Raw genomic sequence first — 55,278 nt, 5'->3', positions numbered from 1 at the left:
CATGGTAACAAAGACGTCGACGATCATGGGGCTATCGTCGACGATGAGTATTGTGTACATCACGCCTCCTCTCCGATCCTGACTGTTATGTCCGATAACCGTCTCTGTATTGTTGGGAGATCTGCAGACTTATCTATTACCGCTGCGATCAGGGCACCTTCTCCCGCACTCACGATGAGAATGGCAGCGTCGGCTGCGGTGATGGCGACCATGGAAGGGCTCTGCAGGTGAACGCTGCCGCAGGCTGCCTCTGCGGATGCGAGGACCGTTGCGCACATCGCTGCGAAAAGGGACGATGAGAGGCTGCCCTCCCGGAAGTACTTACCCAGGATCGCGCCCTCGCAGGATACGAGGGCGCATGCGACGACACCGGGGATGGAACGGATCTCATCGATGCACGGTCGGGCATTTTCCTCCATGAAGGGATTGAAACTCATACGACTTGACCCCGGTATATCTCCATGCACATATCTGCGCCGCATCATATATCCCACATTCCGCATGTCCTCCGTCATGAATAGTATTTTTCGTACTCCCTCCCCAGCAATCGCAGAATCTTTTGCAACTCCTCATTCAGGTTCGCCACCCGTCTCACCCTCCTTCCCTCCTCGACCACCACGAACTCCCGCACCCTCCGGAACCGGAAGAACATCCATTTCAACGTAGGCCGCTGGGTCTGTTTCTTCGTCTGGCTGGTCACCGTCTCGCCGGTTCGCTCCAATTCTCGTCGCACCCGGAACTCCGTGAGCGCATAGATGAACAGGCAGAGTACCATCACCATCGCCAGCGCCTGGATCCGGGATGGCTTCTTCAAAAAGACCTCTGCGACCCGGAACGACTTGTCCTTCAGGAACCGAAACCCGCGTTCCACCGCCCCCTGCCCCTTGTAGTTGGCGAGCAGTTCGTCGGCCGACAACTCCAGATCATTCGTTGCCAGGACAAATCTCCCGAGGATCCGCCGTTCCTCGGCAAGAACCGCAGGGTTGTGCTCGATCTCCGCCGTGATCTTGTACGACACCTGAACCGGCTCCCCGTTCTTCGGTCTCCCCCGCTTCTTCTCCTGCTTGCGGGTAATCGTGCCGATGTCGAGGTCACGGAACTGGTATCGCGGATGCTTGTGGAGCCAGATCTCGGCTGCCATACGCGCATCCGGTTCACAGGCAAACTCCCGGGCACAGAGCTTCCGGAGCGATGCCCGCGTCTGATCCAGGTTCTTTGCCAGGTTCTTCTCGAACGTCTTCTCCTCCCGCTCATACATCGGGACCGACCGGTACAGAACCCATTTCTGCCGGATCCCGGCATATTCGCTGCAATGCTCCTGATAGCTGTAGCGGTCGTCGGTACACGGCAAAAGCGGATCCTCGGTCCGGACCAGGTCCTGCGCTTCCGTGATCGTGGCCGGGACCCGGCTGATCCAGAACGTGTGCTGCCCCAGAGTTTTCAGGTTCTTTGCCGTGTAGAAGGCTGAATCAGCCACATGGTAGACTTTTTCATTAGATCTCAGGTTCTCGTTGAGGTGCTGGATGATGGTCAGGATCGTTTCTTTGTCCGATTCGTTGCCGGAGAACGTCTGGAGGAAGAGCGGAACCCCATACTGGTTCGAGGCCATCCCGAGGACAAACCGTTTGAGGTCCCACCGGCCATCCTTCGGATGACCGTAGGTGATCGCGATCTCGCCCACATCGAGCTCAGCCTCATACGCCCCGGTGACGCTGAAGTTGGTGGTGTCGATGTGGATACAGTGGGCCCCAAAGTCGGTCGGAAGAAGGCATGCTGCAACGATCTCGTTGAAGAGCTCGGTCGGGCCGTAGGCGGCGATCGCGTCCAGCGTTCGGCCGAGCACATCGTCGTTGAGGTGGTCCCGCGTGATGCCCTCCCCGAGGAGACGTTCGACGGCGATATCGTCAAAGAAGTCGGGAAACAGGTAGAGCCGGCGCTCGATGAACCCGAGACCGTTGAGAACCATGGCTTTGAGCACCTGGGCGTGGCTGAGATGGTGATGGCGGGTTTTCGGGAGAGCAGCGTCGATCACATCAGCGATCTGCAGGGAGTCGTAGGCACCGGCGACAATGCCGAGATGACCGATGGAGAGGATCGAGGTGTCGTCGAAACCATCAACGAGAGGCATATTGAAGCGTATTCTCTGAAAGTACAAAGATCTTGTGGTTTTTGATATTTAGAGAGATGGGATTCTTACTGCGGATGATCGGATATATGAATATCGAATCGGCATCATTCCGAAGGTGCCGTTAGCCTGAATTTTACCGGCATTTGGGAAGTATTGCGGCCGCGGGAGGCGGGTAAGGCGCTGCCGCAACACCCCCGCGGGGCCACGGAGGACCGCTCCGGGAGGGGGCTCGCGGCGCCCCCGCGGGCCACGGCTCTACCGGACCATGCCACTACTGCAACGATTCCAAACGAACAGACCATATCCGGCCTTCGTCCCATCTGGCTCTCGCCCCCACCCGCCCCTCCCGGGGGCGAGAGAATCATGGCGATAGCCAGCGGGAAGCCGTGTTCTGGGGTGGTGCTGGCGGTTCCTGGGCAGGTCAGGTGAGGTTCAGGGTTAAACCTGAACCCGGTTCTCCCAGGATCTCCCGTGCAGTGGACCGTGGTGGCTATCGCCACGGGGGTGAGGCTGTCGTCCTCTCCGGCACCCTACTCCGCCCGCGCTTCATCTCCTCCCCGCCCTCCCGAAGGGCAGGGAGCTAATGCTATTATCGGGGAAAGCCGTGTGTCAGGGGAATACTGCTGGCGCCGGTTTCCCGGGAAGGACGGGGAAGAAACCGCCCTGGAACTGGTTTCTCCTCGAGATCTCACCGTGCAGTGGACCGTGCAGTGGACCGTGGTGGCCTATCGCCACGGTGGCAACTCGCGGGGAAGGGCAGGCCTCGGCCTCTGCCTCGTGGCTTCCTTGTCCGGACTCAATCCCTCCAGATTGCCATCCACCCAGTAACCCCTCTCGGAGGGGCAGCACGTAGGGATACCAGGACAAGCCGATCTCGGGATGCAAACCCCGGATAGTGTGGAAAAACCACATGATGCCCACGCGGGGCCACAGGCATACCGGATAAAAATATTGGGGGCCATTTTCATACGAAAACGATCGATACTCTCCCCCGTTGAGAGTGCCGATAATTGAGATTCGGTGCACTACTGCTTGTTGCCGCCTAAATCCCTGCGTCCCATATGCCGCCGTTCGCATCCTTCGCCCTCTTGTGCATGCACTGCTTCGGTGACGTTCTGAGAAAGCCCTCCGCTGGAAGTCAAACTGCTGACTTCCCTTCGCGGCTCTTCACGAGAGGCTGTATCGCCATCTGCACCAGGCAGCTCACGCGAGAGGTCATAGTGCCCGGCCCGGCACGCGCCAACCATCGCTACCCTACGATGACACGCTGCACTCCGCGCCAACGTGAGAGGCAACCCGGGGCGTGCAGGAACAGCCGGATCTCCCGGTACAGGAGCCGCGAAGGCCGTGGTGTCACGGCGATCCCCACCAACGCTCCCGGACCCCGGAGTTGAGGTAGCCCAAGATGGATTGCAGATACGTTTCCTGGCGCTTATCGCCCGTGATCGCTCTGCAATGGAGCATATCAGGGATTAAAGCGGATCCTTGTTTTTCCGTGGAGAGGTAGAACGAATAAGTATAAATTAGAAAACTGCAATCTATCCTTGAGACGATTTTAGATGATCAGGGCCTCACCATCGCCTCCGGAAAAGGCGGGACCGGGAAGACGACCGTGGCCGCGAATCTCGGAACAGCACTGGCCCGTATGGCAGGGAGACCTGTATCGTCGATACGGATATGGGCATGGCCAACCTCGGGTTGGTGCTGGGGCTCACAGAGACGCCGGTCACGCTCCACGAGGTCCTTGCAGGGAAGGCGCCGATCCAGGACGCGATCTACGAGGGGCCCTACGGCCTCAAGGTCGTCCCGAGCGGCCTCTCGCTTGAGGGGTTCCAGAACGCGGATCCCGCGCGGCTCAGAGACGTGATGTGCGATCTGGCCGACCGCTGTGACTTCCTCTTCTTCGACGCGCCTGCCGGCATCGATACCGATGCGGTCATACCGCTCACCGTGGCGGACGAGGTGCTGCTGGTGGTGAACCCCGAGATCTCCTCGCTCGTGGATGCCTTAAAGATCAAGATCCTGACGGAGATGGTCGGCGGCACCGTCAAGGGAGCGCTCCTCAACCGGGTGACCCTGGAGAGCACGGATGTGAGCCGGAAGAAGATCGAGAAGGCCCTTGGCGTGCCGGTCATCGACACGATACCCGAGGACGCGAACGTGAGAAGGGCGGCGGCGGCGAGGACGCCGGTCGTTGCGAAGTATCCGGGGTCCGAATCGTCAAAAGCATTCCGGAGGGTGGCGGCCACCCTGGCGGGTTTCCCCGTCGCGGAGGAGCCCGAAAAGGTCCGGAAGGGTTTATCGAGCGGCTTGCCCGCGCACTATTCAGGAGAGAACCAGAATGATCGATATCAACGCACTCATGATAGTTCTGCTCTCGGTGACCATCATCTGCCTGCTGTTCATCATGTACGTCATGTACGTGCGCATCCAGCAGCTCCTCACGGAGGTCGATGCGCTGACGGGCAGGATGGAGATCACCGGCAACGAACTGGAACAGCTGACACGGAACGTCGAAGAGTATAAGAGAATGCGAGGATAGCCCCCCCATCTCCGCTCCCGAAAGGCGAAACTATATGTGCAATTTGAGCACATAGTATAGAGGAGGGGCCATAGGGTAGCCTGGCCATCCTAGGAGACTGGGGGTCTTCTGACCTGCGTTCAAATCGCAGTGGCCCCATCGTACCTTTTTTGTCTTCGCCGGACCCAGTTATCTTCACCATGAGACTTCACCAGGGCTGCACGGACTGCCTGATCTCCCGTGTCGAATACGAAAGCCGGCTCTGCACCGACGATCCGGCACTCGTCCGGGCGACCGTCGGGGCATGCCGGGACCTCCTCCAGCGCTCGCTCGCCGACCCGGTGGCCGCGCGCCGGTCATCGCGAGCCGCGTGCACCGTCTTGCCTACCGGATGATCGGCAGCACCGACCCGTACCGGGCCTTGAAGCAGGCGAACAACAGGGACGCGATGGCGGTCTCTCTGGCGGTGCGCGGCAGCCTCTCGACGTTCCGCGATCTCGTGCTCGCGTCGGTCATCGGCAACACGCTGGACTACGGTTCAAAGGCCCATACCGTCACCGACGACTTCGTCGGGTTCTTCCGCCGGGAGTTCGCCGCGGGGCTGACCGTCGACGACACCGACGGGATGGAACCCCTCAACTCCCGGGTGGTCTACCTCGCCGACAACTGCGGGGAGATCGCCTTTGACGCCCTCCTCGCCGATCACCTCAGGAAGAGCGGGTCGCACGTCACGTTTGCCGTCCGGGGCGCCCCGATCTTAAACGACGCGACGATCGAGGATGCGGTGGCGCTCGGGCTCGACCGCCGGGTGGACGTGCTCACCACCACCACGGACGGCATCGCCGAACTCGGCCTCAACCGGGACCTTGCCCCGCCCGCCCTCGCCGACGCGCTCGACCGTGCGACGCTCGTCATCGCCAAGGGCATGGCAAACTACGAGTCGCTCTCCGACGAGGGCGACCTCCCGCCGGTGGCCTACCTGATGTCGGTGAAGTGCGGCCCGATCGGCGCCGACATCGGCATCCCGGTCGGCTCCCGGATCGCCCTCCTCCGCGAGTGATCCTTCAGGGGCCCCGGGGCAGCGCGGACCCGGGATCTCCCGGGCGATGCCGCGTCAACCCCTCTGACCATATATAATAATTGCGGCTATGTCGATAAAGTATTTAAACGCTTTTTAATCATAAAAGAACGATAAAAAATGATATTTTCGCATTTGATTACTTTAATTCAGCCATTAAATTATAGAGAAAAATTATATATCAGATAATATAAACATTGGATCGGGGTAGAGCCACACCCAGCGACCATCAGTCATTCAACTTCCATCAGCGATCACCACAACCATCCACACACCCATCAGCAATACAGGGATTCCATCGAGGGGCGCCCCGGGCACACATGGCCGCCCCTGCACCAGCATTCAACGACTACAAGCGAGATTTCACCGGGCTCACGAAGTATTCGGGTGTGGGCCCCCCACCTCATTCCTTTTTCCGGGAACCAGCGCAAAGGAGCCTCGGGTAGAGCAAAACGGGGGGCGATGGCGGGGATCATCCTGCCGCCCGCTTCACGGTGCCGGGCGTTCGGGACGAAACGACAGGTCCCGAAGGCCCCCGGGGATGCACGCCGGCAGGGCAGGAGCACCCGGACGCAGTACTTCGCTCATTTTGACACCCGGTATCGATCGATGCGGTCGCGCGCAACACCCCAACAAAGAGTTAGCGGTACCCCGGATACCAGTGCAGTGATTCCAAACGAACGGACCATATCTGGCCTTCGTCCCTTCCCGGCACGGAGCGCTCCCCTCGGCAACCCCCACCCGCCCGCGCTTCACCGGTGGCATACCCATGCGCTTCCCCGGCACCTACCCGCCCGCGCTGCATATCCTCCCCCGCCTCCGAGAGGCGGGGGCGGTCATCAATGGCGATAGCCAGTGGGAAGCCGTGTCGGGGAGCGGTGCTGACGCCAGTTTCCCGAAAGACCGGGAAGAATCGGCCGGGGAGAACCGGCTGGAAACTGGTTCTTCCCCGGGATCTCCCCGTGCAGTGGACCGTGGCGGCTATCGCCATGGGGGGAGAGGACCGGGTACCCGTACGTACCTCCTCAAAGCCCCGCCCCCGGAGGGGGGGCAGTACATGGGGATACCCGGGAAAAGTCGTCTCCCGGGATGCAAACCCCCGGATAGTGTGAAAAAGGGTCGATACTCTCCTCCGCCGAGAGTGCCGGTAATTGAGAATCGTTGCACGAGAGGATGGGGATAACGATACTGCCTCTCGCGTTGAGCGCGGGGCCGCGAAGGGAAGTCAGCGGTTTGACCCCCAGGGGAGGGCTTTCTCAGAACGTTAGCGAAGTACCGGGGCGCGGTGCGATACGGCCACGCCGGGAAGAACAGCAGTTCAGGTAAGAGAGGTGAGGGCACCGCGCCCTTCACCCGAATATCTTTTTAGACATCTCCAGCGCCTCAATGGCAGGCATCTTCTTCCCGGTCAGGAACTCGATTGCCGCCCCGCCGCCGGTGGAGATGTGGGTGAACTGGTCTTCGATGCCGAGCCGCTCGATGGCCGCGCCCGAGTGCCCGCCGCCCACCACCGAGAACTCAACGGCCGAGGCCGCCTTCAGGAGCTCGAAGGTGCCGACGGCGAACGGCTCCTCCTCAAAGAGCCCCGCAGGGCCGTTCACCACGACCGTCCCCGACGCCGATATCACCTTTGCAAGGCGGTCGATCGACTCGACCCCGAGGTCCAGCACCTGGGCATCCTCCGGGACGGCGTCGACCCGGTACTCCACCCGCTCGCCGTCCTCGCGGACCGCGACCGCGTGCGGCATCAAGATCCGGTCCCGGTAGGTCTTGAGGAGGTCTGTTGCCCTCTCGATCTCACCCCGGTAGCCGAGGTCGTCGATCAGCCGGGCCGACGGCCGCCCGATATCGTAGCCCGCCGCAAGCAGGAAGACGTTTCCAACCACGCCGACCACGATGACGCGGTCGGCCGTCCCCCGCGCGAGAACGTTCTCTGCGACCGCGATCGAGTCGTCCACCTTCGTCCCGCCAAGGACGAAGGTGACGGGGCGCGGGGCGCCGGAGAAGACCCGGGAGAGGTTTGCGACCTCCTTCTCCATCAGGAGGCCGGCCACCGACGGGAGCACGAGCGGCAGCCCCACGATCGACGGCTGCGACCGGTGCGCCGTGCCGAACGCGTCGTTGACGTAGAAGTCAGCCATCGACGCCAGTTTCCGCACAAGGATGGTCTTCTTCGCCTCTTCCGGCTTTAAGGTCAGGTTCTCCTCGGCGGCAAACCGGAGGTTCTCGAGCATCAGGACGTCCCCGCGCTTCGCGTTCCGGATCGCCTCACGGGCGCACCGCCCGAAGATATCGTCCACGTAGGTCACCGGGCGGCCGAGCAGCCGCTCCAGCTTCGCCGCGTGCGCCTCAAGCGTCGTGTAGTCCTTCTTGCCGGGCCTGCTCTGGTGCGTGAGGACGACAAGCCGCGCGTCCTCAAGTGCCTGCACCGTCGGCAGGTGCTCCCGGAACCTCTTGTCGTCAAGGATCTGGTTTGAGGAGGGGTCGATGGGGGAGTTGAAATCCACCCGCAACAGCACCGTCCCCTTCAGTTTCCCTGCATCAGCAAGCGTACCGATCTCCACCGGGTATCACCTGTACCCTTACTCAGGCGCTCCGTGCCTTAATCTTTTTCAGGCGGAAGAGCTCCTCACGTTCCATCTCATCGAGCCGCATCTTGATGAAGTCCCGCGCCTCGGTGAGTTCCGGGATCACCTTGAACTCGAGCGCGTTCACGCGCCGCTTGGTGCTCTCGATCTCGTCGAGCAGCCGCTTCATGGTCGTCTCGATCTCGGCCGCCTCGATGATCGCCTCAAGCAGGTCCTCAAACGCCTCTGCGGTCTCGTCGATGACGGCGGAGGTGCCGAGCATCCCGTAGCCGCGGTCGAGCACGCCCTTCCGGACGGAAGACGCCTCGATCTCCGGGACGACGACGCCCATGATGTTCTTGCTCGAAAGGGAGATTGCGGGGATCTCCGACGCCGAGAACGCGGCGGCCTTCACCCCGATAGCCCCCTCGACGGTCTCCGCGAGGGCGATCATCTCCATTGCATGTGTGTAGCGCTCCAGCAGTGCACCGCGGCTGTCTTTTGCCTGCTGCAGCACCTTGAAGAACTCAAGGATCAGCCCATCGCGCTTCATCTTTAAGATGTTGTAGCCGCGCTCCGAGAGCTTGATCCGTCGCTTGATGTTGATCAGTTCAGATCGGGTCGGCTTGATGTCTCGCAGCGCCATGGATGCTTACCCCTGGGCCTTCTTGCGGTACTTCGGGTGATACTTCTGGATCAGTTCGCGGTCGATACGCACCAGCTGCTCCTCCGGCAGCGTCGAGAGGAGATCCCAACCGAGTTCGAGCGTCTCGACGATCGACCGGTCCTCATACAGGCCCTGCCTGACGAACCGGTCCTCGAAGAGGTCGGCGAACTCGAGGAACATCCGGTCGCGCTCCGAGAGCGCGTCCTTCCCGACGATGGCGACAAGCCCCCGGAGGTCGTTCCCCTCCGCGTATGCCGCGTAGAGCTGGTCCGAGACCTTCTTGTGGTCCTCGCGGGTGTGCCCCTTCCCGATACCGAGGTTCATCAGGCGGGAGAGCGACGGCAGCACGTTGATCGGCGGGTAGATACCCTTCCGGTGCAGATCACGGTTGACCACGATCTGGCCTTCGGTGATGTAGCCGGTCAGGTCCGGGATCGGGTGGGTGATATCGTCGCCCGGCATCGTCAGGATCGGGATCTGGGTCACCGAGCCCTTGACGCCCTTGATGATACCGGCACGCTCGTAGATGCTTGCAAGGTCCGTGTACATGTATCCCGGGTAGCCGCGCCGCCCGGGCACCTCCTCACGGGCCGCGCCGATCTGGCGGAGCGCCTCGCAGTAGTTGGTCATGTCCGTCAGGATGACGAGCACGTGGTAGCCGAGGTCGAACGCCAGGTACTCGGCGGTGGTGAGCGCGAGACGCGGCGTGATGATCCGCTCGACGGCCGGGTCGTCCGCGAGGTTTAAGAAGACGACCGCCCGTTCAAGGGCTCCCGTCTTCTCGAAGTCGGCCATGAAGTAGTTGGCCTCTTCCCGGGTGATGCCCATCGCCGCAAAGACCACGGCGAACTCTTCCTTCGACCCGGGCACCTTTGCCTGCCGGGCGATCTGGAGCGCCACGTCGTTGTGGGGCAGACCGGACCCCGAGAAGATCGGGAGTTTCTGGCCCCGGACAAGGGTGTTCGTCCCGTCGATCGTCGATATACCCGTCTGGATGAAGTCCGCGGGGGACGCACGGGCGTAGGGGTTGATGGCCGCGCCGGTGATCTCGAGCCGCTTTTCGGGCACGATCTCCGGGCCGCCGTCGATCGGCTTGCCGCCGCCGGAGAGGATACGCCCGAGCATATCCTTCCCCACCGGCATCTTGATCGTCTCGCCGGTGAAGCGGATGCCTGAGTCCCTGCCGATACCTGCGGTGGTCTCGAAGACCTGGACGACAACGACCTCGTCGCTCGTGTCCAGCACCTGGCCGCGCTTGACCGTGCCGTCGGCGGTCACGATGTTGACGAGCTCGCTGTATCCCACCGGCTCCGTCTTCTCGACGAAGACCAGGGGGCCCGCAATCTGTGCAACCGTTCTGTACTCCTTCATGATCACGCCGCCCTTATTGCATCAAATTCAGCTTCCATGTCCTTTCGGATCTTCGCAAGCACCGGCTCGTAGTCCTTGATGAACTTGATCTGCACAAGCTCGTTCTTGCTCTTCACGCCGACAACCTGCTGCGGGGTTGCGCCGCCTGCCTGGGCGGTACGCGCAAGGTCGGCGTAGAACTTGATCGCCTTCATCATGTCGTACTGCTTGGACATGGGGCAATAGGTGTCCACCGCGTCGTAGGCGTTCTGCTGCAGGAAGATCTCGCGGATCATCCGCGCCACCTCGATGGTGACCTGCTCCTCGTCGGGCAGGGCGTCTGAACCGACCAGCTGGACGATCTCCTGGAGTTCGGCCTCCTTCTGGAGGACGCCCATCGCCCACGCCCGGAGCGGGTTCCACTCGGGCGAGACCTCGCGGTCGTACCACTCGTTGAGCGCATCGAGGTAGAGCGAGTAGGAGTTCAGCCAGTTGATGGCCGGGAAGTGCCGGCGCTGGGAGAGCTTCGCATCGAGCGCCCAGAAGACCTTGACGATACGCAGGGTGTTCTGGGTGACCGGCTCGGAGAAGTCGCCGCCGGGCGGAGAGACCGCGCCGATGACCGAAACCGAACCGCCTGCCCCGTTCAGGGTGATGACACGGCCTGCCCGCTCGTAGAACTCCGAGAGGCGCGCCGCAAGGTATGCGGGATACCCCTCTTCGCCGGGCATCTCCTCAAGACGGCTCGAGATCTCACGCATGGCTTCGGCCCACCGGGAGGTGGAATCGGCCATCAGGGAGACGTCGTAGCCCATGTCTCTGAAGTACTCGGCGATCGTGATCCCCGTGTAGACGGACGCCTCACGGGCCGCGACCGGCATGTTCGAGGTGTTCGCGATCAGGACCGTCCGCTCCATCAGCGGGCGGCCGGTCTTCGGGTCCTCGAGTTCCGGGAACTCGGTCAGCACCTCGGTCATCTCGTTGCCGCGCTCGCCGCAGCCGATGTAGACGACGATCTCGGCATCGGACCATTTGGCGAGCTGCTGCTGGGTGACCGTCTTGCCGCTCCCGAACGGTCCGGGGATGGCCGCCGTTCCGCCCTTTGCGATGGGGAAGAGACCGTCCAGGATCCGCTGACCGGTGATCAGCGGGATGTCCGGGTTCAGTTTCTGTTTCACGGGGCGGGGCACACGGACCGGCCAGCGCTGGAGCATCACGATCTCGGTGCCGTCCTCGAGGGTGCAGATCGTCTCGTCCACCGTGAAACTGCCGCCCACGATCTTCTTGACCTTGCCGCCCTTCGCGTTCGGGGGGACCATGACCTTGTGGACGATGTTCGTCTCCTGGACCGTGCCGAGGATGTCGCCGGCCTTGACGGCGTCGCCCGCCTTCACCGTGGGCACAAACTCCCACTTCTTCTCGTGCGAGAGGCCGGGGGCCGAGACACCGCGCTCGATGAAGTTGCCCATCTTGTCCACGAGCACCTCGAGCGGCCGCTGGATCCCGTCATAGATACTGGTCAGCAGGCCGGGCCCGAGTTCCACGGCGAGCGAGAGGCCGGTGTTCGTCACCGGCTCACCGGGCCTGATGCCGGCGGTGTCCTCGTAGACCTGGATGATGACGTTCTCACCCTGGATCTTGATGACCTCCCCCATCAGTTCCTCATTGCCGACCTTCACCACGTCGTACATGTGTGCGTCGAGACCAACAGCAGTGACGACCGGCCCTGAAATTCGTTTCAGGGCTCCCTGAGCCCCGTTCTCCTTACTTTTCTTCATTACTTCCACAGATCAACACCCACCGATCTCTTGATTCTCTCTCTCATCGACAGGCCGCCCTCCTCTCCGCCGATGGCGATCACCGTCGGCTTAACGGAGTTCTCGAGGACGGTGCGGAGCCGCAGGGGGACCCGCTCCATGTCACTGCCTTTCAGCACAAGGATGCCGACGTCTTTATCCTCCAGCACCCGGTTGATGTGCTCGACCAGCCGTTCGTCGGTCTCGGCCGCGTAGGTCCTCCTGACACCCGCGAGCCTGAAACCGAGGATGAATTCACCGCTACCGACAACTGCGATCTCCATGCTTACATCACCAGGTAGCCCTGTAATCGCTCGCCGGGAAGGCCGGCCTCCTTGCCCCGGGCGAGAGCGCGAAGGTTCGCGACCTCGTACTTCTTCTCTTCCAGGTAGACGATGACGGGCAGGACCGAGAACGGATACCGCTTGGACATCCGTTCCATCTGGTCGAGCTGGACCCGGGTCAGCGCAACCTCGATCGCATGCAGGGCGGTCTTGCCCCGGATGGCCTCGAGCGTGTTCAGGAGCGGGACTGATCTCACCCGCCGTTTCAGGGCGTCGATGAACTCGTCTTTGTCCTCAAGCCCCGAGAGCCGCTGCAGTTCTTCCACCGAGAACGAGCCGCCGGGGATCATCAGTTCCCGCACGTCCTCATGGACGCGCCCGGCCCGGAGGCGGAAGAGGTTCTGGATGTTCCGGGTATCGATCTCGAGCTCGATGTACTTCAGGAATACGTTCCCACCCTTGACACCCGCTCTGGCATCGGCGATGAGCCGTGCGTAGTAGCCCTTGTAGAGTTCGTTCTCCAGGTGGGCAAATGACCCGGTCTCGATCGCGTGGGGAAGTTCCCGTTCGAGGACCGGGTAGAACTGCTCGCCCCTGAGGGCCTCGACAACCCGTTCCGGGGAATCTTCGGCGATCAGGCGGTCGAGAGCAATCCGGTCAAGCCTGCCGGCCGGGACCAGGACCTCCTTGATCCTGCCCGGCGACATCCCCTGCATCTTGCCGCGCAGGACGGTGACGACGTTCTGGATATCCCAGCGCCGCAGGTAACTCGCGGTGAAGTACTTCAGTTCCCCGGGCACAAGGTCCAGGATGTTCTGGTACTCCTTTGCGAGGTTCCAGCTCAGGGCCACCTCGACGAGGTTGATACCGGAGAAGGAGGTGCCGAGTTCATCGATCTCGGACCGATACTTGGTCTCACCGATGAACCGGGTGATCTCAGGCAGGCTCATATTCAGCATCCGGAGATAATCTTCGCGCGGTATCAGCCGTGACCTCCTTACGCGCATGCGGGTGCAGGCGTAGATGTAGTTGGTTGCCAGTCCGCTGCTACTTATCCCTGCCATGTATGAACCCCCTCACGTAAACAGGATATCCGACGCATCTTTCAGGGCGGATTCCCAGACTTCATCCAGGAACGTGCTGTAGCTGTAGTCGATCTGCAGGTCGCCGTCGGCGCTCTCGACGATGATGCCGCCGGGGATCTCGACGGGCGCGCCCACGGTGTAGCCCGAGAGGGACTGTGTCGCGCCGAGGACCTTTTCGACGACCGGGATATCCCGCCTGTTTGCGTGCACGGTGCCCTTCTTGATCTCCTCTGCCGCTCTCTTCAACAGGTCTGTGAGCGCCTTCTCGTGGAACTCAGCAGGCAGATCACCGACAGCAGCGAGCGAGGCCGAATAGACCTGATCGAGGAGCGTCTTCTGGGCGTTCAAGACCTGCCGCTTGACGACGAGGTTCGCTGCCGAGGCTTCCTGGTTGGCGATGTGGGCGGCAGCCCGGTCCACCTCCTCTTCGGCCGAGACCTTGATCGCGGCAGCCCGGGCCTGTGCGTCCTTCAGGATCTCCTCGACGTCGGCCCGGGTCTCTGCCCGGACCGCCGCGACCTCTCTTCGCCCTTTCTCCCGGATCTCGTTGACGACTGCTTCGAGTCCCATGGTTCACTCCATCAGAACAGAAGCAGCAGTGCAACCACAAGACCGAAGATAACGATGGTTTCGGGAATAACGGTAAGCAGCAGCACCAGACCGAACACGTCGCGGTTCTCCGCCGTCGCCCCGACCGCAGCGGAACCGATCGTCATCTCCGCGACACCGGCGCCGATGCCGGTAAGGCCGACAGCGAGAGCCGCGCCGAGTGCTTTCATTCCCATCTGCGATGCCTGTACCATTTCAAGAGTCATAACAACATCTGCCATTTCTTTATTCCTCCGTAAACTTAGATTTCATACCAAACGGGTTGTACTTCTTGCCTCCACCTTTGTAGAACTTGGTAAAGAACTCAACATAGTGGAGACGAAGTGAGTGCAGACCGCCTCCAAGGAGGCCGAGTGCCGTGTTCAGCGCGTGCCCCATAAAGAGGACGAGAACACCGAAGATGATGAGGATCACGCCGACCGGTGTGATCGCTTCAAGCTGGGGCTGTATCATCATACCGATCGCGATGTAGTTGACCACCATCGCGATAGCGACCGAGGATAAGCCCACCGCCACGAGACGGGCGTAGGACAATACGTGACTGATGATCGTCGGGATCTCGACCAGTTCGAGCGGGTTCTCCTGAGCGATCCCGAGGATGCCTGCCACCAGAAGGACGGCTCCCGCCACGGCGGCAACGTTGAGCCCCATGACGACGACGGGAAGACCCGTCAGGTCGGGCATCATCGGGATGGCGTAAAGCGCCCAGATCATGAGGAGAATACCCCACATCGTCCCGATCCACCCGGCATTGGCGATTGCCGCTTTTGCCGCATGTCTTCCGTGGTGAACCTTCCGGGCGTTGATCATGCCGAGGATCCGCCCGAGCGTGATGTGCAGGATGCCGATCCAGATTGCAAGGATCATGAGTTCGGTGACCTGAGGACCGTGACCGCCCGCGGCCACCCCTATGTTGAGGTGCCGGGAGTAGATCAGCGCCGGCCACGGGAGCGCGGTCCCGAAGATCTCGCTGTAGAGAATCCCGAAGATGATGCTCGATACACTTGCGTAGGTGAGCACCTTAAGAAGCATGCGCCCCTCGTCACCTGTCAGGAACTTCCGGAGCCCGAGGCTCAGGGCAAGCAGGATTGCTCCGTACCCCACGTCGCCGAGGATCAGCCCGAAGAAGATGGGAAACACGATGGCTACCATCAACGTCGGGTCGAGCTCGGAGTACCGCGGCCGCGCGTAGATGTCCATGAGCACCTGGGTCGGCGAGGCAAACGACGGGTTCTCGTACTCCACCGGGACCTTTGCGTCGTCATCGATCGCCAGTTCCCCGATGTAGATCCGGCCGTTGGCCGCCTTCTCCAGTGCCGCCCGGACCCTGTTCACCCGGTCCTCGGGCACCCAGCCTTCAGTGATGAAGGTCTCCTCCGTGGTAGCAAACCGCAACGGGGCTTCCGCCCGCTCTACGTCGGCCGTGAGTAGTTCATCGCATGCTACCAGGAGATCGGTGTGCCTGTCCCGGATCTCCGCGAGCCTCTGGTTGACCCCGGCGATCCCGGCATTGACGTCCCGGGCTTCGCCGAGATGGGCTTTTTGGCGATCAGCCGGAGCTCCCGTCTCTTCCGGGACGGGAATCGCCTGGAACCCGGCATCAAGAAGAGTCCGCTCGACTTCTTCGCGGTGCTCATTAGGCACCACGACGGCGATCATGTTGCCGTCCACCTTGTCGGAAAAATATTTCTCGTGGGGGACGTCGATGGCTACATCATGCCTGATATGCCCGGTAAAGACGGTAAACCGGGTATACCCCCGGTAAAGTTCCAGGTCAAGGGGGAGCGCAGCAAACGGTTCGAGTTCTTTTGCGCGCTGTTCGTGCTCTTTCTGCCGCGCCTCCAGTTTCGAACGTGTTGCGACGAGACCTTCCACCTCCTCCAGGATGGCGGGAAGATCCGTCTTGATCCTCTCCCTGACCTTCGATGCGGGGATCTTTTCTCTGATTTCTACGTTCCCGGGATCAATCCCGCACGCATTCTCGATGGCCCTGACCTTGATGAGCGCCGAGGCTGTATCGCTCGCTCCCGGGAGCGGGTGGCCGATCGATAACGCCGAGGCAGACTCGCTCTCCGGCACAAAGTCTTCGATGTGGTAGATGTTGTGACGGTAGAGTTCGCTGATGACGGTCTCGATCTCACCCTTCGGGACTGCGATGAGCAGCCGGCGCATCTGTTCAGGCCTTAACATGCAGGTGCTCCTTGAACCGCGAGACGACAAAGTCTACAGCCTTTGTGAGGTTTTTGCCTCCCTGCGCTTTGAGCGTCTCTGCGCGCGCTTCACCCTCCTTGACAATCTCTGTGTACCTGTTCTGCGCCTGGGCCCGTGCCTCTACGAGACGCCGATTCCTGTAATCCCCGGCATCGTTCTGTGCCTTCCGGACCAGGTTGTCGGCCTCCAGCTCGGCATCCGAGAGGCTCTTTTTCCTCTCGGCCTGCGCATCACGGATCATTGCCTGATACTCTTCTTCAGTTTCCCTGATGCTTTTCAGGACATCGGTCTTCATCAAACCCTCCTTCTCACGGCTTATGAATATTTGATGAAAATGAGCATATATTTATTGTTGTTTGTCCGCAGAGGTTTTCTCCGGATTCAGACGCTCCACCGTCACCCCGGAGGGGAGGTGTTTCAGTGTAACGCCCCCGCTTACCCCGGTAAGCGAGAGCCCGGAGAGTTCCGCCGACGAGCAGATGAGGTGCTGCTCGGGGTGAGTCCCCCGCCGGATGTCGCAGGCGAGCAGGATCTCCGGGGCGACCGAGACGACCATCGATAACCGTCGCGACCCCGGATGGTCTTTTTTGAGGACGACAAGCGGGATATGGTACTGCCGGACCAGCTCAAGCATCATGCGTGCCTGCTCGATGGGGCCGCCTTCCGGCATCGAGACGGTGACCAGGTCGTCGGGGTCGACTGCCTGACAGTACTCGTCGTCAGGGGTCTCGATACAGAGGGTAAACCGGGAACCGGCTTTCCCCACGAGCAGAAAAGAGTGTTCTTTGCGGACGATCAGGATCTCCTCGCCAAGGGGGACGAAAGTCTCATCCGGCGCGGCGGGGGGACTCCCGGACGCGCCGCCTTCAGGCTTCTTCGACATCTTCCGACTGGCAGCTCGGGCACATGGGCCGCTTTCCGATGCCCTTAAACCGCTCGCCGCACTCTTTGCAGCGGTAACTCTTGCCCTTCACCCGCTCGTCAAACTCGATATCGACAGGTCCGCCAACTGTACACATCTTGTATCACCAGGAGAGTGTTGGGGGGCGGAGGATATAAAATTCTATCGCGAAACTCACGGCACGGCGGGACCGGATCACCATATCCCGGGGGCCGGGCTACCCCTGCACCCTGCCTCCCCCCTTCCGGGAAACCGGCGTGAGGGCCGCTCCCGGGCACGGCTTCCCACCGGGTATCGCAAACACTGCCCTCGCCCGGGGAGGGGCGGGGAGGAGGCTGAAGGCCGGGCGGGTGGAGGTGCCGGAGAAGCGTATGGGTATTCCGCCGGGGTGAAGCGCGGGTGGAGCGGGGCGGGGGGGTGCCGGGGAGGGGCGCTCTGGGGGATGGGGCGAAGGCCGGGTATGGTCTGTTCATCCGGAATCGATGCACTACAGGAAGACGGTGAAGGCCACGAACGCGATGAATATCATCACGGCGGCGTGTTTGACCCCCGCCCGGAGCGACCCTCCCCATCTCCCCGGCGATCAGGCCCGAGAAGAGCGCCTGGATGAGGCACGCGTGGAAGAGGAGGCGCTCGAACGTCGCGATGGGGGTGTTCCCGAACGACAGCCCGCCGGGCATGCTGCCGGCAGCAAGGGCGTCGACCCCTGCGAGCGCGGAGAGGAACTGGGCATCGATGACGGCCACGACAAAGAGGAAGACGATGAAAACCAGGTAGACGATGGTGACGTAGATGAACATCTCCCCCCGCCTCTCGCGCTTGAGGGTCTCCGACATCGCGGCGTCGCGGGCAGCGATGTTCAGGACGTCGCCGATACCCCCGGTCATCCGGCTCGCCGTCGTGATCAGGGTGACCGCCCGGGCGATGGTGGGGGTGCGTATCCGCTCCTCGAACCGGACAAGCGCGTCCTGGACGCTCGCGCCCCAATCGATATCGCGCTTGATCTTCTTGATCTCGTAGGTCAGCACCCCGAGGTCCGCCCTTACGACGATCGTGATCGCCTGCGCGAGGGTCAGGCCCACCTGGTTTATCCCGGAGAGGCGGTTGAGGAACTCGGGGATGGCCGCCTCAAGCCCCATCACCGTCTTCTGCCAGGACCAGTGGAAGATGCCGAACGGGACGAGGACGATAAGCAGCGCAACGATCAGGTGGTCGTCGAGGACGTCGATCAGGACCTCGACGTCGGTGTAGGCCGGGGTCGCGAGGAAGGCGAGGAGGACGTACGCGAGCGCGACCGGCACCGTCACGTAGAACGTCCTGTTCGGTTCGACGAGGAACGCCCGGAGGGGGTGGCGCAGGAAGGCGCGGAGGTTGCGGACGCGGTCGTAATACTGCAGCTGCCGGACCAGCGGTTCGTCGCCGGTCCGCTCTTCGACCCGGACGTCTTCGAACTCGTTGAGCCAGCGCGCCTCGGTATACCGCTCGATCCCTCGGTCTTGATCGAGATCGCGTCAAGAAAGAGGATGAAGAAGAGCGACCCGACCGGGACCAGGAGGTAGATGATGACCGAGAGCTGCAGGATGGGCGTGCTGCCCATAAACCCCATGACCACCATGACGATGATGATGAAGAGCGGGCCGGCGACGAAGAGCGTCACGTAGGCTTCGGCTACGAGCTGGAGCGTGGAGAGGAAGGTCTTCTGCTCGAACCGGGCCTCCTCCTGGTAGGTGCGGACCCGGGCATCAAGGAAGGCGAGCATGTCTCCCCCGCTCTCGACCACGGAGACGAGGTCCTGGATGAAATCACGCAGTTTCTCCGACGGGGTCGTCTCCTGCAGGTGCCGGAGCGCCGTGATCTGGTCGTAGCCGAAGTAGTCGGTGTCGCGGACGACGCGCCGGAACTCGTGGGCCGCTTCGCCGTAAACGCCTGAGTTCCCGCTGATCGCCCGGAAGACCGCCATCATCTCCGCACCGCCCTGGCGCATGGCATACATGTAGGCGACGGCGTGGTGGAGCAGCAGGTTGATCCGGGTCTCCCGGTTCTTCTTTACGAGGGACGGATACTGCAGGAAGAAGACGGAGCCCGCGTAGGCGGTGATGATGAAGATAACCGCGCTCGCGACGATCTGCAGGACGCCGACCACGGGGTCCACCAGCATGAACGCCGGGAGCCGGATGGCAAATACGTTGTAGACCCTGATGCTCACCTGCGGGAGAACTGCAAACCGCAGCGTGAGGAAGGCGAGAACTGCCCAGAAGGCGCCGAAGAGCCCGGAGACAAGGAACGTTTTGAGGAGGTAGCGGTCGAGGGTGACCCCGAGGTTCGCCGCAACAAGGTCTTCGCGGAGGCTCCGGTAGCGTATGGGGTCGCGCTCCACCAACCGGCGGATGAGACGGCGGATCCGTGTGCAGGCGGGCAGGATCACCGGATCAACCTGCCGAGGTCGTCGAGAGGCGAGCACCCGGTCAGGCTCGATCGCAAAGGCCTGGACGATCCGGGCGACCGCCCTGTAGTCCCTGATACCCTGTTTCTGCATCGCAAGAAGGACGGAACGCCTGATCTGGAGTTCTTCGTCGAGCCGGGCCCGGCTCCAGCCGCGGTATTCCATGATCTCGCCGAGGATCCGCGACCGCCCGGAGTAGGAGAAGGTGTCGGGCACAGGGTTGTACTCGTAGACCGTGTTCACCTGGAGGCTGCCGGTGACGGGGTCGATCCCGGCGAGCTCGATGATCTCCCGGCACCTTCTCACGCGGTCGTATCCCCGGTGGGTGAGCGCCTGGACGGATACGATGTCGAGCGCCTGGAGCATGTTCCGGGGCACGTTGAGCGGTTCGTTCTCCAGGCGGTGGATCGCCGCATCGACGCCCCCGGCGTGCATGGTGGAGAACGTCGTGTGCCCGGTGCTCATCGCCTGAAAGAGGGTCTGGGCCTCGCTCCCCCGGACCTCGCCGACAAGGATGTACTCGGGGCGCTGCCGCATCGCGGCCTTGAGGAGGTCGAACATCCCGATGGTGGCGCCGAGCCCCTCCGAGACCGTGTCGCGCGTGACGGTCGCAACCCAGTTCTCGTGGTAGAGCGTGATCTCGCGGGTATCCTCGATGGAGACGACCTTTGCGAGCGGCGGGATGAAGAGAGCGACCGCGTTGAGCGACGTGGTCTTTCCCGACGCGGTGCCGCCGACAAAGAGCAGGCTTTTGTTGTTCTCGATCGCCATCCAGAAGTAGACGAGCTGGTCGACGTCGAAGGTCTGGGACTCCATCAGTTCGACGGGCGTGAACGGGGCTTCGCGGAACTTCCGGATCGTGAACGAGGTGCCCCGGGTGGTGACCTCGCTGCCGAAGGTGAGCTGCAGCCGTGAACCGTCGGGGAGGGTCGCGTCCACAAGCGGGCTCCCGATCGAGACGTGTTTGCCCGAACGCTGGGCAAGGGTGATCGCAAGCGAGTTTAAGGCCGGTTCGTCAAAGAGGATGTTCGTCTTGATGTTCTGGTGCCTGCGGTGGTAGAGGAAGAGCGGGATTTTGGTGCCGTCGCAGGAGATATCCTCGATCTGCGGGTCTTTCATCAGCGCGTCGATGCGCGACCAGCCGAGGAAGTTGCGCTCGAGGTAGTAGCGGATCTTGAAGGCCGATCTGTCGTCAAGGGCGAGGCCGTACTCCGTCAAGAGGTCCTGCGTCTTCCTGGAGAGGACCACCCGGCGATCGGCGGCGATGTCGTGGTCGTCGAGGATCAGGACGTCGCGGAGGTCGTCAAAGAGCCGTTCAAGGAGTTCGTACTCGAACTCCGAGAGCACCGGCTCGAAGAGGAGGTATTCGGCCTGGTTCGTCCCGGTGTTCCGGGCGATCACGGCGAGCGAGAGGCCCGCGGTGATCCAGTAGCGGTCGAGCTCCTCGTAGCCCGGGGGAGGTGCCGCTTCCACGAGAGGGCCGTGCGTTGCGGGGTCGTACTCGCCCGCGATCTCGACGCCCTTCCGGAAGAAGCAGGTCCGGTCCAGGAGGCGGGAGAGGCCGGACCTCTCCCGGGGGTGGGCTCTTCGGCCGCCGGGCGGGGGGCGCCCGGCGTCATCGCGGCATCCGCACCGGCGGGGCGCCCATACATGTCTTCGTCTGAGGACAGAACGCTGTTTGCTGCATAATCTCCGTGACCTGCGTCGTTCCAGACCCGGCCCCGGGGGGTGGATCGGCACCTCCCGGGACCTGCGTAAACAATAGGTGGTGTGGAGCGGCATCCTTATAAATCTGCTTTTTTTTCGCCGTCTCCGGCCGTAACTTCCGCTGATACCACAGAGGATCAGAACAAATAAATCGTTCGCCTTATATACGGGATGTATCCATGCGCGACCGCCTCCGATTACGGATGCCGACGGGCATCACCTCGCTTGACCCCCTGCTGGACGGGGCGTCCCGCCGGGATCGGCGGTGCTGCTCCTCGGGGAGCACGGTGCCGGCAACGTCGAGTTTGTGCAGACCTCGATCATGCACCTCGCCATCCTGAAGCGGAGCGGGAAGGCGGGCGAGCACCTCCTCCTCCCGGACAGGATCGTGTACGTGACGCTCACCCGGATGCGGGAGGATATCCTCAGGGAGATGGCCCTCTCGTTCAACCCGGATCTCTATACGCAACTCAAGGAAGAGATCGTCTTTTACGATCTCTCGGAGCTCTACTTCGATGCGAGCATCGTCCCCCCGGACTGGTACGGGGAGGGGAGCGCCATCGAGCGCCTGCAGAAGAAGCAGCGCCGGGAGAGCGGCGACATCCTCGCGGAACTCGCCCGGGTGCTCGGCGGATGCCCGGACAACAGCCTGATCGTCATGGACTCGCTGACCGGGATCGCGCCGTCGCTGACGGGGAGTCCGCGGTGGCACGCGTTCATCGCCTTCCTGCGCGGCCTGCAGCAGGTGGCAAAACGCCGGAACATCACGATCTATCTTCCGCTCACCTCCGGTATCCTGGACCGGTCGCGGGAACTTGAGATCGCCGACTGTGTCGACGCCACGCTCCTCTTCCGCTGGGAGGAGACCGGCGCACAGCGCCGGCAGCGGGTTATGCACTTTGAGAGGTTCCGGGGCGTGATGCCCCGTCTCGAGGATAAGGATCTCGTGAAGTTCGCGGTGAAGATCTCCGCGGCGGAGGGGTTTGAGGTGCAGAACATCAGGGTGGTGGTATAAACGGCTGACCGGGTGAAGTTCGGGGTCGTGGGCCTGGACGAGATGCTCTCGGGGGGGCTGCTCGAGCGGAGCATCTGCGCGATCGTCGGCACCTACGGGACCGGGAAGACGATGTTTGCCCTCCAGTTCGCGTACGAGGGGCTCAGCCGGGGCGAGCGGGTGATCTACATCAGCCTCGAAGAGCGGGAGGAACTCCTCCGCGCCACCATGGCGCAGAAGGGGTGGGATACGGAGGTCTTCGGCGACCGGTTCTCCCTCTTGAGGCTGGACCCGACCGACTTCAACCTCGCGATCAGCAGCATCAAGAGCGAGCTTCCCGCCCTCATCGAGAACACCGGGGCCTCACGGGTGATCATCGACCCGATATCGCTCTTTGAGGGGCTCTTCGTGGACGAGTCCGTCCGGCGGCAGGAGATGTTTTCGTTCATCGAGATGATGCGGGACGAGAACTGCACACTCGTACTGACGAGCGAGACCGAGATGACGGACCCGAACGGGAGCAGGTACGGCCTTGCGGAGTACCTGGCGGATACGGTGATCCTCCTGCGCTACATCCGCTCCCCGGGGCTCACCGAGGTGCACCTGGCCCTCGAGGTCGTGAAGATGCGCCGGTCGGCCCACTCGCGCGAGATCAAACCGTTCGAGATCCACGAGGACGAGATCACGGTCTACTCGGAAGCGAGCCTCTTCTAGGGGTTCTGGCCTTGCATAAGCCGGCGATGGAGTGGGCGATACGGCCTCACGCGAGTAGATCTATGGAGCGTGCGATGCTCTGCGGAGCCAGAGCCCGGCGAAGGCGCAACCCCTGCCTGGTGCCCTCGATCACCAGACGTTTGAACGGGTGAGGGTCGACCTCGGCCAGTGCGACGTCTGCAGGGAGAAAAGAGCGATCTACCGCTCGCAGGATACGCAGGCGAAGGTGTGGGGGGTGTGAGCGTAGCGAGCATGAGAAGACCGCAGGTCTTCGAGGAACGATGCTCTGGAGGAGCGGAGTTCGAGCACCGTTAGGTGCGACGGTTCGCAGAACCGTCGCATGAGCACCGCGAGGCTGCGAGTAGCGACTTCCCCGAAGAGCCGGAGTTCGAGCACTGAAGGTGCAGTGATGATCCTACGTTCAGAAAGGGTTATCTTTTAGTACCTGCCATACGCACACATACAGACTTGTTTCTCCGGTTATAGCGGAAGCTTCAGGACGGAAGTGATGGGATGCGGAAGCAGAAGTTGATCAATGCGTTACTGTACGCGGTGGAGTGCGACAACCGCATCGGCCGGACGAAGCTCCTGAAGTTCATCTTCTTCGTGGACCTCATCTACTACAACCAGAGAGGAACAACGCTCTGCGGGACGACCTACATCCGCATGCCGAAAGGGCCTGCCGAGGCTACGGCATTCCAATTAACGTCCGAGTCGAACGCATATTTCGACGTGAAAACGCCAACAGCAAATGTGCATGCGGGAAGAAGAGCGCCGGGCAGTTCTCTCCGAAGAAATATCCACGAGTCGTACGAATACAGGCCCAGGAGCAAGGCAGACCTCACGGTCTTTACACCCTATGAGCGAGTCCTCCTCTGGTCGGTGCTCCAGTGGATGAAGTTCAAGAGAACCGATCTCATCAGTGACACTTCCCACTATTTCCGCCTCTGGAAGGAATTTTCGGATGGAGAAGATATCCCTCTCGAGTACTTCCAGTTGAACCGCCGTGAGAGACTGTATCTGGAACAGTCCGGCCTGCACGCCGACGGCTTTGAACGCACGTTCTGCATGAGCATCCTCCCTCTCTCCACGGAGGTTGCCGGTGCGCTCCACCCCCTGAATGCGGAGCGGATTGCCACCGTCGAAGAGGTCTTAGACAGCTTCATTGCTGCGTATCCGTTGCCCGCCCTTGAGATCTTCTACGACGCATACCTGGCGTGGGACGACGCATACCGCTCGACACTCCGCCACAACCCCTCGCACGCCCCTGCACTTGCGGCCGAAGGTTGCGATGCCCTCTGCTTCGTTTCACATGTCGTCGCGATGCATATGGTCCCGGCTGTGTATAGGGAGGAGCGGTTGCAGGAGTTCTGCGACACCGCGGAGCGGCGCTTCAATACCGAGCGGAATGCGATCCTATGCGATAACCCGCCCTCTCTCCCCCCGGATACCGACGAAGAGGTCTCATCTCTCGTCGATATGGCGATGCGCATCTCCCTCGATCTCGCGTGCAGCGAGTCGTCGACAGGGAGGAGGTAACCTGCCCTACTTCCTCGACAGTAACGTCCTCATCGGGTACTATTTTCACGTCGCCGACACCTGGGGCACCGAGGCTGCGGATGTCTTCGACGACCCGGAGCCGAACCATTCCAGCACAGGGGTCTGGGCCGAGTGTTTCGGGGATGGGGCGGGGGGACGGTGCCACACCATCCAGCAGAACCTCGTCCGCGAGTTCCGGCGGGCGATTGCCCACTTAAAGCGGGCCGGTTCGGCGGAGACCCTCCTCGCCGAGGCTGAGACCCATGGGTGGCGAACGGTCCCGCTCCTCAGGGGTGTTGCCGGACTCTGTCGCGAACAGCCGGCAGCGGCTCTGGAGACGCTTCTCGCGGTGAAGGAGCGGTATGAAGCGCTCTGCCGGCAACGGCGTCTGGTTCTTGAGGACCGGAAGGCGCTGGCGCTCCACGCGCGAACGGAGCCCTACCGCGAGATCTGGGACCGATTCCGTGCGGTTATCGCCGACTACGATGACTGCGAGGTGATCCTCGACGCCCACTATGTCGCCGCAACGATCGACGGCATGGTGCTCTACACCGGGGATTACCGCCACATCGTCGCCAACCGAGATCTCATTCTTTCAGAAACCCGCCTCCACGATATCCGGTACCTGGGCGATCGGACGGGCAGCCGTCCGTCGGCATGAGGGATTTTGATACTCTCCACGGGCTTTAGCCGGGAGATCAGTAGGGGCAGAGAAACTCCCGGCGGAAGAAGGAGGCGTAGAAGAAGAGCCCCAAAACCGCCCCTCAGATCACAATCCCGACGAGGTGGAGCAGGACGAGGACCAGGGCGCCGGGGAGTCCCCCGAGGGCGCAGACGAGGATCGTCACCAGGTTGACCTGGATGTCGGGTGCGCCGAACCAGGCGAGGATGTTGAAGTAATTCAGGAGCCAGAGCGTGGCAAGCCCGGCGACGGCGTTGATGACGAGCGTCAGGGTTTTCTTCATGAGGTAGTAGATTGCCGCGGCTATCGCTACCGCGAGAAGGATGGCAAGGATCTCTTCCATCATCTATTTACCAATGATCTGCTGATTATTTAAGCGTATTGATGGAATCGTCAGCCGTCCGACGCGTCTTGCATCATTTCCGAGCCCCCCGATCGCCCGGAGCATCTCAAAGACATTCCCTGCAAACATCGCCGTCCGGATGGGTTCGACGAGGTCTCCCCCCTCGATCCAGAAGGGGTTCGCGATCTCGACCGAGAAGTCACCGGAGAAGGGGTTTGCGGTATGGGCGCCCACCACGTCGTGGATCCAGACCGCCCGCTCGTCGCCGGGCTCTTTTATCCGCGGCCCGTCGACGAAGAGGTTGTGCACGCCGATACCGGGAGGTTCGCCCCCGGAGCGGACAGCGCTCCCGGTGCTCCCCTCGCCGTAGCGGTAGCCGGTCTTGAGGTCGTAGGCGAACCGCCGGAGCACCCCCTGCTCCACGAAGACCAGGCGGCGGGTAGGGACGCCTTCCGCGTCCCAGGCGGTGCTGCCGAGACCCGGGGCAAACGGGTCGTCATAGACCGAGAGGGTCTCATCAAAGACCTGCTCGCCGACCTTATCCGCAAGGAACGACCGGCCGGCCTTCACGTTCCGCCCGGAGAGGGCCGGGAAGAGGACCTGCCCAAGGATGCTCGCGGCCGCAACCGGCGAGAGAACGACGTCGTAGCGCCCGGTCTCGACTTCAAGGCCCCCAAGGGAGCGGGCAGCAAGCGCGGCCGCCCGCTCCCCGACCGACCGGGCGTCGATATCGGCACGGAACGGGGAGGCGTCGAACTCGTAGCCGGTGGACTGCTCCCGGATCGTCTCGAGGGAGACCGCCGCCGCCGTCCGGTCCATGCCGTAGAGGACACCGCTCGTGTTCGCGACCGTGAGATACGACCGGGCGAGGTCCGCGGACCCCCCGACGACCTCCACCGGGTGCTCCGCCGCACCCGCGAGGAGGTCGTCGACCATCCCGGCCGCATCTTCGACCGCGACGACGAGACGGGGGTCCGACGACGACGCGGTGCCCGCCATGCCGGCCGGTCTCGGGAACCCGCCCCACTGCTGCGGGGTGGCGAGGCGGCCGCTTGCAAGCGCTGCATCCAGGCACTCCCTCCACCGGTCGGGATCGCCTGTGGACGAAAAGCCGATCCGCCCGTCCCTGACGGTCCGGACGGCCATGCTCCAGGCCTCGGACTCCTCGGCGGTGCCGAGGATCCCCTTCTTGATCTCGGCGCTGATACTTGCCCCCCGGGCGTAGAAGACCTCGACCTCGTCGGCCTGCTTCCCGCCTTCCCGGAGGATCCTCTCGATCAGGTCTTCGCCGTTCATTCGCCCCGCCCCCCGATGACCGCGCCTTCAAGCAGGAGATGCGGCGCGCCGTCGCTGACCGGGACGCTCTGCCCGCCCTTGCCGCAGTAGCCCGGGCTCATCTTCCGATCGTTTCCTATCAGGGCGATGTTGTGGAGCGTCGAGAGGATCTCGCCCGAGAGCGAGACGTCCCGGACCATATCGGTCGTCTCGCCGCCCTCGATGAGGTAGCCGTACTCCGCGTTGAACTGGAAGACGCCTCGCCCGGGGTCGACCTGGCCGCCCCGGGACCCGATCAGGAGGATGCCGTCCCGGCACTCGGCAAGGAGCTCATCATAGGCCGCATCGCCGTTCTCGATGAAGGTGTTGCTCATCCGGACGATCGGCGGCGCCCCGTGCTCGGCGCGGGCGTGACCCCCGATGCCGTTTCCGACCGCCGCAAGGGTCTCACGGTTGTGGAGGTAGGCAGCGAGGACGCCGTCCTGGATGATCTCGGTCCGCCGCACGGCGACGCCCTCGGCGTCCACGGGGATGAACCCGAACTCGGGGAGGGAGGGATCGTCCACGATCACGAGCCCCTCACACCCGATCCGCTCGCCGATCCTGCCCCCGAGAACCGATGCGCCTTCGCGGACGAGGTCGCCCTCGCTCGCGTGGCCGACCGCCTCGTGGGTGAAGACGCCCGCAAGCTCCGGGTCGAGGACAGCCCGGCGCGCCCCGCCCTTCGCAAGCTTTGCGTCGAGCAGGGAGACCGCGACCTCGCCCGCCTTCCGGCCGAGGTCCTGCTTATTCCGGAGGTTGAACCCGGTGATGATGTGGTCGCGCTCGCTGCCCATCTGCATCACGCCGCCTCTGGAGGCGACGGCAAGGACCGAGAACCCGGACCGGACCGCCTCGTAGGAGTACTCGTTCCCGCCCGAGTCCAGGAACCGGACCGCGTCGATCCCTTCGGTGTACCGGGCCCGGGTGTTCACCACCTCCGGGGCCCGTGCCGCCGCCTCGATCCCGGCAAGCAGCCGGGTCTTCTCCTCGAGGTCGACGTCCCGCGGGTCTTCCCCGAGAGGGGGGACCGCGAGCGCGCCGCGCGGTGCGTCGGCAAGGCTGATATCGTCCTTCGTGACGGCGGCAAGGCGCGCCGCCGCCGCGACGAGACCGTCGAGCTCGCGCTTCGAGTCGATGTCGACGTGGTCGCGGGTGAGGATGCCCCAGCCTTTCGGCCCGAGCACCCTGACCACGGCTTTATCAAAAAACGAGGTGCCTGCAGACTCGACCACCCCGTTGTCGATATCGATCTGGGTGGTCTCGCCGCGCACGCTCCTGATATCGTAGTACCTCACGTCAGCCATAGGGCATCAGACCAGGGTGCGCCCGACGTTCGGGTCGAAGATGCCGGTCGTCGGGTTGACCGCCATCTTCCGGAGCTTCGAGAGGAACCCGGCACGGTTCTCGGGGACGAGCGCGTTCTGGAGGACCTCCTCGATGTGGTCGACCGGCACCACCTCGACCATCGTGCGGTAGCGGTCCTCGATGAGGACGTCCTCCAGGTTCGACCGCGGTATGATCACCCGCTTGATCCCGGCTTTTGCCGCCGCCTCGATCTTGTAGGTCACCCCGCCGATGGGGAGGACGTCGCCGCGGACCGAGAGCGACCCGGTCATCGCGACGTCCTGGCGCACCGGTATGTTCTCGATGGCGCTGATCACCGCGGTCGCCACCGTCACGGAGGCCGAATCGCCCTCCACGCCGCCGTAGGTGCCGATGAACTGGATGTGGATGTCCATGTTCCTGATGTCCTTCCCGGTGAACTTCTTGATGAGGGCGCTGACGTTCTTGATCGACTCCTGGGCGATCTCTTTTAACATCCCGGTCGCGATCACCGTGCCGTTCGCCCCCTGGCTCGGGGTCACCTCGGCCATCACCGGGAGGACCGAGCCCGAGTCGGTCCCCATCACCGCAAGCCCGTTCACCCGGCCGACCCGGGTGCCCTCCACGACGGTGATGTCGTAGTCCCGGCTCCGCCGGATGTATTCGTCGGAGATCTGGTCCTCGATCGAGCGGGCGGCCGACTTCGCGGTGATGACGTGCCGTGCCGTGGTGAAATCGGCACTCTCCTGCCGGGCGAGGTCCCCCGCCACCCGGATGAGCCCGCCCATGTCGCGGAGTTTCAAGGTCAGGTGACCCTTCCGATTCGAGCGGCGCCGGGCCTCCCGGAGCACCTCGAGCATGGCGCCCCGGTCGAAGTGGGGGATCTTCCCGTCGTTCTTGACCTCCTGGGCGATGAACCGGAGAAACTTCTTCCGGTTCTCCGGGGTGTCCTCCATCGTGTCCCGCATGTAGACCTCGTAGCCGTAGCCCCGGATGCGCGACCGGAGCGCCGGGTGCATCCCCTGGATGGCGTCGAGGTTGCCTGCCGCGATCATCACGAACCGGCAGGGGACCGGTTCGGTCCGGACCATCGCACCGCTCGAGCGCTCGCTCTGGCCGGTGATCGGGAAGTTGCCCTCCTGGAGCGCGGTCAGCAGGTTCTGCTGGGAGTGCGGGGTGAGGGTGTTGATCTCGTCGATGAAGAGCACCCCCCCGTGCGCCCGGTGGATGGCCCCGCTCTCGACACGGTCGTGGGAAGGCGTCTCAAGGCCGCCGCTCTGGAAGGGGTCGTGCCTGACGTCGCCAAGCAGGGCGCCCGCGTGCGAGCCGGTGGCGTCCACAAAGGGTGCGGGGGTGTTCGGGTCATGGGTGACCAGGAGTTTTGGGACCATCGCCTCCTCGCGGGGCGTCGAGTACTTCAGCGCCATGAAGACGAATGCGGCGGCAATGATCCCCATGAGCCACTGGGAGACGATGATGGCGTAGCCGATGATGCCGACGACAAGGAGCATGATGAGGGTGCTCCGCATCTGGATCTTCTTTCTCGCCTCCACCTTGTGGGCGTTGACGATCTGCTTGCCGCGGCCGGCGGGAACGGTCCGGATGATGGGGTTATTGTTGTCTTCGGGGTTCGGGTAGACCAGGATGTCCTGCAGTTCCTCTTTCGGGAGGAGCTCTGCCATCGCCTTCGCCAGCATCGATTTGCCGGTTCCGGGAGTGCCGATCATCATCACGTGCCTGCGCTGGACCGCGGCCTTCCGGATCACCTCGACGGCGTGTTCCTGACCGATGACCTGATCGATGAGATTCGGGGGTACGTCGATATCTGACGATGCGCTCAGCTCAAGGCCGGCAAAGACGTCCGCCTCCGCCAGTTCATCAGTCGTGAGCTCGATCCTCGGGATTTCTTCTGGAGTCGTTGAATCCATCGTCGGGTTTACCTCTTTGCTGCACTGGTACTTATATAATTTATTCATCCTCGTTCAAATACTTTCCAGCAAAGGTGTTACATGAGAATAATCAGCACGGAACGGTCCCAGGTTATCGCGGCCCGCATTGCCGGGAAGTTGGGGGTACCGCTGGTTGAGACGAAATTCACCCGGTTTCCTGACGGGGAGATGTATCTGCGCACCGGAGAACTAGATGACGAGACCCTGATCGTCAGCAGCACCGTGGATAACGATATGCTCGTGCAGACGCTTCTTCTCATCGATGCTGCCGACCAATCAAGGAACACCCTGGTGGTCCCGTATCTCGGCTACTCCCGCCAGGACCGGCGGTTTTCCACGGGTGAGCCGGTCAGCGCCCGGGTGGTCGCACGAGCCCTCTCGGCCGGCATCGAGCGGGCGTTTGTGGTCAACATCCACGACCCCGGCGTGCTGCAGTACTTCGGTGTCCCGACGAAGAACATCACCATCGCCCCGGCCGTCGGGGGGTACGTCGGCGACCTGCGCCTGAAGAACCCCCTCATCCTCGCCCCGGACGAGGGGGCGATCGGGTTTGCGGCCAGTGTTGCGGCGGTCGGCGGGTGGGACTGCGACCACCTTGAAAAGACCCGGCTCTCGGGCGAAGAGGTCCGGATCGCCCCGAAGACCATCGACGCCGCCGGGCGCGAGGTCGTGATCGTGGACGATATCATATCCACCGGGGGGACGCTTGCGACCGCCGCCTGCATGCTCCAGGAGCAGGGGGCGGCATCCATCCACGCGGCCTGCGTCCACGGGGTGCTCACGAGCGGCGCCTACACGCGCCTGCGGGCGGCGGGGATCGCCTCGGTCGTCTCGAGCGACACCTATGAGAACGCCTCAAGTTTCATATCGGCCGCGAACGCAATCGTTACCGCGATCAGAGAAGATGCTCACCGTTGACGGGTCCTGCCTCGAAGGGGGCGGGCAGATCGTTCGCCTGGCGGTCGCCCTCTCGGCGCTCGCCCAGACGCCGGTCACCGTGACCCGGATCCGGGAGAACCGGAAAAACCCCGGGCTCGCCCCCCAGCACATCGCCGCGGTCCGGGCGGTCGCGGGGGCCTGCGACGCCGAATGCACGGGGCTTCTGCCCCAGAGCCGCGAGATCACGTTCACCCCGGGCGGGCTCCGGCGGGCCGACCTCCGGATCGACCCCGGGACCGCCGGGAGCATCCCCCTCATCCTCCAGGCGTGGCTCCCGGTCGCCCTCCGCGCCGGGGGGAGCATCACGGTCACGGGCGGGACCGAGGTGGCGTGGAGCCCGACCATCGATTACCTGGACCGCGTCCTCGCGCCGGTGCTCCGCCGCGCCGGGGCCTCAATAGCGGTCGAGGTGCTTGAGAGGGGGTACTACCCGCGGGGAGGGGGGCGGGTGCACGTCCGGGTGGAGCCGTCCCGCCCGGGCCCGATCGCGGTCCCGGAGGGGAAGGGGGAGTGCGGGATCGTCTCCTGCTCGACGGGGCTCCCGGCGCATGTCGTGGAACGCCAGGCGGCCGCAGCCCGGGAGTTCCTGCGCCGGGACCCCGGCCTTGCCTGCACCGCAACCCTTGACGCCCGGGAGGGCGGGGCGGGCCCGGGGAGTTCCGTGACGGTATGGAGCGGGGCGAAAGGCGCCGTCGCTCTCGGGAGGAGGGGGCTTCCCGCCGAAGAGGTGGGCCGGACCGCCGCCCGGGCCCTCGCCCGGGAATGCGAGAGCCCCGGCACGGTCGACGTCCACCTCGCCGACCAGCTCCTTGTCTACCTCGCCTGCTACGGCGGGGAGTACAGCACGCACACGCTCTCGATGCACGCGAGAACCGCCTGCTGGATCCTCTCGGAGTTCGGGTACCCGGTCGGGTGCCGGGTAAACGACGTCGTGGAGTTCTCGGGATGACGCTCGTCCTCGACGCCTCGGTCTTTTTTTCGGAGATGCCGGTTGAGGAGGGGGCCTATACCACCCCGTCGGTCGTCGGGGAACTTGCCGACCTCCACGCGAAGTGCCGGTTTGAGGCGCTCGCCGCGGCGGGGCTTTCCGTCCGGGAGCCGCGGGAGGAGGACCTCGCGCGGGTCGAGGCGGCCGCGGTCCGGACGGGGGATGCCGGGGTGCTCTCCGCGACCGACCGGGATATCCTCGCGCTCGCGCTGGAGCTATCGGCCGTCCTCGTCACCGACGACTTTGCGGTCCAGAACGTCGCCCACCGTCTCGGCGTCGAGACCCGGAGCATCCGGCAGCGGCCCGCCCGGGCGATCCGGTGGCGCTACCGGTGCAGCGGGTGCGGCCGGTACTGGCGGGAGCCGGGGGAGTGCCGGGTCTGCGGCGCACCGATCAAAAGAAAATTTAAATAGGTCACTAAAAGATTCTTCTCCATGTCCGCCCTTGAAGAGTTGATCACGAAGGCAAAGGCGCTCCAGGCAGAAGGGCACACCCCGGGCCAGATATCCGACGAGCTCGGCCTCTCGATGGAGACGGTCACCTGGCTGCTCACCCAGCCGAAGGGGATGGAGGCCCCAAAAGACGTTCACGTCGACTGGACGGCGGTAGGGAGCCATGGGACGCTCTTAAACGATATGGCGATGATGATGCTCAGGCGCTTCCTCTACCTGGCGGAGGGGGGAGCCCTGCCGGCCGGGGAAGTCCCGGACACGGTCGTCGGGATCGCGCCCTCAGGCGTCCCGCTCGCCACCCTCATCGCCGCAGAGGAGGGGCTCAAACTCGCGGTCTACCTCCCGGCGAAGCACAGCCGGAGCGAGACGCCCACCGGGTCCCTCTCGGGCACGTTCGCCACGATCACCGCCCAGCGTTGCCTCATCGTCGACGACGTCGTCACGACCGGGACGACGCTTGCGGAGACGATAGCGTTCCTCCGGCGGCACGGGGCGGCACCGATGGCGGTCTGGTCGCTCTTCGACAAACTGGGCGTCCGGGAGGTCGACGGCGTCCCGGTCCGGTCGCTCTTTACGATATCGAGGCTCGGGTGAGGAAAAACTCACCGCATTTTTCAAATGAGTGCAACATCCGGCCGGGAAATACATCATCGCAGCTGACGGGCCCGCCTGAAGTACCAGGCGCGTAACGCTGACAGATGGGTTATCCACACTCGCTGATCGACCCGGGTGCTCGGGGAAAGTCGCCCTTCATCGATCACTATATATAGAACTTCTAAACAAACTTAACGGACAAAGGAGGATTATACAATGCTTGCTGGACAGCCCATCATTATTTTACGGGAGAATGTTGAGCGCACGCGCGGATTCGAGGCGCAGCGCTCGAATATCATGGCTGCAAAAGCAATTGCGGCCGCCGTTCGGACAACGCTCGGTCCCCGGGGAATGGACAAGATGCTGGTCAGCTCCAGCGGTGATGTGGTGATCACAAACGACGGGGCAACCATCCTGCACGAGATGTCCGTGCAGCACCCCGGCGCCAAGCTGGTCGTCGAGGTCGCCGAAACCCAGGACGACGAGGTCGGTGACGGCACCACAACCGCGACGGTACTGGTCGGGTCGCTGATGGAAGAGGCGGAGAAACTGCTCGCCCAGGAGGTTCACCCCACGGTCATCGCGCACGGCTACCAGCTCGGCATGGAGAAGGCCCTCGCGGTCCTTGACGATCTGGCCATAACGGTCGGGTTCGAAGACCGGGAGGACCTCACGAAGATCGCCGACACCGCGATGACCGGCAAGTCCATCGAGGCGGTCAAGGAGAAGATCTCCGGCATCGTCGTGGACGCGGTGCGGCAGGTCGCGACCGAGACGAACCCCGGCACCTACACCGTGGACGAGGACGACATCAAGATCAAGAAGCAGGTCGGCGACACGATGCACGACGCGGAGCTGATCCGGGGTATCGTCATCGACAAGAAGCGCGTCTTTGAGCAGATGCCTGACGCGGTCACCGACGCTAAAGTAGCCCTGCTCGCCCAGCCGCTCGAGGTCACGAAGACCCAGGTGAAGTCGAAGATCAAGATCACCTCTTCAGACCAGATGAAGGCGTTCAACGAGCAGGAGCGCGAGTCCCTCAAGAAGATCGCCGAGCAGATCGTCGCTTCAGGCGCAAACGTCGTCCTCTGCCAGAAGGGGATCGCCGACGCGGTGCAGTACTACCTCGCGAAGAACGGCATCTACGCCGTCGAGGACGTGAAGGAGGAGGACATGAAGTTCGCCGCGAGGGCGCTCTGCGGCACCATCGTCAACAAGCCCGAGGAGCTCAATACAACGACGCTCGGCCACGCCGAAATGGCCGAAGAACTCCCCGACGCCGAGTTGACGGTCATCTCCGGGTGCGACAACCCGAAAGCCGTCACGATCCTCCTCCGGGGCACCTCCCAGCTCCTGCTCGACGAACTCGAACGGGCGGTCTACGACGCGGCCCGGGTCGTCCAGGACGCCATCGAGGACGGCAGGTTCGTCGTCGGCGGCGGATCGGTGGAGACCGAACTTCAGCTCCGCATCCGCGACTACGCGGCAACCGTCGGTGGCCGGGTCCAGCTCGCCATCGAGGCGTTTGCAAACGCGTTCGAGGTCATCCCGAGGACGCTCGCGGAGAACTCCGGGTTTGACACGATCGATAAGGTCGTCGCTCTCCGGAAGGCCCACGCCGACGGCGCGAAGTACGCCGGGCTCAACGTCTACACCGGCGCGATCGTCGACATGCGGGAGGCCGGCGTCATCGAGCCCGAGCGCGTGAAGACCCAGGCCATCAAGAGCGCGACCGAGACGGCCATGCTCCTCGTCCGCGTCGACGACATGATGGTCACCCAGGCAGGAAAGCCGGGCGCACAGTAATCACCCGCGCGAGGAGGCGAGGAAGATCTCGACCTCCTCTTCCTCGATTTTTTTATCCTGCGGCAGGCTCCTGCCGCCGGAGAATATGAGCGCCGTATCGGGATTGAACCCGAACGAGAGGAGGGCGTCTTCGTAGGTCTCGCCCGGCCGGCCCTGGTAGATCAGCACGCTGCCGTCCGGGATGAGAGTAAATCTGCAGAGCATACCTCGATACTATTATAGCCGGAGAGCCTAAATATTGTAGGCTGATTTTGTGCCGAGGTAGTCTAGTCCGGGAAGGCGGTGGCCTCGAAAGCCACTGGTGCCTGGCACCTCGGGAGTTCAAATCTCCCCCTCGGCGTATTTGTCGATCTGGTCCGGAGCGACCGGCATCGTCTCCGTCCCAACTCCTGCCATCTCCGGGTGGGAACAGATCGGGTAACCTCCTTTTATTGAATCCCGGCAAAAATAATGGTAGTATCATGTCGGTCAATATAACGGGAGACTCATCAGCACGCCTCATAGACGGCGCAATCCCCGCCGGCCTCCTTGCCGCCGTGCGGGAACGGCGGCCGCTCGTGCACCATATCACGAACTGCGTCACGGTCAACGACTGCGCAAACATCACCATCTGCGCCGGGGCCGCCCCGGTGATGGCCGAGGCCCCCGAAGAGGTCGCCGAGATGGTCGCCGCTGCGGGCGTCCTCGTCCTCAACATCGGGACGCTCTCGGCTGCGCAGGTGGATGCGATGCTGATTGCCGGCCGCCGGGCAAACGACCTCGGTATCCCGGTCGTCCTCGACCCGGTCGGTGTGGGGGCGACGGCGTTTAGGACCGCGACCGCCCGGCGCCTCCTCGACGCACTCGAGATCGCCGTCCTGAAGGGAAACGCCGGGGAGATCGGGGTCCTTGCCGGCACCGGCGGGAGCGTCCGGGGGGTGGACTCCGGCGGGGTCGCGGGCGATCCCGTCGAGACGGCACGGGAGTGCGCCCGTCTGACCGGGACCGTCGTCGCGATGACGGGAGCCGTCGACGTCGTCGCCGATGATAGACGGGTCTTTCTGGTCAGAAACGGCAACCCGATGATGGACCGCCTCTCCGGGACGGGGTGCATGGCGGCATCGGTCACCGGGGCGTTCGTTGCGGTCACCGGCGATCACGCGGTTGCAGCGGCCGCGGCGCTCGCGGCCTTCGGCCGGGCCGGGGAACGGGCGGCCGGCGGGGCACACGGGCCCTACTCGTTCCGGACGGCGCTCTTCGACGGACTTGCCGGCCTTTCCCCCGACGACCTTGCCGGGCACGCGCGGATCGAGGAGCGATAGATGGCGTACGACCTCTACGTGATCACCGATGAAGAGATCGGGCGCGGCCTCTCCCATGCGGAGCTCGCCCGCCGGGCCGTCGCCGGGGGCGCGGACGTGATCCAGCTCCGTGACAAGAGGCTCTCAGGGCGGGACCTCTTTGAGGCAGCCGTCGCCGTCCGGACGGTCACCCATGGCGCCGGCGCGCTCTTCATCGTGAACGACCGCCTCGACGTGGCCCTCGCGGCCGGTGCCGACGGGGTCCACCTCGGCGCAAGCGACCTCCCCATCAGGGAGGCCCGGCGGATCGCCCCGCCGGGGTTCATCATCGGGGCCTCGGTGGGGTCCGCCGCAGCGGCGGTCCGGGCCGGGGCGGCGGGGGCCGACTACGTGGCGCTCAGCCCGACGTTTGCGACCGCGTCGAAGGATGACGCGGGGCCGGGCCGCGGGCTTGCCGCCCTCTCCGCAATCCGGGCCGCGGTCGCCCTCCCCCTCGTCGCGATCGGCGGGATCAACGCGGGGAACGTCGGCGACGTCATCGCCGCAGGAGCGGACGGGGTCGCGGTGATCTCGGCGGTCGTGGGAGAGGACGACGTCACCGCCGCCGCCCGGGATATGCGGGCCCGGATCACCGCCGCGAAGGCGGGACGCCGTTAACCTTCCGCTCCGGGGTTCTGGAACACGGGCGTCCGCTGGTGGAAGGCCGCCTGCCACCGGCCGCCGCTCCGGGTATAGACAGTCGATACCAAGAGTGTCTGCCCGCCGAGGGATACGGTGTATACGAGGACGCCGCACTCTTCTCCGATAGGCATGACTCTCGGGCCCGATATGGAATACACCGGCAGTTCATTGGGGTTCTCCGCGATATCCCTGAGAATCCCGTCCCTATCGAGGACGCCCCACGGGCTGACGACCAGGGCCTCTGGCGCGAGGTAGTCGCTGTAGAACTCCACATCCCGGACATCAACGGCTTTCCAGGCCTGCTTCTCGATATCCAGCAGAACAGTCAAGAGGTCTTCCATAGGGGGGGCATATGGCCGCGCCCATCGATAATCATTACCAAAAATCTGCCTGTACACAAACCCTCTTCGTTTTCGCCGTGCAACGCCCTCAAGAGATACCCATGACCGAGATCGTATTCACCCCGATCGGCACCGTCCGTTCTCCCTACCGCGACCCCCGGGATATGCCCATCCAGCCCGTCGGCGCCCGGGGTGTCCGGGGCACGATCGAGCTCGACCCGGCCTGTGCCGCGGGTTTAAAAGACCTTGAAGGGTTCTCCCGGATCATCGTCCTCTACCACTTCCACCGCTCGGAGGGCTACGCGCTTGAGGTGGTGCCGTTCCTCGACAAGACGCCCCGCGGCGTCTTTGCGACCCGGGCACCCCGCCGCCCGAACGCGATCGGGATCTCGATACTCAAACTGGTCGCCGTCCGCGGTGCGACGCTCACCGTCGAGGACGTGGATATCCTCGACGGCACCCCGGTGCTCGATATCAAGCCCTACGTCCCGGCGTTCGACGCCTATCCCGACGAGCGTGCCGGGTGGCTGACCACGACATCGGGGGCAGCCAGCACCATGCGGTCGGACAACCGGTTCTGCTGACGGCGATCGGGGCTGCCGTGTCCCGGGCCGGGCGGATCATCCAGGCGGGCCACCGGGTTCGTCGCCGTCCTGACCCGGCAGAGCATCGCCCGCCTGGGGCTCGCCGAGGGGGAACCGGCTCACGTCACCTTCAAGGCCTCGGCGGCCCACGTCTTTTCCCGGTAGCGGGAGGGGCCACGTACCCGGCCGCAGGAGAAACCGATGAACGCCGACGATATCCAGGAAGAGATCGCCTTTGCCGCCGCAGAGGCCGCCCTCGCCGTCCGGTTCGGCATACCCGCCGGCGCGCTCATCCCCCTCCTCTTCTCGCTCAGGTACGGCGGGGACTGGAGTTACGCCTCAGGGGACGTCACCGCCCTATCGGCCGTGACGAAGACCACGGTCTACGATGAGGCGAGTCGGACCGGCTACTCCCTCGAAGAGATCTACCTCTTCGTCGATCCGGTCCTCCTGCACCGGGAGGGGACGGTCCACCGGCTCGAGAAGTGCGGGGAGGCCCCGGCGCGGCTGCTGGTCGCGCGGCCCTACCGGGTGCGGCTCAGCGCCCGCCGGGTGATCAGGATGACCGTTCACCCGCTCAAGCGTGAGATCCGGACCGAAGAACTCGACGCGAGGGAGATGGCCTTCTCGGGCTCCACCGCCTACGGGATCGACCACGAGCTCGAGCACCTGGCCGGGCGGGAGATCGCCGGAGAGGAACTCCGGGTCTTCCGGTTCGGGTGAGCGCCTTCGCGCATCTCGCGCGAGGCTGCATCGCCCATCCGCACCCGTTAACTCCCGTGGTGCCGCGGAAGTTCGCGAAGCCCGGTGGATGGGTTTGCAACTCCCCATCAAGGCAACGCGCTCCCGGGCCCCCTGAATGCATCGATTCCAGATGAACAGACCGTATCCGGCCTTCGTCCCATCCCCACGGGCGCCCCCTCTGTCCCCCCCCCCACCCGGCCTTCGCAGGGGATACCCGCGCTGCTTCGGTAGGCCCCACCCCGCCCGCGGCTTCGCAGGGGATACCCGCACGCTGCTTCGGTAGCCCCCACCCCGCCCGCGGCTTCGGCCTCCTCCCGCCCGGGGGCGGGGCAGTGCGTGGCGATATCCAGTGGGAAGCCGTGCCAGGGGTGGTGCTGGCAGCGGTTTTCCGGAGAGCGGGGAGCCAGAGCCCGGTTTTCCAGGTTTGTCCCGGTACTGGACCGTGGTGGCTATCGCCACGGGGGGGAACCGGGGAGGGGGCTTCCCTCCCGGGCAAAATGGCACTCGAAGTTCCTCTCCGGTAGCCCCACCCGGCCTTCGGCCTTCGCAGGGGATACCCATGCGCTGCTTCGGTAGCCCCACCCCACCCGGCCTTCGGCCTCCTCCCCGCCCGGGGCGGGGCAGTGGCGGCGATATCCAGTGGGAAGCCGTGCCAGGGGATGGTGCTGGCAGCGGTTTTCCGGAGGGGCGGGCAGAGAAGAACCTGCTACTGCCGGTTCGATCCCGGGATCCCCGTGCAGTGGACCGTGGGGATATCGCCACGGGGAGGGGAGGGGGGCTTCCCCTCCCCGCAGGCGGAATGCCCGTGCGTTCCTCCTCGAAGCCCCGCCCCCGATCGATACCCTCCTCCGTCGAGAGTGCCGGTAATTGAGAATCGTTGCACTGAGCAGCAGACACCGGCGATTCGTCCCGGACCGCACACACTCGCTACGGGTTTTCCCGGCTCGAGCCCCACAAACCCCGGATCGGCCCGCCGGCCCTGTACTTGCTTGAATGCCGGCGGATTTCGTGATGTTTACCGGTCACGGAGTTGTAGATCCGCTCCTTTCCGGCAGGCTGTGTCGACATGCCATCTCCCCCGCGCAGCCCGTATATCCTCAGAGAGGTCCTTCTTGCTGCAGGCCACGCCCGCGGTCGGCGGCCCCCGGGCTGATCGCCGGCGCCCCTGAAAAAAAGATTGGTTGTAATGACTCCCGTCAGGCCTTCACGAACCGGCTCTTTGCCGCGCCGCAGCGGGGGCATCGCCAGCTCGCCGGGAGGTCTGCGAATGCTGTATTCGGTTTAATGCCGTTCGCTGAGTCCCCGATAGCAGGGTTGTAGATGTAACCGCAGAGGGTGCATCGGTATGAATCCATAGCTGGTACTCCTCGTTCCCCCGGTCGCGAGGCCGACGGGGTTGTACGATCTTATTTGTCCCCGAGCAGGGATAAGCGCTCCGGTCAGGGGTCGGGAAAAGAGAGTTCCCGCCCGGTGCAGCCGTCGAGGACGATCGAGCGCTCCCCGTTCTCCGATGCGAACCCTATCCGGTAGACCGGGTAGTAGATCGTGTCGAACCCGACGATCTCCGCCGTCGGCTCAAGCCCCTTCAGGATGGTCCGGAGCGAGGACTCCGTGACCTTCTCCTCAAGGGGCGCCTCCCGCAACGGCTCCACCGGGAGGTCCGCCCCCGGCCGGAGGGTGGCGAGCCCCGGGACCTCCGTCGCGAGCAGGGGGACGTAGACCACCGTATCGCCCACCGTCTTCATCGTGGTGACGAGTTTCGCCGCCTCAAGACTTTTGATCGCCTTCTTCACCACGCCCGGGGAAAGAAGGGTATCGGCCTCGATCTCGACCAGTGTCGAGCCGCCGTTCGCAAGATTGGCAACGATCCTCACCGCGGCCTCATCGAGCCCCAGGAGCTCCGAGAACCCCGGCCGGACCTTCAGCCCCCGGTCCACCTCGACGATGCAGCCGGTAAGCCCGTCAATGACGAACGACGCCGTCTTCGTCGCCTTCCGTATGAGCCCGCCGACGTAGCGGACCTCCACCCGGTGAAGCGGCCGGTAGACCCGTTCCCCCGAGATGATCCGCTCTTCGGGCGCGAGGACCCGGAACCGGCGCCTGCGCTTCCCCTTCGCGATGTCGAGCGCCTCCTCGCGGAGCAGGACCGGGACGACGGCGTTCCCGGCGGGCGGCGGGTCTGCCGGGTCCTCCCGGGGGCAGGGGCACGGGCCGGCCCGGGCCGGCGGCGCGGCCACGAGCCGGGGCGTCACCCCCCGGTGCTTCGTCACCCGGGCCCCAAACCGCATCCGCACCTTCTCCCGCGAGAGAGAGCCCATCACGAAGAACTCCCCGGGCTCAAGCTCCGCGAGCTCTTCGACCTCCCGGCGGGACGAGAAGAAGAGGCCGACCGCTTTTAAGTCGTTCTCGATCGAGAGCTTCCCGATGATCTGGCTGTTGCACTGCGAGAGGACGTTCTTTGCGACAAGCGACGGTCGCTGCGTCGCGACTAAGAGGCCGAGCCCGCGTTTGCGCCCCCGGCGGGATATCTCCTCGATCTTCTTGATCGAGGTCCCCGCCTGGGGGATGAACTTGTCCGCCTCCTCCACGATCAGGAGGTACGGCTGCTTCAACCGGCTCTCCAGGTCGTAGAGGATCTCTGCAAACTTCGCCACCTCATCACGCATATCGATCTCCGAGACGTCGAAGATCACCGCCGTCCGGGAGCAGATCGCGTCCTGCATCAGGCTCCGGATGTCCGCCTTCCCGATCTCCGCGTCGCAGCCGTCGCCCGAGCCGATCCAGAGGAGGGAAAACCGGTCCTTGAGCGAGAAGTACTCGCCCTCCGTATCGATGAGGCAGAACCCGATCCCCGCCTCAAGGAGCCGCTCGCAGAGGACCGCGATGCCCCAGCTCTTCCCGGCGCCCGACTGCGCGATGATGCAGGTCCTTCCCGTGACCAGTTCCTGTGCATCGACGGCCATCTCCCGGTCGCCGGCCTTCCCGATGACGAGGTCCATCCGATCAGATGATCACAGGATGCCCGGGGTTTTAACGCTTCCCTTCGGCTCCAGGGGAGCCTGTTTCGATATTGAGCGGAAATTTGCCCTCATTTGTTCCGGCGGAGCGACAGAATGACCCCGAAGACCGAGAGGACACCGAACGCGAGGAAGATCAGGTGCACGCTCCTCAGGAACTCGGGGAATATCGCCGGCGTGACGGCAGTCGACCCCATGATGAACGCAAAGACCACGAGGACCGCCCCCATGCTCAGCATCATGCCAAGCGATCGCATCATCGCCGTCATCGCCGACGCGCTCCCGTAGAACCTCTTTTCGACGCAGCCCATGATGGCGGTGGTGTTCGGGGACGAAAAAAGCCCGACCCCCACGCCCAGGAGGACCAGGAGGGCGAGGATCGCGCCGACCGGCGTCGTATCGCCGAGCATCGAGAGGCCGAAGAGGCCCACGGCCGATATGGCCATCCCCACCGAGGCGACGTGCCCGGGCTGTATCCGGTCGGCGAGGCGGCCCGCCACCGGGGCGACGAAGACCTGGATGACCGGCTGCACGAGGAGGAGGGTGCCGGCGGCGACGGGTTCGTAGCCCCGGATGTACTGGAGGTAGAGGGAGAGGAGGAACCCGACCGCGTAGGTGGCGCTGTAGTTGATCAGGGCGGCGGCGTTCGATGCAGCAAAGACCCGGTTCGACGAGAGGAGCGAGACCGGGAGGAGGGGACTCGGGTGCCGGCGCTCCACCAGGTAGAAGGCCACCCCGAGCACGAGCGCCGCAAAGAGGAGCACCACGCCGCGCGGGGTGGTCGCCGAGGCCAGCCCCAGGAAGAGGCAGAGGATCAGGGCGGAGGAGAGGACCAGGCCCGGGACGTCGAAGTGCTCCTGGTGCCGGTCGTTCAGGAACACCGGGAACTTTTTGGCGTAGATGAGGACCGGGACGGCAAGGAGCGCGGTCACGATGAAGATGCTCCGCCAGCCAAGGAACTGGGTCAGGGCGCCCCCGAGGAACGGCCCGAGGGAGAGCCCGGCGTAGACGGCGGTGGTGTTGAGCCCGATCGCGTAGCCCCGCTCGCCGGGCGGGTAGAGGTGGGTGATCAGGGCCACGCTGTTTGCGTAGATCATGGCGCCGCCGACCCCCTGCAGGAACCGGAAGGCGAGGAGCATGCCGATCGTGGGCGTGAAGATGGTGAGGAGGGCTCCGGCGGTGTAGACGACGATCCCGGCCATGAAGACGGTGACCCTTCCCCGGGAGTCGCCGAGCCTTCCTCCGGGGAGGAGGAAGATGACCGACGCAAGGAGGTAGGCGCTCGAGACCCAGGCGAGCGTGGCGGCGTCGGCAGCGAACTCGGCCCCGATGGAGGGCAGGGCGAGGTTGATCGCGGTGCCCGTGAACGGGTTTAAGAACGTGGCGATCGTGATGAGCGCCAGGATGAATCTTCGCGAATACGAGTGCCCGTCTTCCTGCTCCACCGTCGTCCCTCGTGCTTCCCCGGAGAGCAGAAGCTCGCCCGGAGTCGTTACAAGGGTATTTGCAGCGAGCGCAGATAAGGGCACTGATGCTCGCCTGTGCAGTACATTAATGCGAACGGCTCCCTAAGACCCTCACGCGTATGCCCGACCCTTCCCCGGATACCCGGCAGGAGGTCCGCGACCTCTCGGTCCGGCTCATCCTGCTGCTCGGCGTGGCAAGCCTCTGCGGGAGCCTGGTCTCGAACGGCGCCCGGTCCGTCACCGGCCCTTACCTCCTCCACCTCGGGGGGAGCGCGGCCGTCGTCGGGCTGGTCGCCGGGTTCGGCGAGTTCGTAGGGTATGCCCTGCGATCGGTCACCGGCGGCTACGTCGACCGGGATCGCGGTTACTGGAAGGTGGTGATAGCCGGCTACGGCCTCCTCGCCGCCATCCCGCTGCTTGCCGTTGCCGGGCGGTGGGAGACCGCGGCCGTCCTCATCATCGCCGAGCGGGTCGGAAAAGCCGTCAGGACGCCGGCACGGGACATGATCCTCTCCCACGCGACGACGACCGTCGGGCGGGGGTGGGGGTTTGGGGTCCACAAGGCGCTCGACCAGGTCGGTGCGGTCATAGGGCCCCTCGTCATGGTCGCCGCCCTCGCCCTCACCGGCGGCTACGCCGAGGGGTTTCTCCTGCTCGGCGTTCCTCTCGCCGGGGTTGCGCTGGTCCTCTTCTTCGCGCGGTCGGCGGTGCCGAAGCCGGGACGCCTGGAGGTGGGGGACGGAGGCGGCAGGGCCGCCGACCTGCCCGGGGTCCTGCCGTATGCCGCGTTCATCTTCCTCGGCATGGCCGGGTTCGCGAGTTTCCCGCTCATATCGTTCCACCTAAAGGCCCAGTCGGTCGTCCCCGACGCCGCCATCCCCCTCTTCTATGCCTCCGCGATGGTGGTCTCGGTCGTGGTGGCGCTGCTCGTCGGGCGGGTCTTCGACCGCACCGGCACCCACATCCTCCTCACCATCCCGGTTCTCAGCACGCTGACGGTCCTCCTTGCCTTCTCGCCCGACCCCGGCGTGGCGCTCGCGGGATCGCTCGCCTGGGGGGCGGGGATCGGGATCTTTGAGACCGCGCTCCGGGCGTCGATCGCCGAGTCGACGACGGCGGCCCGGAGGGGGGAGGTCTACGGCACCGTGAGCGCGGTCTTTGGGACGGCGTGGTTCGTCGGGAGTGCCGTGATGGGCATCCTCTACGACGTCTCGATCGGGTATATCGTCGCCTACGTCGTCATCGCCGAGGCCGCGGCGGTGGCCGCCTACCTCCTGATGTACCGTTCCCGCATCGTGGTGCGGCTCCAGGAGGGGCTCGGGAACCTCATACCGTGATCCGTCCCTTGAGCGCCCCGCCGGCGGCACCGGGGGTCCCGACGGAGAGGGAAAGGGTGAAGAGGAGGGTGCCGCCGGGAAGACGGGATGTATAACGAGCACGAAGAGGGGGGCCGCGAGCGTGGAGAGCCAGTACAGGCCTGTCTCCTCTGCCGGTCCTCGCCCCAGGGCTGAGAAGAGACGGGGAGGGACGACCCTCCCCGCGTTACCGCCGGATCACACCGGCGATGGCGCCGCCGATCAGGGAGAGGAGCCCCTGGTAGACGAACGCCACGACGATGATGACGAGCGACGTCCCGAGGCCGGCGACGAACCCGAACGCCCCGAGGAGGACCGTGCCGCCGACAAGGAGCAGCACCGCGATGACGATGGCGCCGAGGATGCCGGCAAGCAGCCCGGCCAGCGCGCCGTTCCCGATCCCGCCCCGGACCATCCAGCCGGCGACGAACCCCCCGACCAGCGGGCCGATGACCGGCAGCAGGAAGCCGAGGATCAGCCCCACGAGCCACCCGACGATGACCCCTACCCAGAAGTTTTCTGCCATACCCTTCACCGCCGGGAGTTCCGGAGATGTAGTATATAAGTGTTAGGGTATGGCGCCGGTCACCGCCGGATCCGGGTCCCTGACCGCCCGGCAAGGGCGGCGGCGGCCGAATCGAGCGATGCGATGGTGGCTCGCTCCCCTCCGGCCTCAAGGAACCTGATCGCCGCCTCGACCTTCGGCCCCATGCTCCCGGGCGGGAAGTGCCCCGCCGTGAGGTGCTCCCGCGCCTCATGAACCGTCATACCGTGGATATCCTGCCGGTCCGGCTGCCCGTAGTTCAGGGCAACATACTCGACGTCGGTCAGGATCAGGAGGTCGTCGGCGCCGACGATCCGGGCAAGAAGCGCCGCCGTGCGGTCTTTGTCCACCACCGCCTCGACGCCGCGGAGGGTGCCCCCCGGGCCCACGACCACCGGGACGCCCCCGCCGCCCGCGGCGATCACGATCACCCCGGCCGAGAAGAGCCGGAGGATCACCTCGCCCTCGACGAGGTTGATGGGGCGCGGCGAGGGGACCACCCGCCGGTAGCCTCTTCCCGGGATCTGCACCATCCGCCAGCCCTTCTCCTCCCGGAGCCTTCTCGCCTGCAAGGCCGTATAGAACGGGCCGATGGGTTTTTCCGGGTTCCCGAACGCCGGATCGCCGTCGTCCACCAGGGTCTGGGTGAGCACCGTCGCGACCGGGCGGTCGAGCCCGGCTGCCCGGAGGGCCTCCTGCATCGATTGCTGGAGCAGGTAACCGATCATCCCCTGGCTCTCCGCCCCGCAGACGTCGAGCGGCATCGCCGGGAGGGTATCCTTCGCGAGCTCGTTCCTGAGGAGGATATCCCCCACCTGCGGGCCGTTCCCGTGGGTGACGGCGACAGAATAGCCGGCGGCTGCGATCTCCGCGATCTGGCGCGATGCCCGCCGGACGTTCGCGATCTGCTCTGCGGCCGTCCCCGTCTGGTTGTGCTGCAGGATGGCGTTCCCGCCGAGCGCGACAACAACAGTCTTTCCTGACATCCGGCTACCCCCGCTCCAGCGCACAGGTCATGCAGTGCGGGCCCCCGTAGCCCCCCGTCAGGTTCTCAAGGTGGAGCGGCCAGACCTCGACGCCGTGCCGGGAGAACTCCTTCCGGTGCGGGAAGAACCGGCCGGCACCCCGGATCCGGCGGTAGTCCTCCTCGGCATGGCGGAGGAGCCGCCCGTAGCGGTGGGGATCGCGCGCGGCCTTCCGTTCCAGGTTCTGGAGCACCGTCTGCATCACCCGCTCCCCCTCGACCGCAAGGATGCTCCCGTCGCGGATGCAGAGGACGTTTGCGGCGTAGGAGAGCTGCTCCAGGATCGAGAGGTCGATCACCGCAAACCCTTTCGCCCGGATGTAGTCGTCGAGGCTCACGGTCTCGCCCGACCGCACATAGCCCTCGCCCGTCCTGTGGTAGACGTCGACCTCTGCCCGCCGGAGGAGGACCCCCGAACCGATCACGACGCCGCTGCCCGCGACGTTGAAGTAGGTGTCGAGGTGCATATCGACCATGGGGTCGGGCCGGTCGCCCGGGATGAGCGGGTGGCCCGGCTGGTGGACGACGCCGATCTCGTCAAACCCCGGATCGAAACCGAGGAACTGGCTGACCCCGGCCGGGTTCGTCCGGTCCCCGGTGCCGACGAGGGCGAACTCCCCCATCGGCATGAAGTCGCCGCCCTCAAACGTCCCGGGCTCCTCAACCGTCCCGGCGACCGGGATGCCGAGGATGTCCCAGAGGAACCGGGTGATCCCGGGCTCCCGCAACCGCTGTTGTTTTGCCGGCCGGCCGACGACGAGGCCGCGGCCGGTCACCGCCTGCTGGTCGCGCATGAAGTAGAGGTTCGCGAGCGGCTCCTGCCCCGGCACCCGGACGTCCACCCCGCCGCCGGTGCTCCCCCGTCCCACCTCGATGACCGGGTTTAAGAGGAGGAGGGTGAAGAAGTGCAGCGAGTCGAGGGCGTCGGCGTTCTGCTCCATGCTCCGGCGGGCCTCCGCCACCTCCGCGCGGCCGCCCCGGAGGGTGACTGTCTCGTGCGCCCAATCGACGAGCCGCCGGCGCACCGCCGGATCGCGGTCGGCGGCATCAAGGATCGTCTCCTTGAGCCGCAGCACCCGGACCCCGAACTCCTCACGGAGGGTGCGCACGAGGGTGTCGTGCTCCCGGCGCGCCTCGTAGCGGCTGAACGCCCGCTCGTAGAGCGCCGCATACGGCTCCAGCAACCCGAAGAACATCTCGATCCCCGGCCGGTGGACGGCCACCTTCCGGAGCGGCTCCCACTCCGCCCGTAATCCTTCTGCCATCGCGCTCATCGCTCCCGCAGGGGACCCATAAAGAAGTTCGCGATCATCATCCGGGCGGGGGCCGCCGCAGCAGGCACCCGATTTTCCCGCCCGCCGGCGGCGAAATTGAGACCAGAACAGACGAAAGAAGCGTGTTTACCATAGAAGAGGAGCTCTGTGTACCGATCCATCTGTAGGGATTCTCTCGCCGGAGATCGGATAAACCTGTCGCGGCGAGGCCCCTTCCACCCTATCCGGGATACCCGGCGGGCAAAACCGCAACGATTATCATTCGGGGAAACAACCGACTCACAAGAAATATTATTCACCCGGTACGAGGAGGTGTTTCCATGAGGATACGACGCTACAAACCCCCTATCTCGACGACCACGCGACCGTTCCGGACGGTGCGGCGACTGCAGCGCAACCCGACCTACACCCCGCTCATGACCGGCCCGGTGGTGAACGCCCTCGTGCTCGCCGCCCTCTCGGCGACATCGGCCATGTCGGGGTTGACCCTCGGGTTCTGCATACGCCTCGCGGGCCTGTGAGGCCCGCCGCCGCCTCTTTTTCCGCTCACAGCCCGATGACGTCCATCACCTGGAGCCCGAACCGGACCATCCCCGACCGTAGCGTCCCGAGCAGGGTGTTGCCCTCGATCGTGACGGTGCCGTTCCTCATCGCCGCCCGGAACGTGTCAAACGGCCGGTCGGAGGCCATGACCTCCTCCACCGTCGCCCTGTCGGTCGTCACCGTGACGATCGGGTCGGGGCAGCCTTTTGCGTCGAACGAAACGATCTTCCGGCCGTGGAAGGTGATCCCGATGACCAGGACGCCGTCGGGGGACTCGATGTAGAGGTTGACCTTCTCGTTCTCAAACGGCCCGGTCACCCATCCCGGGAGCCGGCCGGCATACTCGTTGTAGGTCAGGGTGTACTCCCGCATCGCAAAGAGGAGGTTCACCTCCGCCGGCGTCAGGTCGGTGTTGGCGACGACGAGCCCGTCTGCCGCCGGCACAAGCGCCAGCGCGAGGAGGAGGAGGCAGAGGGAGGCCCGGGCGGCCGGGGTCACCGCCGTTCTCCCGCCCGCTCCCCGAACTCTTGCGCGCCGGCGCCGGGAGCGGTGCTCCGCCGGGACCGGGGCCGGGTATCGCCGGCAGGGATGAGCAAACAGTAGCCGCACATACGTCTCTCTGGAGGGATGGGGGAGTTTTGGTATTTGAGCATACCTATCCGGGCCGGCCCATGAGCGGCTGCCGGCGCGGTTTTTCCGTGCAGGCTCGCGGCGGGGAGAGCGGGGCGGGGACCGCGCGGCTCTCCGGGCGGCGCGCCGGAGAACGGGAGGGAAAGGGAAATATGAGAGCACCGTACATGAGGGTGTACAAGCGCGGGCGGGACCGGACGGTGACCGATGGGCGGGGATGATATCATCGAGGTGCGGGACCTCGAACATGCATTCAACGGGTTTTGGGCGGTGCGCGGCATCAGTTTCACCGTCCGGAAAGGCGAGATCTTCTCGTTCCTCGGCCCGAACGGCGCGGGAAAGAGCACCACCATCAACATCTTAACAACGCTCCTCCCCCTCCAGAAAGGCACGGTGCGGGTGGCCGGCCACGACGTCGCCCGGGAGCCCGGGCGGGTCAGGGAGGCGATCGGGATCGTCTTCCAGGACGACGTCCTCGACCGCGACCTCACCGTCTGGGAGACGATGGAGTTCCACGGGCGGCTCTACTCGATCCCCCGCGACGAGCGCAAGAAGCGGATCGACGAGATGCTCACGGTCGTGGAACTCGAAGCGAAGCGGAACGAGCGGACGAAGAACCTCTCCGGCGGGATGAAACGGCGGCTCCAGATCGCGCGGGGTCTCCTGACCCGGCCGGAGGTCCTCTTCCTCGACGAACCGACGCAGGGGCTCGACCCCCAGACGCGGATGCGGATGTGGGACTACATCCGGGGGGTGAACGCGGCCGGGACGACGATATTCATGACGACGCACTACATGGAGGAGGCCGATATGCTCTCGGACCGGATCAGCATCATCGACCACGGCAGGATCATCATCTCCGGCACCCCGGAGGAGCTCAAGAACACCCTCGGCGAGGACGTCGTCTACCTCGAGACCGGCGACGACGCAAAAGCCCGGGAGGCTCTCCAGGGGATCGGGGAGATCCGGTCGGTCACGGAGTCGCCCCGCGGCCTCTCGATCACGATATCGGCCGACGGGAGCCACTGTCTCCCGCGGATCGTCGAGCGGGTGCGCGACGCCGGGATCGATATCGCGAGCGTGAACCTCAAGAAACCGACGATGGACGACGTCTTCGTCCACTACACCGGCAGGGAACTGCGCGATACGGGGGCGTGAACGGGGGTGGCCTGGGAGTTCCTCACCGTCTACTGGCGGGAGATGATCCGGTTCACCCGGTTTCGGACGCAACTTCTCTCGTCGCTCCTGCAGCCGGCGCTCTGGATGGCGTTCTTCGGTGTTGCGATGTCCTCGAACTTCAACCGGTTCGCCTCGGCCGTCCCGGTCCCGGCAGGCGTCGTCCCGGTCGACTACCTCACCTTCATGGCCGCCGGGGTGATCGCGATGACGACCCTGTTTACCAGCCTCTTTGGGGGGATCAGCCTCCTCTTCGATAAGAACTGGGGGCTGATGCGGGAGATGCTGGCAAGCCCTATGCCCCGGACCCACATCATGTTCGGGGTCAGCCTCTCGGGGATGACGAAGTCGTTCATCCAGGTCGCCATCATCATGGCATTCGGGCTCCTCCTTGGCGTGCGGTTCTTCCCGGGGTTCTCGCCCGCCCGGATCGCCGTCTCAATCCTCGGGATCTTCGCGTTCGTCGGTGTCTTCTCGCTTGGGTTCCTCCTCTTCTCCTCCACGATATCGATGCGCCTCGAGAGCCCCGAAGGGCTGCAGGGGATCATCACGCTTCTCACCCTGCCGCTCTTCTTTGTCTCGAACGCCCTCTACCCGATCCAGGCGTTCCCGCCGGTCCTGCAGACCCTCTCGCTCTACAACCCCCTGACCCACCTGGTCAGCGGGGTCCGCTACTTCGCCCTCGGGAGCGAGTTCTTCGCCGTCGGGGCGAGTTACTCCTCCACTCCGGGCGATGTCCTTCTCTCGTTTGCCTACCTCGTCGTCTTTGCGGCGGTGATGTATGTCCTCGCCCGCCGGACGTTTCAGAAGGCGGTAGTAACATGAGGGACGACGCGAGAGGGTTGGATATGCAGAAGATCATTCATACGGTGCTTGCGCTCGCCGTCCTCATCACTGCCGCCACTCTCGCCGGGTGCACCGGGGTGCCGGGCCCTGAGGAGACGGAGGTCTTCGACCGGACGGTCGCGGTGGAGCCGGGAAGCGGTGTCGTCGTGGTCAACCGGAACGGGGGCGTGAACGTGAGCGTCTGGGAGGAGGATTTCGTCGCCGTTACGGCGGTCAAACGGACCGTCTACGGCCGGGCGGAACTCGCGAAGGTCGGGATCGAGGTGGCGGAGGGCGATCCCCTCCGGATCGAGACCGTGTACACCGGCTTAAACGTCCGGGCGAGCGTGGACTACACGATACGGGTGCCGCCGGACGTTGTCCTGCAACGGGTCGAGAGTTCGAACGGCGGGATCGAACTCTCGGGGGTGCGGGTGGCCGGAACGGAACTTGCGACGTCGAACGGCCCGGTGCACGTGGACGGTGCTCGCGGCGGCGATCTCCGTGCGGCGTCGTCGAACGGCGGGATCGATCTCCGTGGCGTCGAGGGCTACGTCACTGCAACGACGAGCAACGGCGCCGTCACGGTAGAGGATTGCGGCGGGGTGCTCGCGCTCCGGACCTCAAACGGCCCCATCTCCGCCACCATCTCCGCCGTCCGGGAGGACGTGATGATATCCTCAAGCAACGGCGGGATCGCGCTCCGGCTCGCGGAAGACCTCGACGCCCGCGTGGTCGCCGCCACCTCGAACGGCAGGGTGACGGTCCGCGGCCTCCCGCTCCGGGTCAGCGAGTCGACGGGGACCTCGGTCACGGGTCTGCTCGGCGACGGGGGGCCGACGATCACCGTCACCACCTCAAACGGGGGTATCGACCTCTCGGGGCCCTGACCGGGCGGCACAACCCTTATCCCTCACTGATCCGAGAGTACCTGCGAAGGAGCAGACGACGATGGCAGATGTCTTTTTCGCCGGCCTCCGGGCAAGGAGCCACCACGAGAGCAGAGTCCAGAAGATCCGCCGCCTCTTCGACGCGGCCGGGTTCGGCGACGTGGTCCGCCCCGGCGACCTTACGGCCGTCAAACTCCACGTCGGGGAGCGGGGGTGCGACACCTACATCAACCCGGTCTTTGCCCGGCAGGTGGTCGATAAGGTGAAGGAGCGCCGGGCCCACCCGTTCGTCACCGATACCGGCACCCTCTATGCGGGGAGCAGGGCCGACGCCGTCCGGCACACCGTCACCGCGATCGAGCACGGGTTTGCCTACGCGGTCGTCGGCGCCCCGGTGATCATCGCCGACGGCCTTTCGGGCGGCTACTGGAAGGAGGTCGCGGTCGGGGGGAACCATTTCGAGAACGTCCGGATCGCCGGGGGTATCCTTGCGGCCGACAGCATGCTCGTCCTCTCGCACGTCAAGGGCCACGACCTCGCCGGGTTTGGGGGCGCGATCAAGAACCTGGCGATGGGCTGCGCCCCGCCCTCGGGGAAGGCGGAGCAGCACGCCGGCCGGCCGTTCGTGGAGATCGAGCGGTGCGGGGGGTGCGGGAGGTGCATCCAGGTCTGCCCGCAGGCGGCGGTGACCCTCGTCGAGGGGCGGGCGCGGTTCAACCCGGAGCGCTGCGTCGGGTGCGGCGACTGCATGCGCTCCTGCGACCTCGGGGCGATCGAGTTTGACTGGACGACGGAGATCCGGCCGTTCATCGAGAGGGTCTGCGAGTACGCCCTCGGCGCCGTCCGCGACAAACCGGGGCGGGTGGGCTACATCAACTTCCTCCTCGCGATCACCCCGGACTGCGACTGCGTCCCCTGGAGCGACGCTCCAATCGTTCCCGACATCGGGATCCTCGCCTCCACCGATCCGGTCGCGATCGACCACGCGAGCCTTGACCTCGTCAACAGCGAGCGGGGGATTGCCCGGACGGCGCTCGGGGAGAACCTCGCCCCGGGGGAGGACAAGTTTAAGGGGATCTGGGACTACACGGACGGCAACTACCAGATCGCCTACGCCGCCCGGATCGGGCTTGGCGACGCGTCCTACCGGCTGATCGAGGTGTGAGATGGGAAAAGTGGTACTGCTCTGCGGGAGTCCCCGGCTCGAGGGGAACACCGCGCAGGTCCTCGAGGAGTGTGCAGCGGTCCTCGAGCGCGAAGGGATAGCGACCGAGATCGTGCTGCTTGCGGAGATGCACATCCGGTCCTGCACCGCCTGCGGGCTCTGCACCGGGGGAGCGTGCGCTCTTGACGACGGGTTAAACGAGATCATCGAAAAGGTCCGGGAGGCTGACGGGTTCATCGTCGGGACCCCGGTCTACTTCGGCACCGCCCGGGGCGACGTTCTCGCGGCGCTGCAGCGGATCGGTATGGTATCGATGTCGTCGGACGCCTTCCTCTCGCGGAAGGTGGGCGGGCCGATCGTCGTGGCCCGACGCGGCGGGCATACCGCGACGCTCCAGGAGCTCTGGATGTTCTTTTTGATCAACGATATGATCGTGCCGGGGTCGACCTACTGGAACATGGTCTTTGGGCTGGCACCGGGAGAGGCCCGGAACGACGAGGAGGGTATCCGGACGGTCCGGCGGTTCGCCGAGAACGTGGCGTTCCTGGTCCGGAAGCTGGAGTGAGGCGGGGAGAGATCCCCCATAACCCTCCCGGTTTTTGGTTTAGCGCCTTTACAGGGGCCGGATCCGCCTACGGTGACAGATCGGTGCCTTTAAAGCGCTACGCGCCGATACGGCGTATGATCGCATGCCGCACGATGCCAATCAGGTCCCGGGCCGGGGATCAGCGATCCGGCTCTTCACGCTGCTGGCCACGTCGGCCCTAGCGTTCTCCCTCATGGTGTACGGTCAGATCCACGGGCTCCCGGAGATCTTCCAGCACCTCCTCTACATACCGATCGTCCTTGCGGTCTACTACTACGAGCGGCACGGTCTCTACTTCTCCCTGCTGCTTGCGTCGCTCTACGTCGGGACTCTCTACTTCTTTGCCTTCCCCGACGCCATCTCCCTCACCCGGGCAACCGCCGAGTTCATCACCCTGATCGGGATCGCCGTCATCGTCTTTTACCTCGTCCGCCTTCTGCGGGACCGGGAGAGGCGGTACCACAGCATCTTCAGACATTCCCAGGCGGGCATCTTCGTCGTCGACCGCAGGGACCTCCGGATCGCAGAGGCCAACCGGCGCGCCGCGGAGATCCTGGGCTGCAGGTCCGGCGACCTCCGCGGCGCCTCCCTGAGATCGTTCTGGGGGGATGAGGCGGGAGTCCGGGCGTTTCTCGCGGAACTCTTGGAGAATGGCGCGGTCTTTGACCACGCGGCGACATTCACCGGCACCGGGGGGGTGCGCCGGCACGTCGTGATCTCCGCGGGGGCCCTCCCGGGCGACGATGCGGTCTGCACCATCGTCGATATCACGAAACAGCGGAGGACGGAGATCCTGCTCCGGGGCGCGGCGGAACTCTCCGGCATGCTGGTGCGGGAGCGGGATGCTCCCGACCTTCTCCGGAGGGCCTGCACATGCCTCGGCAGCGTGCGGGAGGGGATCGTCATCGGGATATGGCTGAGAGAGGGCGAGGAACTCGTCCCGGCTGCCGCCTCAGACGACGACTGCCTGCCTCTCTTCTCCGGCCGGGCGGCCGCGGGGCTTATCCGGCGGGCGTTCGACACAAAGGAGGTCGTCGCAGGAGATCTCGCCGGCTCTCCGGGATCGTCCGGCGATCTCCGGGCGATACCCATGATGGCGGGGGAGAGCGTCCTCGGCGTCTTTGCCGTCGCCCGGACCGCGGGCGACCGGTTGAGCGACGACGGAGTCGATATCCTCACCGCGCTCGCAAACGACCTCGCCGCCACCCTGAAACTCGCGGAGCTCGAGGAGGAGAAACTGGAGGCATACGCCCAGCTCGGGAGGAACATCGAACAGTTCGCCATCCTCGGCGACCACATCAGGAACCCGTTGCAGGTGATCGTGGGGCTCGCCTGCATGGGGGAGAACCATACCGGCGAGGAGATCCTGAAACAGGCCTCCGCCATCCAGAAGATCATCGGCAGGCTCGACTCGGGGTGGATAGAGTCGGCGGCGATCCGCGACTACCTCAGGCGCCACCCCTGACCGCCGGGACATCCCTCCGGCCGAAAAGAAGAACCTTTTTCATCCTCGCCGGAGAGGGATCAACCAATGGCTCTTTCGTCCGAACCGATCAGCCCTGATGTCGCGGATACGGCACCGTTGACCCGGCGGGAGATCGCAGACCTCCTGCCGGAGGTCCCGGACTGGTCGCTTGAGGACAGGCACCTGCATGCCCGGTTCTCCTGTGCGGGGTTTGCCGAGGCCATGGCGTTCCTCCGGGAGGTCGCCGCCTTCTCGGCGCGGGAGAACCATCTCCCGGATATCGCCATCCGGATGGGCCGGTACGTGGACGTCGCCTGGTACACCTACGCCATCGGCGGGCTCTCCCGGAACGATTTTATCATGGCCGCGCGGCTCTCCGAGATGCTCCGGCACCGGCAGGGCGGGATCCTCTAACCGGTCGAAAACGCTCGCATCACCCGTGCCCTGACGGCCTCTTTCGGGAGCGCGCCGACCGCCCGGTCGATGAGTGCGCCGTTTGCAAAGAACAGCAGCGTCGGTATCGCCGTTACGCTGAACTGTGCCGCTATCACGCGGTTTTGGTCGACGTCACACTTGCCGAAGGTCACCCGGCCGGCAAAGTCACGCGCAAGGTCCTCGATCACCGGGGCCACCATCCGGCAGGGGCCGCACCAGTCCGCCCAGAGATCGACGACCAGGAACGGATGCCTGCTTACCGTGTC

General features: G+C 64.6%; 56 protein-coding genes, 2 tRNA genes and 1 pseudogene (2 of these 59 cut by a window edge). 26 read left to right on the top strand and 33 right to left on the bottom strand.

Features of this window, described 5'->3' with window-relative positions:
* The 3 genes in view from QZ408_RS08800 to QZ408_RS08790 are tightly spaced (each overlapping or abutting the next) and all read right to left on the bottom strand, a layout consistent with a single transcriptional unit that may run on beyond the window.
* Nucleotides 1-60 carry the 5' portion of a response regulator gene (locus tag QZ408_RS08800; RefSeq protein WP_292490966.1) on the bottom strand. It extends 576 nt beyond the left edge of the window, so the window shows 60 of its 636 coding nt (coding positions 1-60); it begins with the start codon at nucleotides 58-60; its stop codon lies off the left edge, out of view.
* The gene (locus QZ408_RS08795; protein WP_292490963.1) at nucleotides 60-515 is read right to left on the bottom strand and encodes a roadblock/LC7 domain-containing protein; all 456 of its coding nucleotides are present in this window, start codon (nucleotides 513-515) and stop codon (nucleotides 60-62) included. Before QZ408_RS08795 ends, QZ408_RS08800 begins: the two co-directional genes overlap by 1 nt.
* Complete coding sequence (locus QZ408_RS08790) at nucleotides 512-2,128, bottom strand: IS1634 family transposase (RefSeq protein ID WP_292490962.1); 1,617 nt, start codon at nucleotides 2,126-2,128, stop codon at nucleotides 512-514. The genes QZ408_RS08795 and QZ408_RS08790 overlap by 4 nt, the downstream gene beginning before the upstream one ends.
* A gap of 1,612 nt (nucleotides 2,129-3,740) precedes the next feature.
* On the opposite strand from QZ408_RS08790, the pseudogene minD reads away from it, so the two are divergent.
* The 4 genes and pseudogenes from minD (at nucleotide 3,741) to QZ408_RS08765 (ending at nucleotide 5,709) form a co-directional block, all read left to right on the top strand.
* A pseudogene (minD, locus tag QZ408_RS08785) lies at nucleotides 3,741-4,654 on the top strand (cell division ATPase MinD).
* A gap of 80 nt (nucleotides 4,655-4,734) precedes the next feature.
* Nucleotides 4,735-4,808: transfer RNA gene (locus tag QZ408_RS08775), tRNA-Pro, on the top strand.
* Nucleotides 4,809-4,849: 41 nt separating this feature from the next.
* Entirely contained in the window at nucleotides 4,850-5,044 is a 195-nt protein-coding gene (locus QZ408_RS08770; protein ID WP_292490958.1) for a hypothetical protein, read from the top strand.
* Nucleotides 5,020-5,709: an ARMT1-like domain-containing protein gene (locus QZ408_RS08765; protein ID WP_292490956.1), complete on the top strand. Its 690-nt coding sequence runs from the start codon at nucleotides 5,020-5,022 to the stop codon at nucleotides 5,707-5,709. Before QZ408_RS08770 ends, QZ408_RS08765 begins: the two co-directional genes overlap by 25 nt.
* Nucleotides 5,710-7,076: 1,367 nt before the next feature.
* Here the strand turns inward: QZ408_RS08765 and QZ408_RS08760 are convergent.
* The 14 genes from QZ408_RS08760 to QZ408_RS14885 are packed head-to-tail and all read right to left on the bottom strand — an operon-like array spanning nucleotide 7,077 to nucleotide 21,380.
* Nucleotides 7,077-8,291, bottom strand: a complete 1,215-nt coding sequence (locus QZ408_RS08760; protein WP_292490954.1) for a phosphoglycerate kinase — start codon at nucleotides 8,289-8,291, stop codon at nucleotides 7,077-7,079.
* A 22-nt stretch (nucleotides 8,292-8,313) separates the two neighbouring features.
* A complete protein-coding gene (locus QZ408_RS08755) occupies nucleotides 8,314-8,940 on the bottom strand; it encodes a V-type ATP synthase subunit D (protein WP_292490952.1) in 627 nt (208 codons plus the stop codon).
* A gap of 6 nt (nucleotides 8,941-8,946) precedes the next feature.
* Nucleotides 8,947-10,332 (bottom strand): ATP synthase subunit B, encoded by a 1,386-nt coding sequence (locus QZ408_RS08750; RefSeq protein ID WP_292490950.1) that lies wholly within the window; start codon nucleotides 10,330-10,332, stop codon nucleotides 8,947-8,949.
* A gap of 2 nt (nucleotides 10,333-10,334) precedes the next feature.
* Nucleotides 10,335-12,089 (bottom strand): ATP synthase subunit A, encoded by a 1,755-nt coding sequence (locus tag QZ408_RS08745; RefSeq protein WP_292490948.1) that lies wholly within the window; start codon nucleotides 12,087-12,089, stop codon nucleotides 10,335-10,337.
* The gene (locus QZ408_RS08740; protein ID WP_214076049.1) at nucleotides 12,089-12,391 is read right to left on the bottom strand and encodes a V-type ATP synthase subunit F; all 303 of its coding nucleotides are present in this window, start codon (nucleotides 12,389-12,391) and stop codon (nucleotides 12,089-12,091) included. The genes QZ408_RS08745 and QZ408_RS08740 overlap by 1 nt, the downstream gene beginning before the upstream one ends.
* Before the next feature lie 2 nt (nucleotides 12,392-12,393).
* Complete coding sequence (locus QZ408_RS08735) at nucleotides 12,394-13,455, bottom strand: V-type ATP synthase subunit C (RefSeq protein WP_292490943.1); 1,062 nt, start codon at nucleotides 13,453-13,455, stop codon at nucleotides 12,394-12,396.
* A 12-nt stretch (nucleotides 13,456-13,467) separates the two neighbouring features.
* Nucleotides 13,468-14,046 (bottom strand): V-type ATP synthase subunit E family protein, encoded by a 579-nt coding sequence (locus tag QZ408_RS08730; protein WP_292490941.1) that lies wholly within the window; start codon nucleotides 14,044-14,046, stop codon nucleotides 13,468-13,470.
* Nucleotides 14,047-14,057: 11 nt separating this feature from the next.
* Nucleotides 14,058-14,306 (bottom strand): ATPase, encoded by a 249-nt coding sequence (locus QZ408_RS08725; RefSeq protein WP_292490939.1) that lies wholly within the window; start codon nucleotides 14,304-14,306, stop codon nucleotides 14,058-14,060.
* Nucleotides 14,307-14,310: 4 nt separating this feature from the next.
* A complete protein-coding gene (locus tag QZ408_RS08720) occupies nucleotides 14,311-16,275 on the bottom strand; it encodes a V-type ATP synthase subunit I (protein ID WP_292490937.1) in 1,965 nt (654 codons plus the stop codon).
* Nucleotides 16,262-16,591: a V-type ATPase subunit subunit G family protein gene (locus QZ408_RS08715; protein WP_292490936.1), complete on the bottom strand. Its 330-nt coding sequence runs from the start codon at nucleotides 16,589-16,591 to the stop codon at nucleotides 16,262-16,264. The genes QZ408_RS08720 and QZ408_RS08715 overlap by 14 nt, the downstream gene beginning before the upstream one ends.
* A gap of 51 nt (nucleotides 16,592-16,642) precedes the next feature.
* Nucleotides 16,643-17,179, bottom strand: a complete 537-nt coding sequence (locus QZ408_RS08710; protein ID WP_292490934.1) for an alpha/beta hydrolase — start codon at nucleotides 17,177-17,179, stop codon at nucleotides 16,643-16,645.
* A complete protein-coding gene (locus QZ408_RS08705; RefSeq protein ID WP_292490932.1) occupies nucleotides 17,163-17,315 on the bottom strand; it encodes a hypothetical protein in 153 nt (50 codons plus the stop codon). Before QZ408_RS08705 ends, QZ408_RS08710 begins: the two co-directional genes overlap by 17 nt.
* On the bottom strand, nucleotides 17,278-18,504 hold the full coding sequence (locus QZ408_RS14890; RefSeq protein ID WP_365995855.1) for a type II secretion system F family protein: 1,227 nt from the start codon (nucleotides 18,502-18,504) through the stop codon (nucleotides 17,278-17,280). The genes QZ408_RS08705 and QZ408_RS14890 overlap by 38 nt, the downstream gene beginning before the upstream one ends.
* Nucleotides 18,501-21,380, bottom strand: coding sequence for an ATPase, T2SS/T4P/T4SS family (locus QZ408_RS14885; RefSeq protein WP_365995853.1), 2,880 nt, complete (start codon nucleotides 21,378-21,380; stop codon nucleotides 18,501-18,503). The genes QZ408_RS14890 and QZ408_RS14885 overlap by 4 nt, the downstream gene beginning before the upstream one ends.
* Before the next feature lie 232 nt (nucleotides 21,381-21,612).
* Between QZ408_RS14885 and QZ408_RS08690 the strand changes: the two genes are divergently transcribed.
* Entirely contained in the window at nucleotides 21,613-22,362 is a 750-nt protein-coding gene (locus tag QZ408_RS08690) for a hypothetical protein (RefSeq protein WP_292490930.1), read from the top strand.
* A gap of 12 nt (nucleotides 22,363-22,374) precedes the next feature.
* Nucleotides 22,375-23,055 (top strand): KaiC domain-containing protein, encoded by a 681-nt coding sequence (locus tag QZ408_RS08685; protein WP_292490929.1) that lies wholly within the window; start codon nucleotides 22,375-22,377, stop codon nucleotides 23,053-23,055.
* 198 nt (nucleotides 23,056-23,253) lie between these two features.
* Here QZ408_RS08685 and QZ408_RS08680 read toward each other — a convergent pair whose 3' ends face one another.
* Nucleotides 23,254-23,451 (bottom strand): hypothetical protein, encoded by a 198-nt coding sequence (locus QZ408_RS08680; RefSeq protein WP_292490928.1) that lies wholly within the window; start codon nucleotides 23,449-23,451, stop codon nucleotides 23,254-23,256.
* A 117-nt stretch (nucleotides 23,452-23,568) separates the two neighbouring features.
* Here QZ408_RS08680 and QZ408_RS08675 point away from each other — a divergent pair, with 117 nt between their 5' ends.
* Complete coding sequence (locus QZ408_RS08675) at nucleotides 23,569-24,594, top strand: type II toxin-antitoxin system antitoxin SocA domain-containing protein (protein WP_292490927.1); 1,026 nt, start codon at nucleotides 23,569-23,571, stop codon at nucleotides 24,592-24,594.
* A gap of 764 nt (nucleotides 24,595-25,358) precedes the next feature.
* On the opposite strand, the gene QZ408_RS08670 is transcribed toward QZ408_RS08675, so the two are convergent.
* The 4 genes from QZ408_RS08670 to lonB are packed head-to-tail and all read right to left on the bottom strand — an operon-like array spanning nucleotide 25,359 to nucleotide 30,187.
* Nucleotides 25,359-25,622, bottom strand: coding sequence for a pro-sigmaK processing inhibitor BofA family protein (locus QZ408_RS08670; RefSeq protein WP_292490926.1), 264 nt, complete (start codon nucleotides 25,620-25,622; stop codon nucleotides 25,359-25,361).
* Complete coding sequence (locus QZ408_RS08665) at nucleotides 25,623-26,915, bottom strand: metallopeptidase TldD-related protein (RefSeq protein WP_292490925.1); 1,293 nt, start codon at nucleotides 26,913-26,915, stop codon at nucleotides 25,623-25,625.
* Nucleotides 26,912-28,240, bottom strand: coding sequence for a TldD/PmbA family protein (locus QZ408_RS08660; protein ID WP_292490924.1), 1,329 nt, complete (start codon nucleotides 28,238-28,240; stop codon nucleotides 26,912-26,914). The genes QZ408_RS08665 and QZ408_RS08660 overlap by 4 nt, the downstream gene beginning before the upstream one ends.
* Before the next feature lie 6 nt (nucleotides 28,241-28,246).
* Nucleotides 28,247-30,187 (bottom strand): ATP-dependent protease LonB, encoded by a 1,941-nt coding sequence (lonB, locus tag QZ408_RS08655; protein ID WP_292491041.1) that lies wholly within the window; start codon nucleotides 30,185-30,187, stop codon nucleotides 28,247-28,249.
* An 81-nt stretch (nucleotides 30,188-30,268) separates the two neighbouring features.
* Here lonB and QZ408_RS08650 point away from each other — a divergent pair, with 81 nt between their 5' ends.
* The 5 genes from QZ408_RS08650 (at nucleotide 30,269) to thsA (ending at nucleotide 34,987) form a co-directional block, all read left to right on the top strand.
* The gene (locus QZ408_RS08650) at nucleotides 30,269-31,126 is read left to right on the top strand and encodes a ribose-phosphate diphosphokinase (protein ID WP_292490922.1); all 858 of its coding nucleotides are present in this window, start codon (nucleotides 30,269-30,271) and stop codon (nucleotides 31,124-31,126) included.
* Complete coding sequence (gene rtcA, locus QZ408_RS08645) at nucleotides 31,113-32,096, top strand: RNA 3'-terminal phosphate cyclase (protein ID WP_292490920.1); 984 nt, start codon at nucleotides 31,113-31,115, stop codon at nucleotides 32,094-32,096. The genes QZ408_RS08650 and rtcA overlap by 14 nt, the downstream gene beginning before the upstream one ends.
* Complete coding sequence (locus QZ408_RS08640; RefSeq protein WP_292490918.1) at nucleotides 32,093-32,548, top strand: nucleotide-binding protein; 456 nt, start codon at nucleotides 32,093-32,095, stop codon at nucleotides 32,546-32,548. The genes rtcA and QZ408_RS08640 overlap by 4 nt, the downstream gene beginning before the upstream one ends.
* 21 nt (nucleotides 32,549-32,569) lie before the next feature.
* Entirely contained in the window at nucleotides 32,570-33,181 is a 612-nt protein-coding gene (locus QZ408_RS08635) for an orotate phosphoribosyltransferase-like protein (protein WP_292490916.1), read from the top strand.
* A gap of 216 nt (nucleotides 33,182-33,397) precedes the next feature.
* Nucleotides 33,398-34,987, top strand: coding sequence for a thermosome subunit alpha (gene thsA / locus QZ408_RS08630; RefSeq protein ID WP_292490914.1), 1,590 nt, complete (start codon nucleotides 33,398-33,400; stop codon nucleotides 34,985-34,987).
* On the opposite strand, the gene QZ408_RS08625 is transcribed toward thsA, so the two are convergent.
* Nucleotides 34,988-35,191, bottom strand: coding sequence for a thiamine S protein (locus QZ408_RS08625; protein ID WP_292490912.1), 204 nt, complete (start codon nucleotides 35,189-35,191; stop codon nucleotides 34,988-34,990).
* A gap of 51 nt (nucleotides 35,192-35,242) precedes the next feature.
* Here QZ408_RS08625 and QZ408_RS08620 point away from each other — a divergent pair.
* The 3 genes from QZ408_RS08620 (at nucleotide 35,243) to thiE (ending at nucleotide 36,924) form a co-directional block, all read left to right on the top strand.
* Nucleotides 35,243-35,327: transfer RNA gene (locus QZ408_RS08620), tRNA-Ser, on the top strand.
* A gap of 121 nt (nucleotides 35,328-35,448) precedes the next feature.
* Complete coding sequence (gene thiM / locus QZ408_RS08615; RefSeq protein WP_292490910.1) at nucleotides 35,449-36,288, top strand: hydroxyethylthiazole kinase; 840 nt, start codon at nucleotides 35,449-35,451, stop codon at nucleotides 36,286-36,288.
* Nucleotides 36,289-36,924, top strand: a complete 636-nt coding sequence (gene thiE / locus QZ408_RS08610) for a thiamine phosphate synthase (protein WP_292490908.1) — start codon at nucleotides 36,289-36,291, stop codon at nucleotides 36,922-36,924.
* Here the strand turns inward: thiE and QZ408_RS08605 are convergent.
* Nucleotides 36,921-37,289, bottom strand: a complete 369-nt coding sequence (locus QZ408_RS08605) for a nuclear transport factor 2 family protein (protein ID WP_292490906.1) — start codon at nucleotides 37,287-37,289, stop codon at nucleotides 36,921-36,923. The two genes, thiE and QZ408_RS08605, sit on opposite strands and share 4 nt — an antisense overlap.
* A 101-nt stretch (nucleotides 37,290-37,390) precedes the next feature.
* On the opposite strand from QZ408_RS08605, the gene tsaA reads away from it, so the two are divergent.
* Both tsaA and QZ408_RS08595 read left to right on the top strand, forming a co-directional pair.
* A complete protein-coding gene (tsaA, locus tag QZ408_RS08600; protein WP_292490904.1) occupies nucleotides 37,391-37,873 on the top strand; it encodes a tRNA (N6-threonylcarbamoyladenosine(37)-N6)-methyltransferase TrmO in 483 nt (160 codons plus the stop codon).
* Between the two features lie 201 nt (nucleotides 37,874-38,074).
* On the top strand, nucleotides 38,075-38,596 hold the full coding sequence (locus QZ408_RS08595) for a hypothetical protein (protein ID WP_292490903.1): 522 nt from the start codon (nucleotides 38,075-38,077) through the stop codon (nucleotides 38,594-38,596).
* Nucleotides 38,597-39,813: 1,217 nt separating this feature from the next.
* On the opposite strand, the gene QZ408_RS08590 is transcribed toward QZ408_RS08595, so the two are convergent.
* The 3 genes from QZ408_RS08590 to QZ408_RS08580 all read right to left on the bottom strand — a co-directional run bounded on the left by QZ408_RS08590 (nucleotide 39,814) and on the right by QZ408_RS08580 (nucleotide 43,163).
* The gene (locus tag QZ408_RS08590) at nucleotides 39,814-39,972 is read right to left on the bottom strand and encodes a rubredoxin (protein WP_292490901.1); all 159 of its coding nucleotides are present in this window, start codon (nucleotides 39,970-39,972) and stop codon (nucleotides 39,814-39,816) included.
* A gap of 84 nt (nucleotides 39,973-40,056) precedes the next feature.
* A complete protein-coding gene (locus QZ408_RS08585) occupies nucleotides 40,057-41,616 on the bottom strand; it encodes a DUF87 domain-containing protein (protein WP_292490899.1) in 1,560 nt (519 codons plus the stop codon).
* Between the two features lie 89 nt (nucleotides 41,617-41,705).
* Nucleotides 41,706-43,163 (bottom strand): MFS transporter, encoded by a 1,458-nt coding sequence (locus QZ408_RS08580; RefSeq protein ID WP_292490897.1) that lies wholly within the window; start codon nucleotides 43,161-43,163, stop codon nucleotides 41,706-41,708.
* A 56-nt stretch (nucleotides 43,164-43,219) separates the two neighbouring features.
* Here QZ408_RS08580 and QZ408_RS08575 point away from each other — a divergent pair, with 56 nt between their 5' ends.
* The gene (locus QZ408_RS08575; RefSeq protein ID WP_292490895.1) at nucleotides 43,220-44,437 is read left to right on the top strand and encodes an MFS transporter; all 1,218 of its coding nucleotides are present in this window, start codon (nucleotides 43,220-43,222) and stop codon (nucleotides 44,435-44,437) included.
* A 205-nt stretch (nucleotides 44,438-44,642) separates the two neighbouring features.
* On the opposite strand, the gene QZ408_RS08570 is transcribed toward QZ408_RS08575, so the two are convergent.
* From QZ408_RS08570 to QZ408_RS08555, 4 genes are read right to left on the bottom strand one after another with little or no spacing between them, the layout of a single operon-like run.
* Nucleotides 44,643-44,981 carry a DUF5518 domain-containing protein gene (locus tag QZ408_RS08570; RefSeq protein WP_292490893.1) on the bottom strand — a complete coding sequence of 113 codons (339 nt, stop codon included), beginning with the start codon at nucleotides 44,979-44,981 and terminating at the stop codon, nucleotides 44,643-44,645.
* 59 nt (nucleotides 44,982-45,040) lie between these two features.
* Nucleotides 45,041-45,985: a carbamate kinase gene (gene arcC / locus QZ408_RS08565; protein WP_292490891.1), complete on the bottom strand. Its 945-nt coding sequence runs from the start codon at nucleotides 45,983-45,985 to the stop codon at nucleotides 45,041-45,043.
* Between the two features lie 4 nt (nucleotides 45,986-45,989).
* Nucleotides 45,990-47,288 carry an arginine deiminase family protein gene (locus QZ408_RS08560; RefSeq protein ID WP_292490889.1) on the bottom strand — a complete coding sequence of 433 codons (1,299 nt, stop codon included), beginning with the start codon at nucleotides 47,286-47,288 and terminating at the stop codon, nucleotides 45,990-45,992.
* 5 nt (nucleotides 47,289-47,293) lie between these two features.
* Nucleotides 47,294-47,458 (bottom strand): hypothetical protein, encoded by a 165-nt coding sequence (locus tag QZ408_RS08555; protein WP_292490887.1) that lies wholly within the window; start codon nucleotides 47,456-47,458, stop codon nucleotides 47,294-47,296.
* Nucleotides 47,459-47,617: 159 nt separating this feature from the next.
* On the opposite strand from QZ408_RS08555, the gene QZ408_RS08550 reads away from it, so the two are divergent.
* The gene (locus QZ408_RS08550; RefSeq protein WP_292490885.1) at nucleotides 47,618-47,818 is read left to right on the top strand and encodes a hypothetical protein; all 201 of its coding nucleotides are present in this window, start codon (nucleotides 47,618-47,620) and stop codon (nucleotides 47,816-47,818) included.
* A gap of 25 nt (nucleotides 47,819-47,843) precedes the next feature.
* Here QZ408_RS08550 and QZ408_RS08545 read toward each other — a convergent pair whose 3' ends face one another.
* Complete coding sequence (locus tag QZ408_RS08545) at nucleotides 47,844-48,338, bottom strand: hypothetical protein (RefSeq protein ID WP_292490883.1); 495 nt, start codon at nucleotides 48,336-48,338, stop codon at nucleotides 47,844-47,846.
* Between the two features lie 339 nt (nucleotides 48,339-48,677).
* Between QZ408_RS08545 and QZ408_RS08540 the strand changes: the two genes are divergently transcribed.
* The 7 genes from QZ408_RS08540 to QZ408_RS08510 all read left to right on the top strand — a co-directional run bounded on the left by QZ408_RS08540 (nucleotide 48,678) and on the right by QZ408_RS08510 (nucleotide 54,991).
* A complete protein-coding gene (locus QZ408_RS08540; RefSeq protein WP_292490881.1) occupies nucleotides 48,678-49,628 on the top strand; it encodes an ATP-binding cassette domain-containing protein in 951 nt (316 codons plus the stop codon).
* A 6-nt stretch (nucleotides 49,629-49,634) separates the two neighbouring features.
* Nucleotides 49,635-50,471 (top strand): ABC transporter permease, encoded by an 837-nt coding sequence (locus tag QZ408_RS08535; protein WP_292490879.1) that lies wholly within the window; start codon nucleotides 49,635-49,637, stop codon nucleotides 50,469-50,471.
* A gap of 23 nt (nucleotides 50,472-50,494) precedes the next feature.
* On the top strand, nucleotides 50,495-51,361 hold the full coding sequence (locus QZ408_RS08530) for a DUF4097 family beta strand repeat-containing protein (RefSeq protein ID WP_292490877.1): 867 nt from the start codon (nucleotides 50,495-50,497) through the stop codon (nucleotides 51,359-51,361).
* 61 nt (nucleotides 51,362-51,422) lie between these two features.
* Nucleotides 51,423-52,526, top strand: coding sequence for a DUF362 domain-containing protein (locus QZ408_RS08525; protein ID WP_292490875.1), 1,104 nt, complete (start codon nucleotides 51,423-51,425; stop codon nucleotides 52,524-52,526).
* Between the two features lies 1 nt (nucleotide 52,527).
* Nucleotides 52,528-53,091, top strand: coding sequence for a flavodoxin family protein (locus tag QZ408_RS08520; protein ID WP_292490873.1), 564 nt, complete (start codon nucleotides 52,528-52,530; stop codon nucleotides 53,089-53,091).
* A gap of 124 nt (nucleotides 53,092-53,215) precedes the next feature.
* A complete protein-coding gene (locus QZ408_RS08515; RefSeq protein WP_292490871.1) occupies nucleotides 53,216-54,577 on the top strand; it encodes a PAS domain-containing protein in 1,362 nt (453 codons plus the stop codon).
* A gap of 66 nt (nucleotides 54,578-54,643) precedes the next feature.
* A complete protein-coding gene (locus tag QZ408_RS08510) occupies nucleotides 54,644-54,991 on the top strand; it encodes a 4a-hydroxytetrahydrobiopterin dehydratase (RefSeq protein WP_292490869.1) in 348 nt (115 codons plus the stop codon).
* On the opposite strand, the gene trxA is transcribed toward QZ408_RS08510, so the two are convergent.
* Nucleotides 54,988-55,278: the 3' portion of a thioredoxin gene (gene trxA, locus QZ408_RS08505; protein ID WP_292490868.1), read on the bottom strand. The gene runs 126 nt beyond the window's last position; the window shows 291 of its 417 coding nt (coding positions 127-417); its start codon lies beyond the right edge, outside the window — the gene reads right to left on this strand; it ends in the stop codon at nucleotides 54,988-54,990. The two genes, QZ408_RS08510 and trxA, sit on opposite strands and share 4 nt — an antisense overlap.

This window comes from Methanoculleus sp. 10, from assembly GCF_913757945.1.
Taxonomy (GTDB): domain Archaea; phylum Halobacteriota; class Methanomicrobia; order Methanomicrobiales; family Methanoculleaceae; genus Methanoculleus.
This window is presented reverse-complemented; position numbering and strand designations above follow the sequence as displayed.

What these genes read in the sequence shown, in the direction of transcription:
- QZ408_RS08595 (WP_292490903.1), top strand. Translation starts at nt 38,075, where the DNA reads ATGAACGCCGACGATATCCAGGAAGAGATCGCCTTTGCCGCCGCAGAG.
- QZ408_RS08750 (WP_292490950.1), bottom strand. Translation starts at nt 10,332, where the DNA reads ATGAAGGAGTACAGAACGGTTGCACAGATTGCGGGCCCCCTGGTCTTC.
- QZ408_RS08710 (WP_292490934.1), bottom strand. Translation starts at nt 17,179, where the DNA reads ATGTCGAAGAAGCCTGAAGGCGGCGCGTCCGGGAGTCCCCCCGCCGCG.
- QZ408_RS08725 (WP_292490939.1), bottom strand. Translation starts at nt 14,306, where the DNA reads ATGGCAGATGTTGTTATGACTCTTGAAATGGTACAGGCATCGCAGATG.
- QZ408_RS08555 (WP_292490887.1), bottom strand. Translation starts at nt 47,458, where the DNA reads ATGGATCGGTACACAGAGCTCCTCTTCTATGGTAAACACGCTTCTTTC.
- QZ408_RS08670 (WP_292490926.1), bottom strand. Translation starts at nt 25,622, where the DNA reads ATGATGGAAGAGATCCTTGCCATCCTTCTCGCGGTAGCGATAGCCGCG.
- QZ408_RS08660 (WP_292490924.1), bottom strand. Translation starts at nt 28,240, where the DNA reads ATGGCTGACGTGAGGTACTACGATATCAGGAGCGTGCGCGGCGAGACC.
- QZ408_RS08755 (WP_292490952.1), bottom strand. Translation starts at nt 8,940, where the DNA reads ATGGCGCTGCGAGACATCAAGCCGACCCGATCTGAACTGATCAACATC.
- QZ408_RS08720 (WP_292490937.1), bottom strand. Translation starts at nt 16,275, where the DNA reads ATGTTAAGGCCTGAACAGATGCGCCGGCTGCTCATCGCAGTCCCGAAG.
- QZ408_RS08715 (WP_292490936.1), bottom strand. Translation starts at nt 16,591, where the DNA reads ATGAAGACCGATGTCCTGAAAAGCATCAGGGAAACTGAAGAAGAGTAT.
- QZ408_RS08585 (WP_292490899.1), bottom strand. Translation starts at nt 41,616, where the DNA reads ATGGACCTCGTCATCGGGAAGGCCGGCGACCGGGAGATGGCCGTCGAT.
- QZ408_RS08540 (WP_292490881.1), top strand. Translation starts at nt 48,678, where the DNA reads ATGGGCGGGGATGATATCATCGAGGTGCGGGACCTCGAACATGCATTC.
- tsaA (WP_292490904.1), top strand. Translation starts at nt 37,391, where the DNA reads ATGACCGAGATCGTATTCACCCCGATCGGCACCGTCCGTTCTCCCTAC.
- QZ408_RS08560 (WP_292490889.1), bottom strand. Translation starts at nt 47,288, where the DNA reads ATGGCAGAAGGATTACGGGCGGAGTGGGAGCCGCTCCGGAAGGTGGCC.
- QZ408_RS08510 (WP_292490869.1), top strand. Translation starts at nt 54,644, where the DNA reads ATGGCTCTTTCGTCCGAACCGATCAGCCCTGATGTCGCGGATACGGCA.
- QZ408_RS08740 (WP_214076049.1), bottom strand. Translation starts at nt 12,391, where the DNA reads ATGGAGATCGCAGTTGTCGGTAGCGGTGAATTCATCCTCGGTTTCAGG.
- thiE (WP_292490908.1), top strand. Translation starts at nt 36,289, where the DNA reads ATGGCGTACGACCTCTACGTGATCACCGATGAAGAGATCGGGCGCGGC.
- QZ408_RS08640 (WP_292490918.1), top strand. Translation starts at nt 32,093, where the DNA reads ATGACGCTCGTCCTCGACGCCTCGGTCTTTTTTTCGGAGATGCCGGTT.
- QZ408_RS08675 (WP_292490927.1), top strand. Translation starts at nt 23,569, where the DNA reads ATGCGGAAGCAGAAGTTGATCAATGCGTTACTGTACGCGGTGGAGTGC.
- QZ408_RS08625 (WP_292490912.1), bottom strand. Translation starts at nt 35,191, where the DNA reads ATGCTCTGCAGATTTACTCTCATCCCGGACGGCAGCGTGCTGATCTAC.
- QZ408_RS08515 (WP_292490871.1), top strand. Translation starts at nt 53,216, where the DNA reads ATGCCGCACGATGCCAATCAGGTCCCGGGCCGGGGATCAGCGATCCGG.
- QZ408_RS08790 (WP_292490962.1), bottom strand. Translation starts at nt 2,128, where the DNA reads ATGCCTCTCGTTGATGGTTTCGACGACACCTCGATCCTCTCCATCGGT.
- QZ408_RS08705 (WP_292490932.1), bottom strand. Translation starts at nt 17,315, where the DNA reads ATGTGTACAGTTGGCGGACCTGTCGATATCGAGTTTGACGAGCGGGTG.
- QZ408_RS08730 (WP_292490941.1), bottom strand. Translation starts at nt 14,046, where the DNA reads ATGGGACTCGAAGCAGTCGTCAACGAGATCCGGGAGAAAGGGCGAAGA.
- QZ408_RS08735 (WP_292490943.1), bottom strand. Translation starts at nt 13,455, where the DNA reads ATGGCAGGGATAAGTAGCAGCGGACTGGCAACCAACTACATCTACGCC.
- QZ408_RS08575 (WP_292490895.1), top strand. Translation starts at nt 43,220, where the DNA reads ATGCCCGACCCTTCCCCGGATACCCGGCAGGAGGTCCGCGACCTCTCG.
- thsA (WP_292490914.1), top strand. Translation starts at nt 33,398, where the DNA reads ATGCTTGCTGGACAGCCCATCATTATTTTACGGGAGAATGTTGAGCGC.
- QZ408_RS08520 (WP_292490873.1), top strand. Translation starts at nt 52,528, where the DNA reads ATGGGAAAAGTGGTACTGCTCTGCGGGAGTCCCCGGCTCGAGGGGAAC.
- QZ408_RS08530 (WP_292490877.1), top strand. Translation starts at nt 50,495, where the DNA reads ATGCAGAAGATCATTCATACGGTGCTTGCGCTCGCCGTCCTCATCACT.
- QZ408_RS08605 (WP_292490906.1), bottom strand. Translation starts at nt 37,289, where the DNA reads ATGGAAGACCTCTTGACTGTTCTGCTGGATATCGAGAAGCAGGCCTGG.
- QZ408_RS08795 (WP_292490963.1), bottom strand. Translation starts at nt 515, where the DNA reads ATGACGGAGGACATGCGGAATGTGGGATATATGATGCGGCGCAGATAT.
- QZ408_RS08745 (WP_292490948.1), bottom strand. Translation starts at nt 12,089, where the DNA reads ATGAAGAAAAGTAAGGAGAACGGGGCTCAGGGAGCCCTGAAACGAATT.
- QZ408_RS08570 (WP_292490893.1), bottom strand. Translation starts at nt 44,981, where the DNA reads ATGGCAGAAAACTTCTGGGTAGGGGTCATCGTCGGGTGGCTCGTGGGG.
- QZ408_RS08635 (WP_292490916.1), top strand. Translation starts at nt 32,570, where the DNA reads ATGTCCGCCCTTGAAGAGTTGATCACGAAGGCAAAGGCGCTCCAGGCA.
- thiM (WP_292490910.1), top strand. Translation starts at nt 35,449, where the DNA reads ATGTCGGTCAATATAACGGGAGACTCATCAGCACGCCTCATAGACGGC.
- arcC (WP_292490891.1), bottom strand. Translation starts at nt 45,985, where the DNA reads ATGTCAGGAAAGACTGTTGTTGTCGCGCTCGGCGGGAACGCCATCCTG.
- QZ408_RS08550 (WP_292490885.1), top strand. Translation starts at nt 47,618, where the DNA reads ATGAGGATACGACGCTACAAACCCCCTATCTCGACGACCACGCGACCG.
- rtcA (WP_292490920.1), top strand. Translation starts at nt 31,113, where the DNA reads ATGCTCACCGTTGACGGGTCCTGCCTCGAAGGGGGCGGGCAGATCGTT.
- QZ408_RS08525 (WP_292490875.1), top strand. Translation starts at nt 51,423, where the DNA reads ATGGCAGATGTCTTTTTCGCCGGCCTCCGGGCAAGGAGCCACCACGAG.
- QZ408_RS08650 (WP_292490922.1), top strand. Translation starts at nt 30,269, where the DNA reads ATGAGAATAATCAGCACGGAACGGTCCCAGGTTATCGCGGCCCGCATT.
- lonB (WP_292491041.1), bottom strand. Translation starts at nt 30,187, where the DNA reads ATGGATTCAACGACTCCAGAAGAAATCCCGAGGATCGAGCTCACGACT.
- QZ408_RS08770 (WP_292490958.1), top strand. Translation starts at nt 4,850, where the DNA reads ATGAGACTTCACCAGGGCTGCACGGACTGCCTGATCTCCCGTGTCGAA.
- QZ408_RS08665 (WP_292490925.1), bottom strand. Translation starts at nt 26,915, where the DNA reads ATGAACGGCGAAGACCTGATCGAGAGGATCCTCCGGGAAGGCGGGAAG.
- QZ408_RS08590 (WP_292490901.1), bottom strand. Translation starts at nt 39,972, where the DNA reads ATGGATTCATACCGATGCACCCTCTGCGGTTACATCTACAACCCTGCT.